A 57,671-nucleotide genomic window follows, 5' to 3' on the forward strand; every position below is an offset into this window, starting at 1 on the left:
ATCGAGAGCAGGACGCACAGGTCGGCGACGCCGAAGTCCGGGTCGTGCGCGGGCGCGCCGCACACCTGGGCGCCGAGCCGCAGGTAGCCGCGGAGCAGGGCGGGCAGTTCCGCGCGGGATCCGGCGGCCGCGGGCAGCGCGGGGGTCCAGGGGCGGTACGGAGTGACCCGGTACTGCTCGGGGGCGAGGTGGCGCTCCCGCACCGTCTCCCAGGCCGAAGCGGCCAGGGCGCCGCCGTCGGCGAGCGGCACGGAGCAGCAGCCGGTCAGGTAGCGGTGGCCGGTCGTCGTCATGTAGCGGGCGAGTCCGGCCCAGATCAGGCTGATGACGGCGCCGGTGCGGTGGTCGGGGTGGACGCAGGAGCGGCCGACCTCGACCAGCTCGCCGCGCAGGGGCGCGAACGCGGCGAGGTCGAACTCGCCGTCGGAGTAGAGCCCGCCCGCGGCGCGCGCCCGCTCGGGCGGCAGCAGCCGGTAGGTGCCGACGACCTGGCCCGTCTCCTCCTCGCGCACCAGCAGGTGGTCGCAGTGCTCGTCGAAGCGGTCGCCGTCGAGGCCGGGTTCGGGGCCGTCGAGCAGGGCGCCGAGTTCACCGGCGAAGACCTGGTGGCGCAGCCGCTGCGCGGCGCGGACGTCGGCCGCGTCGCGGGCGAGGACCACGCGGTAGCGGATGTCCGCGGGGACGGGGGCGGCGGCGGTAGGGGGTGCGGCCGGGGCGGTGCGGGGAGCGGGGACGACGGCGGACATGGCTGTCTCCAGGACCGGTAGGGGGCACGGCGGCCGGGGCGCACGCGTGCGGGCCCGGCACCTCGTTTCTTCCGCGACGGGCTGGACTCGGCATGGCCGCTCGGGAGAGCCGGCATGTGGGGCGGCTGAATGGACGGGGCGGGCGGGCAGGAACGCGGCGCGCCCGCCCGCCTGACCGCGGCGGGCGGGTGCGCGGGGCGTCAGACCCTCAGGCCGTCAGACCCTCAGGTGTCGGAGCCCTGCCCCGTGCCGGTGGGCTCGCCGCCCACCGGCTTGCCCTCGGGGACGACGAGCTCGGTCATCGCGAGCCCGGCCTCGCCGGAGACGGCGGCGAGCTCCTCGCCGAGCGGCTCGGGCGAGACCATCCCGTGGCTGCCGCCGGGCTTGCCGGTGAGCAGGGACGAGACCACGGCGACGGCGCAGGCGGCGATGGCGAACCAGAAGGCGACGACGAGGCCCGAGTGGAACGGCCCCGAGATCAGGTGCGGGAAGAACTCCTTGCTGGTGATCGAGGCGCCGTGGTCGGGGAGCTTGGAGAGCTGGGGGCCGAGCAGCTGCTGGAACGGGTTGTAGCCGAGGAACGCCGCGAACAGCACGGCGATCGGCGGGAGCTGGGAGACCCCGCCGGCGACGTTCTCCGGCACGCCCTGGTGGACGAGCCCCGCGTGCATGGCGGAGGGCAGGGTGTGCGAGAGGCCCGCGATCATCAGGCTGAAGAAGATGCCGATGGAGAGCACGGACGCGGAGTTCTGGAAGGTGGCGCCCATGCCGGCGCCCACGCCGCGGGCGTCGGCGGGCAGCGCGTTCATGATCTCGGCGCGGTTGGGCGAGGCGAACAGGCCGGAGCCGAGGCCGTTGACGAACAGCAGGACCGCGAAGACCCAGTAGTTGAAGTCGGTCGGAAGGACCATCAGCGCGACGAAGCCGCCGCCGGTCACGACGGCGCCGCCGACCGTGAACATGCGGGCGCCGACCCGGTCGGAGAGCCAGCCGGACAGGGGCGCGGAGATCAGGAAGCCGACGGTCAGCGGGATCATGTAGATGCCGGCCCACAGCGGGGTCTTCTCGAAGCTGTAGCCGTGCAGCGGCAGCCAGATGCCCTGGAGCCACATGATCAGCATGAACTGGAGGCCGCCGCGGCCGAGCGCCATCATCAGGCTGCCGATGTTGCCCGCGGTGAAGGCGCGCAGCCGGAACAGCGAGAGCCGGAACAGCGGCTGCTCGACGGTCCGCTCGATCCACACAAAGATGCCCAAGACAACTACACCGCCGATGAGAGCGGCGAGCACCATCGGGTTGGCCCAGCCCATCGTGGAGGAGCCGTAGGGCTGGATGCCGTACGTGATGCCGACCAGCACCGCGATCAGGCCGACGCCGAAGGTGATGTTGCCCCACCAGTCCATCTTCGCGTGCACCCGGACCCCGGTGTCGTGCAGCTTGATGTACGCCCAGACGGTGCCAAAGATGCCGAAGGGCACGGAGACCAGGAAGATCAGCTTCCAGTCGACCGGCGCCAGCACGCCGCCGAGGATCAGTCCGATGAAGGAGCCGGCGATGGCGGCGATGGAGTTGATGCCGAGCGCGGTGCCGCGCTGGTGCGTGGGGAAGGCGTCGGTGAGGATGGCCGTCGAGTTGGCGAACAGCAGCGCGCCGCCGATGCCCTGGACGATGCGCCAGCCGATGAGCCAGAGCGCGCCCGCGCTGCCGTCGAGGTACGTGAGCGAGAGGGCGATCGAACACAGGGTGAAGACGGCGAAGCCCATGTTGTACATGCGGACCCGGCCGAACATGTCGCCCAGCCTGCCGAAGGTCACCACGAGCACCGCCGTGACGACCATGAAGCCCATCAGCATCCACAGCAGGTAGCTGGTGTTCCCCGGGTCGAGCGGGTTCAGGTCGATGCCGCGGAAGATGTCGGGCAGCGCGATCAGCACGATCGACTGGTTGATCATCACCATCAGCACACCGAGCGTGGTGTTGGAGAGCGCGATCCACTTGTAGTGCTCTCCGGGGCCGGTCCGCGAGGGTTCCGCTGCGGTTGTTCGGCTCATGCCCACAATGCCTTTACTCCTTCGCGTACACGTGCCGGCGCGCAGCCCGTGCGGACGCAGAACGTTGGTCGATGCAAGTAATCTATCTCCTCCATATGACTTCCATATGTCCGGTAGATAGCTCCGGCAGGACCACAGAGGCCACAGAGGTCACTCACTCCCCGCCGATCAGGGACGCAGCGCCGCAAACGGCAGGTCGGAACCTCATGGGTATGTGATGCACATCACAGTTACCCGGTGGAACGGGCGGGAGAGCACGGGTGCGCGGCGGGGCGCGCACCCCCGCGCCCCTGGTCCGGACACCCGGGCGGCATGCCCGGATGCGCCCGGCCGGAGGGGTTTCGGAGGAGGTGCGGAAGCCCCCGGGACCGTGCCGCGTTGACGCAGCCATGAGCAGCGCAGCGCAGGACCCCGCCAGGGTCCCCTTCTCCGTACTCGACCGCTCGCGTACCCGGGAGGGCCGGGAGCCCGGCGAGGCGCTGCGGGACACCGTGGAGTTCGCGCGGCAGGCGGAGGCGCTCGGCTACCGCAGGTTCTGGGTGTCGGAGCACCACAGCGTGCCCGGTGTCGCGGGCTCCGCGCCCACGGTGCTCGCGGCGGCGGTGGCCGCCGCGACCTCCGCCATCAGGGTCGGCACGGGCGGGGTCATGCTGCCCAACCACCGGCCCCTCGTGGTCGCGGAGCAGTTCGGAGTGCTCGCGTCCCTCTTCCCCGGCCGGATCGACATGGGGCTCGGCCGTTCCGTGGGCTTCACCGACGGCATCAGGGCCGCGCTCGGCCAGGGCAAGGAGGCCGCCGACCGCTTCCCCGAGCAGCTCGACGAGCTGCTCGGCTGGTTCACCGGCGGGCAGCCGGCCCATCCGCAGGTGCACGCGAGGCCCGCGGAGGGCCTGCGCGTCCCGGCGTTCGTGCTGGCCACCGGGGCGGGTGCGCGGACCGCGGCCCGCGCGGGGCTGCCGCTGGTGATCGCCGCGGTGCGCGGGCAGGACGCCATGCTGCGCGCGATCGACGACTACCGCGCGCAGTTCCGCGCCTCCGCCTGGGGCGAGCGGCCGTATGTGGTGGTCTCCGGCACGGTGGCGCTGGCCGCCACCACCGGGGAGGCGCGCAGGATCCTGCTGCCCGAGGCGTGGTCGGCCGCCTATTCGCGCACCCGCGGCAGCTTCCCGCCCCTGGCGCCGGCCGGTGCGGTCGAGTCCGCCGCGATGACGGAGCGCCAGCGCGCCCTGTTCGACGAGGCGATGACCGGTCACCTCTTCGGCACCGAGGAGGAGGTGGGGCCCGCGCTCGACGGGCTGCTGAAGCGGAGCGGCGCCGACGAGTTCCTCGTCACCACGAGCACCTACGACCGTACGGCGCTGCTCGACTCCTACCGCAGGCTCGCCCGGCTGCGGGGGCTCACCGCCTGACGCGGCGCACAGGGCCCCGGACACCTGGGGTGTCCGGGGCCCTGCCGGGTGCGGCCCGCGCGGGCCGCCGCTGCCGTGCGGGTCAGTACCGGCTGCCGCTGCTGCCGGTCGCGGTGCCGCTGGGGCTCGCGCTCCCGGTGGCGGTGCCGCTCGGGCTCGCGCTCTCGCTCGGGCTCGCGCTGCTCTTGGCGGGCATCGCGGTGACGCGCTCGCCCTGCGGGTCGACGACGTACCACTTGGCGCCGAAGGCGGTGACGCCCTGGCCGTTTACCTGGCCGGGCTTGGTGTCACCCGCGAAGTAGTACAGCGGGTGCTTGTTGTACGTGGCCTGGAGGGTGCCGTCGCTGCGCTTGGTGGTGCCGAACAGCTCCGCCTTGAGCGCGCCGGCCGACGAGGTGGGCGAGGCGGAGGCCGTGTCGGACGGAGAGGCCGAGCCGGTGGGCGACGCGCTCATGGTCGCGCTCCCCGACGGGGAGGCGGAGTCGCCCGGCGTCGCGGCCTTGGGGGTCGAGGTGACGATGGCCGGCGGCCAGCCCTTGGCGCACTCGCCCGTGCAGGTCGACTTGTCGGTGGTGTCCTTGGCGAACAGGTACAGCGTGTGGCCCTTGCTGTCGACGAGGATGTCGCCGAGCCCCTGCACGCTGCTGGTCATGATCTTCGATGCCGCGTCCTTCATGCCTGCGGACGCCGAAGGCGACGAGGTCGCCTGCTCGGCCGCCGCCTTCACGTGCGCGGCCGTGTCCTCCTTGTGGTGCGAGGACGAGCCGCTGTTCGAACAGGCGGTCGCCGTCGTCGCGAAGAGGGCTGCCGCCGCCACGGCGGCCGCTCTCACAGCGGTGTTCTTCATCCGGACTCCTTCGGAAGCCGCCGGGTAGGCGGGCACGGCTCACCCGAGTGGGGCCGCATGGAGTCCAGTGGATGTCATGATCGCGCGCGGAGCGAAGCGGACAGGGCCGTCCGGTGCACCGAACCGCCCGATGGGAGGTATCCGCGCCCCGCGTCCGCGGGGCCGGGGGCCGGGGCGCGCGGCGCGGCCCCGGCTGCTCCGAACGGGTGGCCGGGCGTGCGGCCCCTCAGCGGGCCGCCTTCACCCCGGCCCGCAGCCACTCCCGGTTCATCGACGTGATGGACATCAGCGGGATGCCCTTGGGGCAGGCCGTCGCGCACTCGCCGGTGAGGGTGCAGCCGCCGAAGCCCTCGTCGTCCATCTGGGCCACCATGTCGAGGACGCGCGTCTCGCGCTCGGGCGCGCCCTGCGGCAGGGTGTTCAGGTGGTTGATCTTGGCCGAGGTGAACAGCATCGCCGAGCCGTTCGGGCAGGCCGCCACGCAGGCGCCGCAGCCGATGCACTCGGCGTGCTCGAACGCCGTGTCAGCGGCGGGCTTCGGCACGGGGGTCGAGTGCGCCTCGGGTGCCGCGCCGGTCGGCGCGGTGATGTAGCCGCCGGAGCCGATGATCCGGTCGAACGCGGAGCGGTCCACGACGAGGTCCTTGACGACGGGGAAGGCGCCCGCCCGCCAGGGTTCGACGTCGATGGTGTCGCCGTCCTCGAAGTGCCGCATGTGCAGCTGGCAGGTGGTGGTGCGCTCGGGCCCGTGCGCGTCGCCGTTGATCACGACGCCGCAGGCGCCGCAGATGCCCTCGCGGCAGTCGTGGTCGAACGCGACCGGCTGGTCCCCCTCCAGGATGAGCTTCTCGTTGAGCGAGTCGAGCATCTCGAGGAAGGACATGTCCTCGGTGATGCCGTCGATCTCGTAGGTGACCATGGCGCCTTCTGCGTCGGCGTGCTGCTGCCGCCAGACGCGCAGGGTGAGCCTCATGCGTAGCTCCGCTGGGTGGGGTGTACGTCATCGAAGACGAGGTCTTCCCTGTGCAGGACGGGCGCCTCGCCGGTGCCCGTGAACTCCCAGGCCGCGGCATAGGAGAACTCCTCGTCCCTGCGGGCCGCCTCGCCGCCCTCGGTCTGGGACTCCTCGCGGAAGTGGCCGCCGCAGGACTCCGTGCGGTGCAGGGCGTCGAGGCAGAGGAGTTCGGCGAGCTCCAGGTAGTCGACGACGCGGTTCGCCTTCTCCAGGGCCTGGTTGAGCTCCTCGCCGGTGCCCGGCACCTTGATCCGGCGCCAGAACTCCTCGCGGATCTGCGGGATGCGGTCGAGTGCCTTGCGCAGCCCCTCGTCGGTGCGCGCCATGCCGCACTGGTCCCAGAGGAGTTCGCCGATCTCCTTGTGGAAGGAGTCAGGGGTGCGGTCGCCGTCGACGGCGAGCAGCAGCCGCAGCCGGTCCTCGGTCTCCGCGACCGCCTCGGCGACCTCGGGGTGTGCGTCGTCGACCCGGTCGAGCGAGGGGTTGCGCGCGAGGTAGTCGTTGAGCGAGGGAGGCAGGACGAAGTAGCCGTCGGCGAGGCCCTGCATCAGCGCGGAGGCGCCGAGCCGGTTGGCGCCGTGGTCGGAGAAGTTGGCCTCGCCGATCGCGAACAGGCCGGGCACCGTGGTCTGGAGGTCGTAGTCGACCCACAGGCCGCCCATCGTGTAGTGGATGGCGGGGTAGATCCGCATCGGGACCTCGTACGGGTTCTCCGCGGTGATCCGCTCGTACATCTCGAAGAGGTTGCCGTACTTCTCCTCGACGGCCTTGCGGCCGAGGCGCTCGATGGCGTCGGCGAAGTCGAGGTACACCCCCTGGCCGCCGGGGCCGACGCCGCGGCCCTCGTCGCACACGTTCTTCGCGGCGCGGGAGGCGATGTCGCGGGGCACGAGGTTGCCGAAGGACGGGTAGATGCGCTCCAGGTAGTAGTCGCGCTCGTCCTCGGGGATCCGGTGCGGCGGGCGGTCGTCGCCGCGCTGCTTGGGTACCCAGATGCGGCCGTCGTTGCGCAGCGACTCGCTCATCAGGGTCAGCTTGGACTGGTGGTCGCCCGAGCGCGGGATGCAGGTGGGGTGGATCTGGGTGAAGCAGGGGTTGGCGAAGTAGGCGCCGCGCCGGTGCGCGCGCCAGATCGCGGTGGCGTTGCTGTTCTTGGCGTTGGTCGACAGGTAGAAGACGTTGCCGTAGCCGCCCGACGCGAGGACGACGGCGTCGGCGAAGTACGTGGAGACGGCGCCGGTGACCAGGTCGCGGGCGACGATGCCGCGGGCCCGGCCGTCGACCACGACGAGGTCGAGCATCTCGGTGCGGGGGTGCATCTCGACGTTGCCTGCGGCGATCTGGCGGGAGAGCGCCTGGTAGGCGCCGAGGAGGAGCTGCTGCCCTGTCTGGCCGCGCGCGTAGAAGGTGCGGGAGACCTGCACGCCGCCGAAGGAGCGGGTGTCGAGCAGGCCGCCGTACTCGCGGGCGAACGGCACGCCCTGGGCGACGCACTGGTCGATGATCTCGACGGAGACCTCGGCGAGGCGGTGGACGTTGGACTCGCGGGAGCGGAAGTCGCCGCCCTTGACGGTGTCGTAGAACAGCCGCTGGACCGAGTCGCCGTCGTTGCGGTAGTTCTTCGCGGCGTTGATGCCGCCCTGGGCGGCGATGGAGTGGGCGCGGCGCGGCGAGTCCTGGTAGCAGAACTGGACGACGCGGTAGCCCTGTTCCGCGAGGGTGGCGCCGGCGGCGCCGCCGGCGAGCCCGGTGCCCACGACGATGACGGTGTGTTTGCGGCGGTTGGCGGGGTTGACCAGCTTGGCCTCGAAGCGGCGGCGGTTCCAGCGCTCCTCGACGGGCCCGTCAGGGGCCCTGGTGTCCGCGACCGGCTCGCCTGTGGTGTATCGGATGTATTCGTTCATGTCAGCTCACCAGTCCGGTCATGACGGCGACGGGTACGGCGATGAATCCCGCGGTCAGCAGGACCGCGAGCACGCATGCGACGGCCTTGAGGGCACGGTCGCGGGTGGCGCTGCCGGCGCCGAGGGTCTGGGCCGCGCTCCAGAAGCCGTGCTGGACGTGGAGTCCGAGCGCGAGCATCGCGACGATGTAGAGGACGTCGTTCCACCACTCGTGGAAGGCGGCGACGACGTTGGCGTACGGGTGGCCCGGCACGAAGCCCGGCTGCACGGTGCCGGTGGTCAGGTCGAGGATGTGCCAGACGATGAACAGGCCGAGGATCACGCCGCCCCATCGCATGGTGCGGGTGGCGTAGCTCGTGCGGGCCTTCTTGTGCACGTACTTGGTGGGGCGCGCCGCGAGGTCGCGGCGGCTGAGCTGGTACGCGGAGACGGCGTGCGCCACGACCGCGGCGACGAGCACGACCCGGACGATCCACAGGACCCACGAGTAGTGGAAGAAGGGCTCGCCGACGACGCGGAGCCAGTGGGCGTACCCGTCGAAGGTGCCGGGCCCGAAGAAGATCTTGAGGTTCCCGTACATGTGGACCACGAGGTAGGCGAGCATCAGCAGGCCGCTGACGGCCATCACCGTCTTCTTGCCGACCGTGGAGTCCCACACCGTCTTGGGCAGGGAGGGCCGCTTGTCCGTCCGCGTCGCCAGAGCCATGTGCCTGACGCTAGGGCCGAACGGCCCCAGAGGTCCAAGACATGGATTGGCTCATGTCCATAGCCTGTCCCTATCATGGGATCGTGCAGTTCCATCAGCTCCACTACTTCGTCGCCGTGGCCGAGACGCGCCACTTCACCCGTGCCGCCGAGCGGGTCCATGTCTCGCAGCCGTCGCTCTCCCAGCAGATCAGGGCGCTGGAGAACGAGCTGGGCGCGGAGCTGTTCAGCCGGGCCAGGGGGAATGTGGCGCTCACGGAGGCCGGTGAGTCGCTGCTGCCGCTGGCCCGCAGGATCCTCGCGGACGCGGAGACCGCGCGGCACGAGGTGCAGGAGCTCGCCCAGCTGCGCAGAGGCCGGGTGCGGCTCGGCGCGACGCCGAGCGTGTGCACGGGCCTGCTGCCCGACGTGCTGCGCGCCTTCCACGACCTGCATCCGGGGATCGAGCTGCGGATCGAGGAGAGCGGGTCGCGCGACCTGGTGCGGGAGCTGGCGCGCGGCGCGGTCGACCTCGCCCTGGTGGTGCTGCCGCTGCCGACGCCCTCCCCCGCGCTGACCACGGTCGAGCTGCTCCAGGAGGACCTGGTCGTGGTGTCGTCGGCGGCCGGGCCCGCGCCGCGGCGTCCCGTGCGGGTCGCGGACCTCCAGGGCGAGCCGCTCGTGATGTTCCGGCACGGCTACGACCTGCGGGAGCTGACGGTCGCCGCCTGCCACGCCGAGGGCTTCGAGCCGTCGTTCACCGTGGAGGGCGGGGAGATGGACGCCGTGCTCGGCTTCGTCCGGGCGGGGCTCGGCGTCGCCGTGGTGCCCAGCATGGTGGCGCAGCGGGCGGGCCGTGACCTGCGGGTGACCGAGCTCGCGCCGCCCGGGCTGCGCAGGACGATCGCGCTCGCGCACCGCAGCGACGTGGCGCCGCCCCGCGCGGCGCGCGAGCTGATGCGGCTCCTGCTGGAGACCCGGATACCGCCGGGCACGGCGCCCTGACCGCCGCGCCCCGCCCGGCCGTGCGGGAGGGGCGCCGGTGCGGGCGGCGCCTCAGACGGCGTCGGCCAGCGAGAGCTCGCGCAGCCGCTCGGGCGGCCCGGGGCGCGCGTAGTACCAGCCCTGCGCGGTGTCGCAGCCGAGCCGTCTGAGGTGGTCGGCCTGCGCCCCGGTCTCCACGCCCTCCACGGTGACCGTGAGGCCCAGGCTGTGGGCGAGCGAGACGATGCCCTCCACTATCTTCAGGTCGACGGGGTCAGCCGGGTGCTGCTGCATGCCCTGGGTGAAGGAGCGGTCCAGCTTGAGCACGCCGACCGGCAGCCTGCGCAGGTTGGCGAGGTTGGAGTAGCCGGTGCCGAAGTCGTCGAGCGCGATGTGCACGCCCATCTCGGCGAGTTGGCGCAGCGGCTTGAGCAGGTCCTCGTCGGCTCCTATCAGCGCGGACTCCGTCACTTCGAGGCAGAGCGCGCCGGGCGGCAGCCCGACACGCTCCAGGATGTCGACCGTGTCGGCGACGAGACCGGGGTGGTGCAGCTGCGCGGGCGAGAGGTTCACGTTGACCCGCAGCGGGGTGTCGCGCTCCTCGGGCGGCAGCGCCTCCAGCCACACCTTGGCCTGGCGCGCCGACTGTTCGAGCACCCACCGGCCGAGCGGGACGATCAGGCCGGTGCGCTCGGCGAGGGGGATAAAGCGGTCGGGCCCGATCACCCCGTGCTGCGGGTGCGCCCAGCGGACCAGGGCCTCCGCGCCGCGCACGCTGGCGTCGCCGAGGCGGACGAGCGGCTGGTACTCGATGAAGAACTCGCCGCGTTCGAGCGCCGCGGGCAGCGCGGTGGTCAGCCCGTGCCGGGTGATGGCGCGCTCGTCGGACTCCGGGTCCGCGATCTCGTAGCGGTTGCCGCCCGCCGCCTTGGCCCGGTACATGGTGATGTCGGCGCTGCGCAGCACCTCGGCCGCGGTGTGCTCGGCGGTCGGGCCCTCCACGATGCCGATGCTGCCGCGCACGGTGAACTCCCGCCCGTCCAGGCGGATCGGGGTGGTCAGCACGCCCAGCATCCGGGAGGCCAGGTCGGCGGCCTCGGTGCGGGTGTCGGGCCCCGTGGTGAGGGCGACGAACTCGTCGCCGCCGAGGCGCGCGACCATCTCGCCCGGCGCGGTCGCGCAGCTCTGGAGCCGGTCGGCGACCTCGACGAGCAGCCGGTCGCCCGCCGAGTGGCCGAGGCTGTCGTTGATGGCCTTGAAGCCGTCGAGGTCGAGGTAGCACAGGCCGAAGCGGGTGCCGTCGCCCGCCGCGAGCGTCTTGTCGAGGCGCTCGAAGAACAGGGTCCTGTTGGGCAGCCCGGTGAGGGCGTCGTGCGTCGCCTCGTACCGCAGCCGGAGGTTGAGCAGGCGCCGCTCTGTGGTGTCCTCCATCAGCGCGAGCTGGTACTGCGGCGCGCCCTCGGCGTCGCGCAGCAGCGAGACGGTGAGGTTGGTCCACAGCACGGTGCCGTCGCCCCGGTAGAAGGGCTTCTCGATGCTGAAGTGCTCGCGCTCGCCGCGCACCAGCTCGCCGTGCATCCGCCAGACCTGCGGCTTGTCCTCGGGGTGCACCCACTCGGTGACGTTGCGGCTGCGCACGTGGTGTTCGAGGCCGCCGAACATCTTGGTGAGCGTGTCGTTGACCTCGAGCACGGTGCCGTCGAGGTCCGCGATGGCGATGCCGATGGCGGCGCCCTCGAAGACCGCGAGGAAGCGCGCCTGAGTGGCGCGCAGCGCCTCCTCCGCGTCGGAGCGCGCGCTCAGCGCGGAGCGGGCGATGGCCTCCTGCTCGGCGAGGGTGCGCTCGCGCAGCGCCTGCGCGAAGCCGCCGGCCAGGGCGTGCTGGAGACGGGAGCAGCGGGCGCGGTTCTCGTCGCCCGCGAACTCCTCGGCCCCGCAGTACAGGACGAGGTAGGACTCGACGACGCCGAGGGTGCGGGCGAGCGCCTCGGGGTCGGTGCAGTGCGCGGCCACCAGTTCGGCGCCGACCTGCTGGGCCGGCGCGGTGTCGAACCTGGGGGCGCGCAGCGCCTCGTTGAGCCTGCGGGCGAGCGGCAGCAGGTGCTTCTCGAACTCGGGGCGGGTCAGGGAGGTCGCGGAGGACGGGAAGACCGCGCGGCTCCAGATGGTCGCGAACCGGCGGAGCCTGTCCTCCAGGGCGTCCTGTGCGTCGTGGGTGCCCGACGTCGGCTGGGGAAGCGTCACGCCTTGCGCCCCACCCCGACGAAGGCCGACGAGGCGTAGGGATCGGCCTGCGCCGGCGGGATCTCGGGCCGCCAGTGGGACATCGCGACAAGCCCGGGGGCGACCGTCTCGAAGCCGTCGAAGAAGCGGGCGACCTCGTCGCGGGAGCGCAGCACGATGGGGCTGCGGATGTCACGGTAGACGTCGACCGCCCCCTGGGTGCGCTCGCGCGGCACGGGCACGCCCTCGTAGCCGGCGTGGGAGAGGATCAGCAGGCTGCCGGGGGCGAGGGCGTCGCGCAGCGCGGCGACGGCCTTCTGCGGCTCGTCCGCGTCCTCGATGAAGTGCAGGACGGCGACGAGCAGCAGGGCCACCGGCCGTGTCAGGTCGAGGAGTCCGGTCACGACGGGGTCGGCGAGCAGTTCGGCCGGGGCCTTGAGGTCCCCTGCGGTGACGGCCGCGCCCGGCACGCCGTCGAGCACGGCTCGGCTGTGGCTGACGGCGACCGGGTCGCGGTCGACGTAGACCACGCGGGTGCCGGGGGCAGTCTCCTGCGCCACGTCGTGCACATTGCCGTAGGTGGGAATTCCGGACCCGACGTCCAGGAACTGCCCGATGCCCTCGGCCAGCGCGTATTTCACGGCCCTGCGCATGAATGCCCGGTTGGCTTTCATGATCGTCGGGAGGCCCGGCATGAACTCCATTGCCCGGCGCGCGGCTTCCCTGTCGACCTCGAAATTGTGCGAACCGCCCAAGTAGTAGTCGTACATGCGGGAGACGCTCGGCACCGATATGTCGATGTCGTGCGGGGCCCACGCGGGACGTTCCATCGAGGTCTCCAACGATTCGCCACGAGTCACGGCCGACCGCCCGGCCGGGTGTTCGAGCCGAGGCTACTGACACCGCGCCAGGAGAGCGACCCCGGACGGGCGTCCGCGCACCGATCTCCGTCACACACCGCAGGCATGTGCCCCTCCCCCTGCCCCGTCCGTAGCTGACGGTGGCCTGTTCCTGACCGTACGCGTCGGTAGCGGCGCCGTCCTCGCACCCCACCCCCCGTGGGACCGGCACTTCACCACGCGCTCCGTTAACTCAGGGAGCATACAAGCGTGTTGGCCGGTTCGCCGGATCGGGTGAACGACCGGGAAACCACGGTTGCGCCACATCCCCCTATCCGGGGGAATCCTGACGCGTTTCGGCGTGGCGGTGCAATTCGGCGTCCAGGCTTCGGCCGTGTACGCATCCCACGCGGGACGGCTGTTGGCCGCCTGCGCCCTCGTCTGCCTGTCCGCCGCAGCGCTGCCCGCGCCGGCCGCCGCGGACAGCTGCGCCTACGCCTCGATCGGGCCGGACGGCGTGTGGGCGGTCGCGGTGGCGGGCGGCCACGGCTGCCGCCCGTGTCCTCCGCCCGCCTCGCCGCCTCCCCCGCCGCCGACCACGCCACCGCCGCCACCGCCGACCAGGCCGCCGACTCCCCCGCCACGCCCGCCGGTGCCGCCTCCACCGCCCCCGCCGACCACGCCGCCACCGCCTCCGGCGCACACCCCGCGGCCGCCGCGCACCAGCCCCGCGCCGCCGCCGCGCGCCGCTCCCCCGGCGCCGCCGCCTCCGCAGCCTCCCGCGTCGCACGCGGCCCCGCCGCCCCGCAGGACACCGGCCCCACGGCCGACACCGACGCCGTCGGCCCGCCCCGCCCCGACGCCCGTGGCGCTCCCGCACTACCGCAAGGCCGTGCGCAGGCAGCCGGTACGCCACACCTCGCCCGTCCTGATGATCCTGGTGATCACCGCGCCCGCCGTGCTCGCCGTCGCCGTCCTGCGCCCGCGCTCCCGCTGAATCCGGAGACCCCATGTCGGAATGGTTCGTCCTGACCCTCGCGATGGCGGCGGCAGCCGTCGTCGTCCTGACCATCGTGGTCGTCAACCACCGCTGGGTACGGCGGCGGTTGGGCGACGACGACGACCCGACCCAGACGCCCGACGTGCTCGACTACATGGTGATGATGATCGGTGTCGTCTACGCCATCGTGCTGGGCCTCGCGATCGCGGGCGTCTGGGAGGCCCGCAGCGCCGCCCAGGACAACGTCCGCCAGGAGGCCCAGACGCTGCACGAGATCAGCGAGCGGGTCGCCGTCTACCCGCCCGCCGAGCGCGACCGCATCCGCGACGACGTCGACACGTACGTCTCCTACGTGGTGCACACCGAGTGGCCGCACATGGCGCGGCACGAGGCGCTGAGCCCGCGCGGCACGCAGCTGTTCGACCGGCTGCGCGCCGACGCCTCCTCGTACGCGCCCCGCACCGACCTGGAGGGGCAGGTCTACCAGCCGCTGATGGACGACGTCGCCGCCGCCGACGACGCGCGCGGCGCCCGCGGGCAGAACGCGGGTGCGACCATGCCGGGCGTCGTCTGGTTCGGGCTGATCGCGGGGGCCGTGGTCACGGTCGGGCTGATCTTCCTGCTCCAGATCAGACGCACCTTCCGCGAGCTGCTGCTGGCCGGCCTCTTCAGCGTCCTGATCGCCTTCCTGCTTTTCCTGATCTGGGACTTCGACGCGCCGTACGGGCGGGGTGTCTCGGCCACCGCGGAGCCGTTCCTCGCCCTGTTCCCCGGCATCACGTCCTGACGCGGCGTCGGCCGCACGGCACGCGTGTCCGCCGCCCGGGGGACACGCGTGCCCCATTCGTCCGTCTGCGATCGCGGCTGTGGTACGGCGCTCCTAGCGTCGGCGTCATCGAGGTGCATCTCCCACGACCGGCGGAAACAGGTTCCGCAGGCTGCCCCTCGGGACCCGGAGGACTGCCCCATGCGCACGATACGTGCCGCATCCGCCGCCGCCCTGACGGTGGCCGCCATCGCGCTCACCGCCCCCGTCGCCGCCGCCGCGCCCGAGGGGGGCGACGTGACGCCCTTCGGCTTCTCGGTGACGCCCTCCTCGATCGCGCCAGGGGGCCGGGTGACCCTGTCCGTGACCGACTGCGGTTCGACCGCGACCGCCTCGTCCGCGGTCTTCGACACCACCACCATCCCCCGCGGGCGCACCGCCGCGGCCACGGTCGACCGGGACGCCAAGCGCGGCGCGGTGTACCGGGTCACCTTCACCTGCGGGGGCCGTTCCGGCACGGCCGATCTGACCATCGTGGGGGCGACGGCGCGGCCGACCCTCCCCGGCGGGGTGAACGGCGGCCTCGGCGGCAGCGCGGGCGGCTCGGGCACCGCGGAGATCGCGGCCGGTGCCGCGCTCGTCGCCGCGGCGGCAGCGGGCACCGTGATCGCCGCACGCCGGCGGACGGCGGACCGGGCCCACTGATCCCGGCACCGCACGCACGCCCGTCGCCCCGAGTCCCTGTGGAGGACTCGGGGCGACGGGTCTGTGCGGCTCCTGCCGCCCCCGCGGGCGGCAGACCCCGCGGCGCGTATCCGGGTCAGGCCGCGCCGAGCGTGCGGCGGCGCCGCACGACGAAGGCGGTGCCGCCGACGGCCGCCGTGGCGACGAGGCCGGCGCCCACCTCGGTCTCGGTGGCGCTCGGGCCGACCGAGCCGCCGAGCCCGCCGAGCGCGCCGCGGCCGGGGACGACGCGGAACTGCCGGGTGGCGACGCGGCTGTCGTCGCCGCACCTGACGGCGAGGTTGTAGGTGCCGGGCGTCGCCTTGTCGTAGACCCGCGCGGTGGCGGTGGAGTGCCCCGAGGCGTTCACCGAGACCCTGGTCTTCGGGAAGGCGTTGGACGTGACCGAGCCGCCGTGGCCGCAGCCGTCGACGGTGATCCGGATCGTGCCGCCCTGGTGCACCGTGTACGGGTCGGCCTGGACGTTGACGGGACCGCTGTTGGCGGCGGCCAGCGGGGCGGAGAACGCCACCGCCGCGCAGGCGGTCGCCGCGACCGCGAGAACGCGTGGAGCACGCATCGTTGAACCTCCATGGAAGACGCCCCGGAGCGGCGCCCCGGGTTGATCGACGAGAACGCCTTCCATGACGAACCTTCATCGGATGGTCAAATCGGTGCATTCCGGCAGCCGCTCGGCCGTCGTGCGACACGCCGTCAGACGGCGCGTGCCGCGGGCCGACGCGGCAGGTCAGCGCGGGTCCCGGCCCGTCGGGAGTTTTCGCCCCGCCGAATACTCCGAACATGTCGGCGGGTCAGGAGGCCGCAGGGCGCCACCCGTTCGCCCGCCAGTGATCGCCGGGGCGGCGGCCCGCGCCTACCGTGCATACAGGCCGCCCACGAAGGGAGAACCATGCGCCTGGACGATCTGGGCCAGGAGAAGAGGCGGCGCTCCCCCTGGGGGGCGCTCGCGCTGGTCCTGCTCACCGGGGTCGCGCTGCTGCGCAACGGCGCCGACGCGCCGCTCGGGCCGCCGCAGCCGGCGGCCGCGTCGACGCCCGACGCGCAGCACCGCGACCCGGCGGCGGGAGCGCTGCCCGCGGCGTCCGTGCGGCCCCTGCCGTACGCCCCGCCCGCGCGCGTCCGCATCCCCGAGATCAAGGTCGACGCCCCGCTGATGGACGTCGGCCTGGACAAGAAGGGCTGGATCGAGGCGCCGCCGCCCTCGGACCGGAACATGGCGGGCTGGTACCAGAACGGCGTCGCGCCCGGCCAGTCGGGCACGTCCGTGATCGTGGGCCATGTCGACAACGAGACAGGCCCCGCGGTCTTCTACGGCCTCGGCTCGCTCAAGAAGGGCGACCACATCGAGACCACGCGCTTCGACGGCAGGACCGCCGTGTTCCAGATCTACGACGTCGCGGTGTTCTCGAAGGCCGACTTCCCCGGCGTGCGGGTCTACGCCGACACCGGCTACCCGGAGCTGCGGGTCCTGACCTGCGGAGGCGGCTACACCAAGGCCACCGGCTACGAGGGCAACGTGGTCGTCTTCGCCCGGCTGGTCGCCACCCGCTGAGCCGGGGCCGCCGTACCCGGCCGTGTGACGGGTATTACCCGTCCTGGCTCGAACGAACGGCCCGCGGGACGCCGTATTCCCTTGTGTGAACGTTCCACGTACCGGGGCAGGTCCGCTGCCCGCTCCCCCCGCCGGGCAGGCGGGGGCCGACGCGTTCGCGCGGCGGCTGCGGGCCAGGAGCGCGCAGCGCGAGGAGGCCGTGCGCCGCCAGCGGCGGCGGGGCGCCCGCTCGGCGCACGAGCGGATCGGCGCGCTGCTCGACCCCGGTTCGTTCACCGAGCTCGGCTCGCAGGCCGTGCACCGCTCGGACGCGCCGGGGCTCGCCGGGCACCGCCCGCCGGGCGACGCGGTGGTGACGGGGCACGGCACGGTCGGCGGGCGCCCGGTGTGCTGCTTCGCGCAGGACTTCACGGTCTTCGGCGGCAGCCTCGGCGAGGCCGCGGGCGAGAAGATCGTCCGGCTGATGGACCTCGCGATGGACGCGGGCGCGCCCCTCGTCGGGATCAACGACAGTGCGGGCGGCCGCATCCAGGAGGGCCCGGTCGCCCAGAGCCTGTACGGGCAGATCTTCGCGCGCAACGTGCGGATGTCGGGCGCGGTGCCGCAGATCTCGCTCATCGCGGGGCCGTGCGCGGGCGGCGCCGCCTACTCGCCCGCCCTCACCGACTTCGTGGTGATGGTGGACGGCCTCTCCCACATGTTCGTCACGGGGCCCGAGGTGACCCGCAGCTCGGTCGGCGAGGTGGTGGGGCTCGACGAGCTCGGCGGGGCGCGCATGCACAGCGCCACCTCGGGCACCGCGCACTGCCTGGCCGCAGACGAGGACGATGCCTTCGCGTGGATCCGCGCGCTCATCGGCCTCCTGCCGGGTCCGGGCGAGCACCTGCCGGGGCTGCGGCCGCCCCCTGCCGCGTCGTGCGGGGACCCGGCGGACGCCGGGCAGCGGGGTGCAGGAACGTTCCGTGACGCGCGCGAGACCGCCGCGGCGCTGCTCGACGGCGGCGGCGGCCTCCTCGAAGTCCACGCGGGCTACGCGCGCAGCGTCGTCGTGGCCTTCGGACGGCTGGGCGGCTGCGCGGTCGGGGTGGTGGCGCCGCAGCCCCTGGTGGCGGACGGGGCGCTGACGGCGGCCGCCTGCGACAAGGCGGCGCGCTTCGTGCGGACCTGCGACGCGTACGGGCTGCCGGTGCTCTCGCTGGTGGACGCGCCCGCCGGCCCCCCGCCCGGCGCGGAGCGCGGCGGGGCGCGGCTGCTGCACGCCTACGCCGAGGCGACGGTGCCGCTGCTGACGGTCACCACGGGGACGGCCGCGGGGCTCGCCCACACGGCGCTCGGCTCCCGGCGGATCGGCGGGGACCTCCATCTCGCCTGGCCCGGGGCGCTGATCGAAGGACGCGACGCGTGGTCGGCGGCCGGCGCCGGCGTCGTGGACGAGGTGGTGCTGCCCCGGGAGACCCGAAGGCACCTGCACCGCGCCCTGTGGCTGCTGCGGCACAAGCGCCAGGAGCGTCCGCCGAAGAAGCACGACAACCTCCCGCTGTGAGCGGCCCGGACGCCCGCCCCCTCCCGGTACGGCCCTCCTGTGCCGGGCCCCGGCCGCGCCGCGACCGGACAGGACACTCCAGGACACCTCCCCGCAACTCCGGTACGCCCGCCGGGCACCGGCGACCTGACGAAGGCTGAGCGCTGATGAAGACTCCCCCGCCCCCTCGCTCCGATCGCTCCCATCGCTCCGACATCGCCGTCGTCGGCCTGGCCTGCCGGCTGCCGGGGGCCGAGGGGCCCGAGGCGTTCTGGCGGCTGCTGTGCGCGGGCACGGACGCGGTCGTCGCCCGGCCGCCGGGCCGCGCGGGCGGCAGGCCGTCGGGCCGCGCCGGCTATCTGCGCGCGCCGGACACCGGCCGTGAGGCGGCCTCGGCTGAGGCCGCACTCGCCGCGGTCCACGGCTTCGAGCCGGAGTTCTTCGGGATGTCGCCGCGGGAGGCGCGCCGCACCGACCCGCAGCAGCGGCTCACCCTCGAACTCGGCTGGGAGGCGCTGGAGGACGCGAACATCGTCCCCGGCTCGCTCCGGGCCTCCCGTACGGGCGTGTTCCTCGCCGCGGGCAACGGCGAGTGGTCGGGGGCGCTGCGGGCCGCGGGCGCTGCCGCGGACGTGCACGCGTACACCGGGACGCAGCGCGGGATGGCGGCAGGCAGGCTGTCGCACGTGCTCGGGCTGACCGGTCCGAGCCTGACCGTGGACACCGGGCAGTCCTCGTCGCTCGCCGCCGTGCACCTGGCGTGCGAGAGCCTGCGCGGCGGGGGCGCGGAGCTGGCGCTCGCCGGCGGGGTGAGCCTGCTGCTCGACGACGAGGCCGACGCGGCCGTCGCCGGTACGGGCGCCCTCTCGCCCGGCGGGCGCAGCGCCGTCCTCGACGCGGCGGCCGACGGCTTCGTCAGGGGCGAGGGCGGCGCCCTGGTGGTGCTGAAGCCGCTGGCCGCCGCGCTGGCCGACGGCGACCGGGTGTACTGCGTGCTGCGCGGGAGCGCGCTCAACCACGACGGCGGTGCCGGAGCACTCACCGTGCCGGACGGCGCGGCGCAGGAGGCGCTGCTCGCCGAGGCGTACCGCGCGGCGGGTCTCGGTTTCGAGGCGGTCGGGTACGTGGAGCTGCACGGCACGGGCACGAGGGCGGGCGACCCGGTGGAGGCAGCGGCGCTCGGCGGGTTCGCGCGCCGGGCCCGGCGGGGTGCCGCGCTGCCCGTCGGCTCGGTCAAGACCAACATCGGCCACCTGGAGGGCGCCGCGGGGATCGCCGGGCTGGTCAAGGCGGCACTCGCGGTGCACCACGGCATGCTGCCCCCGAGCCTGCACTTCACGCGGCAGCACCCCGCGATCCCGCTGGACGGCCTCGGACTGCGGGTGCAGACGGCGCTCGACGCGTGGCCGGGGCCGCGGGTGGCGGGGGTCAGCTCGTTCGGCATGGGCGGTGCGAACTGTCATGTGGTGATGGCACAGGCACCGGCGACGCCCACCGCGCCCGGTGCGCCGGGCGCCGGGTCCTGCGGGCCGGGCGCCGTCGTCTGGCCGGTGTCCGCCCGGTCGCCCGAGGCCCTCGGGGACCAGCTCGCCGCGGTCCGCGCCCGGCTGGCCGCGCAGGCGGGCGGCGCCGCCGGCGACGGCCTGCTCGCGGACGCGGCCCGTACGCTGGCGCTCGGCCGCACCCACTTCCCGCACCGGTGCGCCGCCGTGGCCTCGTCGCCCGGGGAGATGCTCGACGCGCTGGCGGAGCTCGCTGCCCTCGACGACGCCTCCGGCGCCGTCGTCACCGCGCCCTCTGCCGATCCGGCGGGGCCGCCGGCCGACGTGGCGCGGCGCCATGTCGGGGGCGCGGCGGTCGACTGGGCCCCGGTGTGCGGGGACGGCCCCCGCGCCGCCCTGCCCCCGTACCGCTTCCAGCGGCGCCTGCTGCTGCCGGGCGACGGCGCCGCGGCGGTCGCCGCGACGCCCGAGCCGAACGCGGGGCGGGGTCCCGGCGCGGCGGCCGGACCGTGGAAGCCCGCCTCGAACGGCGCGGACGGCGGGCCGGACGAGCCGTTCGACCGGATGCTCGCCCTCGTCCTGCGCGAGACCGCGGCCGTCCTCGAACGGGACGGGCAGCACGCGGTCCCCGCCGACGCCGCGTTCGCCTCGCTGGGGGCGGACTCGATGACCGTGGTGGAGCTGACGGACCGTCTCCAGGAGGCGCTGGGGCGCCCGCTGCCCAGCAGCCTGGTCTACGACCATCCGACCCCGCGCGAGGTGGCCCGCCGCCTCGCGCGCCCCGCAGGACCGACCGCCGCGGAGTCCGCGGCTCCCGCTCCGGTCCCCGGCGGTAAGGGCTCCGGTACGGAAGGCGGCGCGGGCCACGAGCCGATCGCGATCGTGGGCATGGCCTGCCGCTTTCCCGGGGGCATCCGCTCGGCCGAGGAACTGTGGGCCGCGGTCGCCGGGGAGCGCGATCTGCTCGGCGGCCCGCCGCAGGACCGCGGCTGGGGCGGCGCGGGGCTCCCCGAAGGGCCGTGGCGCGGCGGGTTCCTGGACGACGCGGCCGGTTTCGACGCGGCGTTCTTCGGGATCTCGCCGCGCGAGGCGACCGCCATGGACCCGCAGCAGCGCCTGCTGCTCGAAGTCGGCTGGGAGGCCGTGGAGCACGCCGGGATCGACCCGGCGTCGCTGCGCGGGACGCCGACCGGCGTGTATGTCGGCGTCATCCCCCAGCAGTACGACGCGCTGGTGCAGCAGGCGGGGGACGGCCTCGACGGCTACGTGTACACGGGCAGCACGCCGAGCGTCCTGGCAGGGCGGCTGTCCTATGTCCTCGGCCTCGAAGGCCCCGCCCTCGCGGTGGACACCGCGTGCTCCTCGTCGCTGACGGCCCTGCACCTCGCGTGCCGGGCGCTGCGTTCGGGCGAGGTGTCGACCGCGCTCGCCGGGGGCGTGACCGTGATGTCGACGCCGTGGATGTTCACCGACTTCACCGCACAGGGGGCCCTCTCCCCCGACGGCAGGTCCAAGGCGTTCGCCGAGGCCGCGGACGGCACGGGCTGGTCGGAGGGCGTCGGGGTGCTCGTACTCGAACCGCTGTCGCGGGCCCGGCGGGAGGGGCACCGGGTGCTGGCCGTGGTGCGCGGCAGCGCGCTCAACGAGGACGGCGCGAGCAACGGCCTCACCGCGCCCAACGGCTCCGCGCAGGCGCGGGTCGTGCGGGCGGCGCTCGCCGACGCCGGCGTACGGGCCGCCGAGGTCGACGCGGTCGAGGCCCACGGCCCCGGCACCCGGCTCGGCGACCCGATCGAGGCGAACGCGCTGCTCGCGGTGTACGGCGCCGAGCACCCGCGGGAGCGGCCGCTGTGGCTCGGCTCGGTGAAGTCGAACATCGGCCACACCCAGGCGGCGGCGGGAGTGGCCGGGGTGATCAAGACGGTGATGGCAATGCGCCACCGCGTGCTCCCGCGCACCCTGCACGTGGACCGTCCGACCAGCCGGGTCGACTGGAGCGGCGGCGGGGTGCGGGTGCTGACCGGTGCGCGGCCGTGGCCTGCGACCGGGCGGCCCCCGCGGGCCGCGGTCTCCGGCTTCGGCGCGGGCGGCACCAACGCGCACGTCGTACTGGAGGCGGTGGACGACCCGGCAGGGGCGCGGACCGCGGAGGCGGCAGTTGCCGCAGCGGCGGCGGGAGCGGTGGCGGCGGAGCGCGCCGTGACTGCCGAGGTGGCGGGCGGCGGCACCGGGGGCGCCGGGGCGGCAGAGGCCGCGCGGCCGGTGGCGTTCCCGCTGGCGGCCAGGTCGGCGGCCGCGCTCGCCGACCAGGCCGACCGGCTGCGCACCCGGCTCTCGGCCGAGCCCGGCACGCCGCTGCCGGACGTGGCGTGGACGCTCGCCCGGCGCACGGCCTTCGCCCACCGCGCCGTGGCCGTGGCGGGCGACCTGGACGGTCTGCTGGCGGAGCTGGCCGGGATCGCGCGCGAGCACCGGGGCAGCGGCGCCGAGCCCCCGGCAGGCGCGGACGGCGCGGTGTTCGTCTTCCCTGGGCAGGGCGCGCAGTGGGCCGGGATGGCCGAGGGGCTGCTCGGCAGCGACCCGGTGTTCACCGAGACGGCCGAGCAGTGCGCGTCGGCGTTCGCCCGCCATCTGGACTGGTCGGTGCTCGACGTGCTCGCGCGCGCGCCGGGCGCCCCGCCGCTCGACCGGGTCGACGTGGCGCAACCCGCCCTGTTCACCGTGATGGTGGCGCTCGCGGAGACGTGGCGCGCCCGCGGTGTGCGGCCGGCCGCCGTGGTCGGCCACTCGCAGGGCGAGATCGCGGCCGCCTACGTGGCGGGCGCGCTCGGCCTCGACGACGCCGCGCGGATCGTCGCGCTGCGCAGCCTGGCCCTGCGCCCGCTCCAGGGCAGGGGCGCCATGGCCGCCGTGTCCCTGCCGCCCGGCGCGCTGCTGCCGCGGCTGGCCGCCTGGTCGGGCGCGTTGGAGATCGCCGCGGTCAACGGGCCCGCGGCGACCACGGTCGGCGGCACCCCCGAGGCGCTCGACGGCCTGCTGGCCGCGCTCGCCGCCGACGGGGTGGCGTACCGCAGGCTCCCGGTGGGCAACGCGGGCCACAGCCGGCAGATCGAGCCGCTGCGCGAGCAGCTGCTCGCCGCCCTCGCGCCGGTCGCCCCGCGCGACGGCGCCACGCCCTTCTACTCGACGGTGACCGGTGACCGCTTCGCCACCGGTGGCCTCGACAGCGGCTACTGGTGGCGCAACGCCCGGCAGCCGGTGCTGCTCGAACCCGCGGTCCGGGCCCTGCTGGCCGCGGGCCACCGGGTGTTCATCGAGGTCAACCCGCACCCGCTGCTGCGTTCCGCACTGCTGGAGACCTTCGAGGACGCGGGCGTACCCGCCGTGGCGCTCGGCACGCTGCACCGGGACGAGCCGCCGCGCGACCGCCTCCTCGCGTCGACGGCGGAGGCGTTCCGCGCGGGCCTGCCGGTGGACTGGAGCGCCCTCGCCGGGCCCGGGAGGCCGGTGGCGCTGCCGGGCTACCCCTTCCAGCACCGCCGCTACTGGCCCTCCCCCGCGGCCGCCGCGCCGCCGCGCGACCCCGGCGGCAGGCACCCCTTCGTCACCGGGTCCCTGCCGCTCGGGCACACCGGCGGCGAGCTGGTGACCGCCCGGGTGTCCACCGCCGAGGCCCCCTGGCTCACCGACCACGCGCTGTTCGGGGCCCCGCTGGTGCCGGGTGCCGCCGTGGCCGAGCTGGTGGCGTACGCGGCCAGGCGTACCGGCGCCGGCCGGGTGGCGGAGCTGGTCCTGACGGCGCCGCTGCCGCTGCCCGAGGAAGGGCGCGCGCTCGACATACAGGTGGCGATCGAGCGGCCGGGCGCCGACGGCGCCCGCGGGGTGTCGGTCCACGCGCGGGAGCGTGGCGACGGCGGTGCCGCGTGGGTGCGGCACGCGCACGGCACGCTCGCCGCAGCCCCCGGGCCCGAGCCCTTCGCAGAAGCTGCCGCCTGGCCGCCGCGGGGCGCGCGCGAGGTGGACCTCGCGGACGCCTACGGCCGGCTCGCGGACGCCGGGTACACCTACGGTCCGCGGCTGCGCGCCCTGCACCGGATGTGGCGCGGGGACGGCGAGGTGTTCGCCGAGGTCGCACTCGGCCCAGGGGCCGGTCCTGCCGCCGGGTGGGACGCCCACCCGGTCCTGCTCGACGCGGCCCTGCACGCCGTGCTGCTCGCCGAGGCGCCCGCCGACGGCGGGTCGGCGCCGCTGATGCCGTTCGCCTGGAGCGGGGTGCGCATCCGCCCCGCGGACACCGCGTCGCTGCGGGTGCGCGCGGCGCGCGGCCCCGACGGCAGCTGGCGGATCGACGCCACCGACCCTCAGGGGGCCGCGGTGCTCGGCGTCGACGCGGTCTCCTTCCTGCCCGCGCCCGGCCTCCACCCGCCGCTCCTGGCCGAGGAGTGGCGGCCCGCCGCCCTGGACGCGGCCCCGATCACGGCCGCTGACACCGCCGTCGTGGGCCCGCCGCACCCGGCCCTGCCCGCGGTGCCCGCCGCGGACGGGCTCCCCGCGGCGGGTGCGCGGGTGCCGCGCACCCTGGTCGTCCCGCTGGACGGCGGGCCGCTGCCGCTCCCTGCCGCCCTGCACACCGCCGTCGCCCGGCACGCGGCGCTGCTCAGGGCGTTCGTCGCGGAGCCGGCGTTCGCCGGGTCCCGGCTGGTGCTGTGCACGCGCGGGGCCACCGGCCGGCGGCCCGACCCCGTCGCCGCGGCCGTGGCCGCCCTGTGGCGCAGCGCGGCCGCCGAGCACCCCGGCCAGTTCGCCCACGTCGACAGCGACGGCGCGCCGGAGTCCGAGGCGCTGCTGCCCGCCGCCGTCGCCGCGGACCTTCCGCGGGTGGCGCTGCGCGGCGGGCGGGCCCTGGCGCCCGTACTCGCGCCCGTACGGGACGACGGCCTCCTCGTCCCGCCGCCGGGCACCGGCGCGTGGCGGCTCGCCCTCACCGGGCCTGCCCGCCAGACCACGCCCGAGCGGCTCGCGCTGGTGCCTGCGCCGGAGTACGAAGCGCCGCCCGGGCCGGGCGAGGTGCGGGTGCGGGTGCGGGCGGCCGGGCTCAACTTCGTCGACGTCATCACCACCCTGGGGCTCTTTCCCGGGGACGCCGCGCTGGGCCGGGAGTTCGCCGGGGTGGTCACCGGGGTCGGCGACGGCGTCGACGGCGTGGCGCCGGGCGACCGGGTGATGGGCATCGTCGCCCTCGACCGCGGCGCGATCGCCCCGTATGTGGTGACCGACCACCGGCTGGTGGCTCCGGTACCCGGCGGCTGGACGTTCGCCGAGGCCGCCACGGTCCCCATCGCGTTCCTGACCGCCCATCACGGCCTGGTCGCCCTCGGCGGCCTCGGGGCCGGGCAGCGGGTGCTCGTCCACGCGGCGACCGGAGGCGTCGGCATGGCCGCCCTGCAGCTCGCCCGCCATCTCGGGGCCGAGGTGTACGCGACGGCCCACCCCGACAAGTGGCCGGTGCTCGCCGGGCTCGGCGTGCCGCCAGGGCGCACGGCGTCCTCCCGCACCGGCGCGTTCGAGGAGGCCTTCCGCGCGGCGACCGGCGGGCGGGGCATGGACGTCGTGCTGGACGCGCTGGCGGGGCCGCTGGTGGACGCCTCCCTGCGGCTGCTCGCCCCCGGCGGGCGCTTTCTCGAAATGGGCAAGCTCGACATCCGTACGCGCGAGCAGGTGGACGCCGTGCGACCGGGCGCGGACTACCGCCCGTTCGACGTCCTGAGCCTGCCGCCCGACGGCATCGCCTCCGCCTTCCGTGACCTCGCCGCGCTGTTCGCCGCCGGGGCGCTGCGGCCCCTGCCGCTGACGGCGTGGGACGTCCGCGAGGCGCGGGAGGCGCTGGTGACGTTCAGGGACGCCCGGCACACCGGCAAGCTGGTGCTCACCCTGCCGCGGGACCCGCGCCCCGACGGCACGGTCCTGATCACCGGCGGCGCCGGCACCCTCGGCGCGGAACTCGCCCGCCACCTGGTACGTCACGGCGCGCGCCGCCTGCTGCTCGCCGGGCGCACGCCCGCGCACGACTCCAGGATCGCCGCGCTGCGGGCGGAGCTCGCGGCGCTCGGCGCGCACGCCGACTACCGGCGCGCGGACGTGGCGGACCCGGCCGAGGTCGCCGCGCTCCTCGCTGCGGTGCCCGCTGCTCACCCACTGACGGCCGTCGTGCACGCGGCGGGGGTGCTGCGGGACGCCACCGTGGCGTCGCTCGACCCCGCGCAGGCCGCGGCGGTCCTCGCGCCCAAGGGCGACGGCGCGTGGCACCTCCACGAGCAGACCCGCCATCTGGACCTGGCCGCCTTCACGCTGTACGGCTCGGTCGCCGGGGTCGTCGGGCTGCCGGGCCAGGCGGTCTACGGCGCCGCCAACGCGTTCCTCGACGCGCTGGCCGCCGGGCGGGCGGCGGACGGACTGCCCGCGCGCTCGCTTGCCTGGGGGCTGTGGGAGCAGCGCTCCGGCATGAGCGGCCACCTGAAGGACGCGGACATCGCGCGGATGGCGGCCGCAGGCGTCGCGCCGCTGCCGACCCGGCAGGGGCTCGCGCTGTACGAGGCGGCGGCCGGGCGGCCCGAGGCGCGCCTGGTGGCCATGCGTCCCACCGGCCCCTCCCCCGCGGCCCCGGGCCCCGCCGAGCCGGGGGCCGCCGCGCCCGAAGCACGGGGCCGGGAACGGGAGGGCGGGGCGCCGGGGCTGCGCGGGCTGCTGTCGGCGCAGCCTGCCGGGCGCCGTACCGGGCGCGCCGCGGAGTGGATCGCCGAGCAGGCCGCGGCGGTGCTGCGGCTGCCGGGCCGGGCGGACGTCGGACACGGCCTGGCCTTCCGCGACCTCGGCTTCGACTCGCTGACCTCCGTGGAGCTGCGCAACAGGCTCAACGCGGCCACCGGGCTGCGGCTGCCGGTCACGGTGGTGTTCGACCGCCCCACGCCCGAGGCGCTCGCCGCCCTCGTCGTGGAGCGCCTCTTCCCACCCGCCGCCGACGGGGCCGTACGGCCGGACAGCCTACGGCCGTACAGCGCCCCCGCGCGGTCGGAGGGCGGCGGCCTGCCCGCCGACCTCGCCGCGGCGGACGGCGCCGACCTGCTGCGGCTCATCGACACGGAACTCGGCCGCCCCGGCGGCGACACGGCCGGGGAGGCCAGATGAACGACCAGGAGCAGCTCGTCGGCTACCTCAGGCGGCTCACGGCCGAACTGCGCGCGGCCAAGGACCGCGTGGCGGAACTGGAGGAGCGCGCGGACGCGGCGCACGCCCCCGTCGCGGTGGTGGGCATGGCCTGCCGGTATCCGGGCGCCGACTCGCCCGAGGCCCTGTGGCGGCTCGTCGCGGAGGGCAGGGACGCCACCGGGCCCGTACCAGCGGAGCGCGGGTGGCTGCCACCGGCGGGCGGCGAGCCGTGGCGCGGCGGTTTCCTCGCGGACGCGGCGGGGTTCGACGCCGCGTTCTTCGGAATCTCGCCGCGCGAGGCCACCGCCATGGACCCGCAGCAGCGGCTGCTGCTCGAAGTGGCCTGGGAGGCGTTCGAGGACGCGGGCATCGACCCCCGCGGCCTGCGCGGCGGTGACACCGCGGTGTTCGCCGGCGCCAACCAGCAGGCGTACGGGCCGCCGCTGCACGAGTCGCCGCCCGAGGTGGCGGGGCACCGGCTGACCGGCATGGCGGGCAGCGTCGTCTCCGGCAGGATCGCCTACGTCCTGGGGCTGCGCGGGCCCGCGCTCACCGTGGACACCGCCTGCTCGTCCTCCCTGGTCGCCGTCCACCTGGCGTGCCGGGCCCTGCGCTCGGGCGAGACGGGGCTCGCCCTCGCCGCCGGGGTGACGGTGATGAGCACATCCGGCACGGCCGCCGAGTTCGGCAGGCAGGGCGGGCTCGCGGCGGACGGGCGCTGCAAGGCGTTCGGGGCGGGGGCCGACGGCACCGGGCTCGCCGAGGGCGCCGGGGTGCTCGTGCTGGAGCGGCTCGCGGACGCCAGGCGGCACGGGCACCGGGTGCTCGCCGTGCTCAAGGGGTCCGCCGTCAACCAGGACGGCGCGAGCAACGGCCTCTCCGCGCCGAGCGGCCCCGCGCAGCGCGCGGTGATCGAGGCGGCGCTCGCCGACGCGGGTCTTTCGGCCGCCGACGTCGACGCGGTGGAGGCGCACGGCACCGGCACACCGCTCGGCGACCCGATCGAGGCCGGCGCCCTCATCGGCGCGTACGGCGGCACCCGTCCGGACGGGGCCCCGCTGTGGCTCGGCTCGCTGAAGTCGAACATCGGCCACGCACAGGCGGCCGCGGGCGTCGGCGGCCTGATCAAGACGATCGGCGCGCTCCGGCACGAGGAACTGCCGCGCACGCTGCACGCCGAGCCTCCGACGCCGCACGTCGACTGGTCGGCGGGCACCGTCAGGCTGCTCGCGGCGGCCAGGACCTGGCCGAGGACCGAGGGCAGGCCGCGCAGGGCGGGGGTGTCGTCCTTCGGGATCAGCGGCACCAACGCGCACGTGCTGGTCGAGGAGGCGCCTGCGGACGCCGCGGCGCCGGACCCCGACGGGCCGGGCGGGGCGGCGCTGCTCGCGCTCTCCGGCCACAGCGAGGACGCGCTGCGTGCCCAGGCCGCCAGGGTCGGCGCGCACCTCGCCGACCACCACGTGCCGCTCCGGGACGTCGCCCGCACGCTGGGCGGCCGTGCGGCGCTCGCGCACCGCGCCGCGGCCGTCGTACGCGACACGGCCGAGGCGCGCGCCGTGCTCGCCGCGCTCGCCTCGGGCACCGGCAGGGCCGGGCTCACGGCGGGCCATGTGCCCGGCGGGCGGCGGCGCGCGGCGTTCCTGTTCTGCGGCGCCGACGGGGTGCGGGCGGGCGCGGGCGCCGGCCTGTACGCCGCGTACCCGGTGTTCCGTGCGGCCTTCGACGAGGTGTGCGCGCTCGCCGACCCGCTGCTCGGGACGTCCCTGCGCGGCCTCGCGCTCCCCGGGGGCGGCAGCGCGCGGCGGATCGAGGACGCCGCGGCCGCGCAGGCGGCGCTGCTCGCGCTCCAGGTGGCGCAGTTCCGGCTGCTCGGGCACTGGGGTCTCGTGCCTGACGTGGTCCTGGGGGACGGCGCGGGTGAGGTCGCGGCCGCCGTGGCCGCCGAGGTCTTGTCGCTGCCCGACGCGGTGGCGCTCACCGTGGCGCGTGGCCGGGCGGCGCGCCCGGGCTCCGCGGCGTCGGTCGCGGCGGCCGAGGACCGGCTCGGTCACCGAGCGGCGCTCCAGGGCGGCGAGGTGCGGGTCACCGCGGTGTACGGCGCGGAGTCGGTGACCGTAGCGGGCGGGGACGCAGCCGTCCGCGCCCTGCTCGACGGATTGCGCGCGGACGGCGTGCGGGGGCGGCTCCTGCCGGGCGTCGGCACGGTCCCTCCGGCGCCCGGCGCGCCGGGCCTCGTCGGACTCGCCGCGCTCGCCGCGGGCTTCGCGCCGCGGCCGGCCGGGATCCCGGTCGTGTCCGGGCTCACGGGCCGCGGCGGCGACACCCTCGCCGAGCCCGGGTACTGGGTGCGCCAGGCGTCGGAGCCGGTCCGGTTCGCCGACGCCGTACGGACGGCGGTCGAGGTCCACGGCGCCGACACACTGCTCGAACTGGGCCCCGGGGCCGGGCTGGTGGCGCACGCCGCGGCGGTCGCGCCCCCTGAGGCGCTCGTCCTCGCGCTCGCACCCGCGGGCCACGGCCCCGCGGAGGACCCGGCCGGGACGGAGACCGCGGCGGCGCTTGAGGCGGCGGGCCTGCTGTACGTCCACGGGCTGCACCCGCGCCTGCCCGCGGTGGTGCCCGGCCGCCATGTCGACCTGCCCGGCTACGCCTTCCAGCGGGAGCGCTACTGGCTGCCCGACCGGGCGCCGCAGGCCCCGCAGCCGCGGCCAGGACCTGTCGGGCCCCGGCCGGGCGGGGAGTGCCTGCTGACGGAGCGCTTCGACAGCGGCACCCGTCCCTGGACGGCCGACCACGTCGTCGGGGGGCGTGTGCTGCTGCCCGCGACCGCCTTCCTCGAACTGGCGCTGCGGGCGGGCAGGCGCGCGGGCCACCCGTATGTGACGGAGCTCGTCCTCCACACGCCGCTCGACCTGACGGGTGCTGCGGCGACCGACGTCCGCGCCACCGCCGTGCCCGGCGCGGCGGGCGGGCTCGACCTGGTCATCGCGTCGCGGCCCGCGGCGGGCGGCCCGTGGACGGCGCACGCGGCGGGGCGGCTCGGGCAGCACCCGCCTGCGGGCTCCCCCGCCCCCGGCCAGGCGCGCCCGCCGCTTGACGCCGTGCCCAGGCCGCTCGACGGCCACTACGCCCGGTGCGAGCGTCTCGGCCTCTCCTACGGGCCCGCCTTCCGGACGCTCGCGGAGGTCAGCTCAGCGGACGGGGTGCTCTACGCGCGGTCCACCGCGACGGCGGAGCCGGGTGGCGTGGCGGAGCCGCTGTTCGCGCCCGCCGCGCTCGACGCCGTGCTCCAGGCACTGCTCACCGGGCCCGGCGCGGGGCAGGACCCGGCCCGGGGCACCGCCCCGCGGCTGCCGTTCAGCTGGTCCTCGGTCACCGTGCACCGCACGGCGGCGGGGCCGCTGAGCGCCCGCATCACCCCCGTCGCAGCGGACACCTGCGCGGTGGAGGTCGAGGACGCCGACGGCCTGCCCGTGCTGTCCGTGGGCTCCCTCGTCCTGCGCCCGGTGCCCGCCCGGCACGACGGCAGTCCTGAACCGGCGTTGCTGCGCCCGGGCCTGTCGCCGCTGCCGCCCGGCGGGGCGGGGGCCGCGGCCCCCGCGCCGTGGCTGCTCGGCACCCCGCCGCATGGGCTGCGGGGGTTCGTACGGTCCGCACCCGACCTGCCGGCGCTGCTGGCCGCCGTGGACCGCGCAGGGGGCGCGCCCGCCGCGCTGCTGGTCGCGCCCGGCCCGGCTGCGGCACGGCCGGGCGACCCGGTGTCCGCCGTCCACGCGGCGGCGGCCGGGCACCTTGCCCTGCTGCAAGGGTGCCTGCACGCCGCCGCGCTCGCGCAGACGGTCCTGGTCCTGGTGACCCGCGACGACACCGCGGGTCCTGGGCTCGTCGCGGCCGCGGTGCGCGGGCTGTGGCGGTCGGCAGCCCGTGAGCACCCGGGACGGCTCGGGCTGCTGCACCTGCGCGGCGCGCCGGGCCCCGACGGTGCGGTGGCGACGGCGGTGGCCCGGCTCGCGCGGGAGGCGCGGGACGCGGCAGGCGTCGCGGAACTGACGCTGGTGGACGGCGTGCCGCACGCGCCTTCGACGGCGCGGGCCGCCGAGGCCCCGCCCGGGGCACCGGCGTTCGACCCCGAGGGCACGGTCCTGGTCACGGGCGGCGGCGGGGCGCTCGCCGCGGCGCTGGTGCCGCACCTGGTGGCCAGGCACGGCGTGCGGCACCTGGTGCTCGCCTGCCGGTCCGGGCGGCTGCCCCGCGGGGTGGCGGGCCTCGGGGCCGACGTGAGAGCCGTCGCCTGCGACGTCGCCGACCGGGCCGCCGTACGGGACCTGGTGGCCGCGGCGGGTGAGCGGCACCCGCTGCGGGCGGTCGTGCACGCCGCCGGGGTGCTGGACGACGCCACCGTCGCGCGGATGCGCCCCGAGCAGCTCCACCGCGTCCTGCGGCCGAAGGCGGACGGCGCGTGGCACCTCCACGAGGCGACACGCCGTCTGCCCCTGACCCGCTTCGTCCTGTTCGGTTCCGCGGCTGCGTCGCTCGGCACGGCGGGCCAGGCCAACTACGCGGCGGCCAACGCGTTCCTCGACGCCCTCGCCGTCCACCGCGCCGCGTCGGGCCTGCCCGGGCTCACCATCGGCTGGGGCTGGTGGGAGGAGACCGGTATGACGCGGGGCCTCCCGCAGGACGCCCTGCAGCGGCTGCGGGGCCTCGGGCTGCGCCCGATGGCGCCTGCGGAGGGCCTCGCGCTGTTCGACCGGGCGCTCGGGGCCCGGGAGCCCGTGGTGCTCGCCGGGCGATTCGACACCGACACCGGCACCAGCACCGGGCAGGAGGCACCGCTCCCACCCGCCCCCGAAGCGGCGCCCGCGCCGCCGGAGCCCGCCGACGGCGCGGGCGCGCGTCCTGCGACCCGGCAGGAGTGGGTCGACCGGGTGCGCGCGCTGGCGGCAGCCGTGCTCGGGCACCCCTCGCCCGACCGGCTCGACCCGGACGCGGAACTCTCCCTGGCCGGGCTCGACTCGCTGGGCTCCCTGGAGCTGCGCGACCGGCTCGTCGAGCTGTGCGGCCGCCCGCTGCCGCTGACCGTCCTGCTCGAACACCCGAGCGCGGCGGCGCTCGGTGCCCATCTGCACGGGCTGCCGCCCGCCGGGGACGGCGGCGCGCCCGGGGCCCCCGCGGAGCGGGAGGGCGGGCAGTGACCGGGCCAGGCTGCCTCCGGAGGTTCGCGCCGCGACCGCACGCCCGGCTGCGCGTGGTCTGTCTTCCCCACGCGGGCGCCTCGGCCGGCGCCTACTTCCCGTGGGTGCGGGCACTCCCTTCCGACGTGGAGCTGGTCGCCGTCCAGTATCCGGGCAGGGCCGACCGGTTCGCGGAGGTGCCGTACGAGGAGATGGCGGACCTGGTCGCCGAGGTCCGCGACGCGCTGCTCGGCGGGCTGGAAGGGCCGTACGCGCTGTTCGGGCACAGCATGGGCGCCGCGGTCGCCTACGAGACGGCACGCGCGCTGCGCGACGCCGGGGTGCGGGAGCCCTGCCGCCTGGTCGTGTCGGGGCGGGCGCCGGTGCCGCGCACCCTCGCCACAGGGCACCCGCCGGGCTCGGAGGAGGACGCGCTGGCCACCCTGCGGCTGCTCGGCGGCACCCCGTCCGGCCTGCTGGAGGATCCGGAGGCGCGGGCGCTGCTCCTGCCCGCGTTCCGTGCCGACCTGCGGCTGATGCGGGCCTACCGCCACACGCCGCCCGACCCGCGGCTCGACTGCCCGGTGACGGCGCTGCTGGGTGCGGACGACCCGCTGACGGACGCCGAGGGGGCCGCTGCCTGGTCGGCCGTGACCACGGGGCCCTTCGCCTCGTTCGTCCTGCCGGGAGGCCACTTCTACCTGGCCCAGCACTCCCGCGAAGTGCTCGCCCGCCTGACCGCCTGACCGCGCCAGAGCCGTGTTCCGGGCGCGGCGGCGGTGCGGGGGCGGCTCAGGGGTGCGGCAGGGCGGTGGCGTAGCCGCGGCGGGGCAGTTCGGGGAGGTAGCGGCGCAGGGCGGCGACGGTCTGGCTGCGGACGCCGCCGCCGTCGTGGGAGAGGACGACCCGGCCGGGGCCGAGCCCGTCGAGCACGCTCCGCACGATCTTCCCGGTGCCGGGCTCCGACCAGTCCATGGTGTCGACGTACCAGGCGAGCGGCTCCATGCCGAGCTCGGCATGGAGCTGGTAGGTGTAGGCGTTCCAGGAGCCGTACGGGGCGCGGAACCACTGCGGCGCGCTGCCGGTGGTGCGCTCGACGATCTCGCTGGTGCGGCCCATCTCGTCCTTGATCCTGGCCTTCGACTGCTTGGGCAGCTCGGGGTGGGTCCAGGTGTGGTTGCCGATGAGGTGGCCCTCGTCGGCGGCCCGGCGCACCAGGTCCGGGAAGTAGGAGACCATCTCGCCGCAGACGAAGAACATGGCCCGCACGTCGTGTGCGCGCAGGATGTCGAGGATCTGGGGCGTGTAGGTGGGCTCGGGGCCGTCGTCGAAGGTGAGGACGACGGAGCGGCCCACCTCGGGGAGTTCGAGGAAGGGCTCCTTGCGCACCGGCGGGGCCGTGCGGTGGCCGGGCGGCAGCTCGCCGGTCATGGGCTGGAGGCGGTAGGCGGCCGGGTTGCGCGGCACGGCGGCGGGCGGGCCGGCGGCCGGCGGGGCCGCGCTCGGCGGGGCGGTGCCCGGGGCGGCCGGCCCCTGGGCGTCCGACTGGCAGGCGGCGACGAGTCCGGTGGCGGCCGCGGCGCCGAGCCCCGCGACCAGGCGCAGCGCACCGCGCCGCCCATGAATCAGTTCATCGTTTTTCATGATTAATAGCTCGCACGGCCGAACCGCGGAGCCGCCGACCAACACGGCGGTCGTGGAACAAGCACCCGAAGCGCCTAGGCAGCGGGGTCCCGGGTTGACAGCACGCGTGCGCCCGCACGGACGCACGGACGCACGGAAAGCCGCCCGTTCCCGCCCTCCTCGCCCCCGCTTGCGCTCCCCGGCGCCCTCCGGACCTGGACACTCGCGCCGGAGGGGATAGCCTGCGTGCCGTGACGGAGCCCGAGCAGCAGCACACCAGATTCGAACGCGGTACGGACGGCCCGAAGGTGATCGTCGTCGGCGTGGACGGATCGCAGTCCTCGTTCCGCGCCGCGGCCTACGCGGCGGGGCTGGCCCGCCGGCAGAACGCGCTCCTCGCCATCGTCTATGTGCAGCCGGTGCTCCCGGCGGGGTCCGCGCTCGGCGCCCCCGTCGCCGACGCCACCGGCGAGATCGCCGAGAACCTGATCGAGGAGCTGCGCAAGAACTCCGAGCGCATCAAGGGGATATGGGATCTGCGCTGGGAGTTCCACACCTTCCGCGGCGACCCGTACAACGGCCTCGTCACGGCGGCCGACGAGCTGACGGCCGACGCGGTGGTGGTGGGCGCCTCGGAGTCGGCGGGCCACCGGATCATCGGCTCGGTCGCCGTGCGCCTGGTCAAGGCGGGGCGCTGGCCCGTCACCGTGGTGCCGTGAACGGACCCGCCACACAGGGCGACCCGGCGGCGGCGGGCGAACACGGAGAGTGATGGCGCGCCCCCGCGGCCGTGTCCCTCGCACCACAGGACGGCACCCGCGTCACAATCCCGGCCGCCAGGGGCCCCGATCCGGGACTTCTGGCCACGCGCGGCGCCCGCCGCCGGTTCAATGCTCCCTGAAGCAGGGCCGCGCACAGCGGCCGGAGCAAGGAAGGCGGGGACCATGCGTCAGGAACGTGCCGAGGGGCCCGGTGGTGGCCTACTGGTGCCGATGGCGTGGATGCACGCGGAGTACATCGCGGACGAACTGCTGCGCGGCGGCGATCTGATGCCGCCGGCCACGCTGGAATACCGGGCGGGGCGCAGCGCGCTCGCGCTCACCATCTTCCTGTCGGAGGCGCCGGCCGACCGGCCGCGCGCCGCCGACAGGATCGCCGAGTGGCGGTCGCTGACGGAGCACGGCCCCGTGTGGCGCGCCTGGGTGTGCGAGCGCCTCGACCGCATGGAGGCCCGCGCCTTCGAGCTCGGCGCGGGGACGGAGAGCGGGCCGCGCACGCCCGACCTCGAACTCGCCTCCGAGGCCTGGCGCGGGCTGGAGGAGACGGAACTGCTCGCGCCCGACCTGGACGCCGTGGTGCCGCCTGGGCGCGGCGGGGCACGGCGGCCCGAGCAGGAGGCGCCGCAGGTGTGGACGCCCGCCTGGCAGCTGGGGCTGCCGCTCGGCCACCTCGCGACCCACCTGTACTAGAGCCGGGCGCCGCGGTCGGGCACCGCGGGGCACCGGAGGCCCGGCACTCTGAATGATCTGGGGCTGTGACGCGTACGAAACAGTATGCGGACATCCGGGAACCCCCATCACGACGCGGCCTCCTACGCGCTCGGCGTACTGGACCCCGGGGACGCGTACCGGTTCGAGGACCATCTGATGGAGTGCCCGCACTGCTCGTTCGAGGTGACCGGCTTCGGCGCCGTACGCGGGCAGCTGGACGCCTATGTGCGCGGTACCCCGCCGGGCGTGCCGCCCTTCGCCGCGCCCGCCGGGTCCGTGCTGCGGGGTGTGCTCGACGCGGTGGCGGCCGACCGCAGGACGGGCACGAGGCGGCGGGCCGCGCTGGCGGCCGCTGCCGCCGTGCTCGTCGCGGGCGCGCCGCTCGGGGTGCTCGCGGGCAGCGGCGGGCCGTGGCACGCGCCCGCCCACTGGAGCGCGGCCGACCCGGCGACCGGGACGTCCGCGCGGGTCACCGCCGCGGCCAGGGCCTGGGGCTCGCAGATCAGCTTCGAGCTGCGCGGCCGCGAGGTGCGGGGGCCCTGCGCGCTGGTCGCGGTCGGCAGGGACGGCTCCCGCGAGACGGTCACCACCTGGTCGGGCACGGACGGGCACACCACGCTGATCACCGCGGGCGGGGCCGCGCTGCCGCCCGGCGGCATCGACCACTTCGAGGTGCGCGCGCCGGGCGGGCGCACCCTCGTCACCCTCGGCGGCTGAGCCGCTACTTCAGCAGGCGGGACATCCTGCGGTCGGCGAGCGGCCTGCCGCCGGTCTGGCAGGTGGGGCAGTACTGGAGCGACGAGTCGCTGAAGGAGACGGAGCGCACGGTGTCGCCGCACACCGGGCAGGGCTCGCCCGCCCTGCCGTGCACCCGCAGCCCGGACTTCTTCTCGGACTTCAGGCTCCCCGCGGCCACGCCGCGCGACCGCTCGACCGCCCCGGTCAGCGTGGTGACCATCGCCTCGTAGAGGGTGGTGACCTCGTCGTCCGACAGGTTCTTGACCGGCTTGAACGGCGACATCCTGGCGGCGTGCAGGATCTCGTCGCTGTACGCGTTCCCGATGCCTGCGATCAGCCGCTGGTCGCGCAGCGCGCCCTTGACCTGCCGCCGCTCCCCCGCGAGCAGCCGTGCGAACGCGGCACGGTCGAAGGCGGGGTCGAGCGGTTCGGGCCCGAGCGTGGCGACGGCGGGCACGTCGGCGAGGTCCCTGACCAGGTGGACGGCGAGCCGCTTCGTGGTGCCCTGCTCCGTGAGGTCGAACCCGGAGCCGTCCGCGAGCACGAACCTGGCGGCGAGCGGACCCTTCCCCGGGCGTGGCGGCGGCCCGGCGGGGAAGGCGTCACGCCACCGGAGCCAGCCGGCGCGCGCCAGGTGGACCGCGAGGTGCAGCGGCGTGCCGTCGGGCCGCCGGGTGGCGATGTCGAGATATTTGCCACGTCGGCCGACACCGGTCGCCGTGGCACCCTCCAGGGCGGAGAGGGGCGGATCGTACGTCTTCAGGACATTGACGGCCAGCGGCAGGGCACGCACGATTTCCTTGCCCACCAGCCGGCCGTCGAGGAATTCGCGCAGCGCTTCGACTTCGGGAACTTCCGGCATGCCTCCAGCGTGCCGGAAGTGGGGCGTGAACGCCCGGCGGACCACGGAAGGAAAGACCGTGCACGAGGCGGTACGAGAGCGGGCACCGGTGCGGCCCGCGCTGGTCCTCGACAGGACCGAGACGAGGCCGCGTGCCGCGGTGCTCGTGCTGCACGGCGGGCGCGCCGACGGCGAGGCGCCACCGCCGCGGCTCAACGCGGCCGCCGCGCGCATGTGGCCGGTGACGCGCGGCCTGCTGCGCGCCACCGAGGGCTCAGGCGTGGTCATGGGGCGGGTGCGCTACCGCTGCCGCGGCTGGAACGGCGGCCGGGCGGACGCGGCGCGGGACACCCTGCGCGCACTCGACGAGCTCGGCCTGCTGCTCGGGCGGCTGCCCGTGGTGCTGGTCGGGCACTCGATGGGCGGCAGGGCCGCGCTCTGCGCCGCGGGCCACGACCTGGTGAGCGGCGTGGTGGCGCTGGCCCCCTGGTGCCCGCCAGAGGACCCGGTGCTGCATCTCGAAGGGCGGCGCGCCGTGCTGCTGCACGGGGAGCGCGACCGGGTCACCGATCCGCAGGCCACGGTGGACTTCACGGCGCGTGCCCGGCGGATCGGCGCCAGGGCGGGGGCGGTGCTGGTGGCGCGCGGCGAGCACACGATGCTGCGGCGCGCTGTCACCTGGCAGTCGCTGACCACCAGGACGGCCGCCGCGCTGGTGGGCGCGGGCGGGCTGCCCGACGTGGTGCGCCAGAGCCTCCTGGACGGCACGAGCCCGGTCCAGCGGGCGTAGGGCGCGGCCGCCCGCCGGCCGGCGGCCGTGGCCAGGACCCGGTTCCTGTGTGCCGCTCAGGCGGGCGGCAGGCCGTAGACGCGGCGGGCCGTGCCGCCGAAGACCTCGGAGCGCTCGCTCTCGGTGAGCGCAGCGGTCAGGGTGCGCGCCGTGTCCACGACCTCCGCGTAGGTGGCGGCCAGGGTGCACACCGGCCAGTCGGAGCCGAACATCAGCCGCCCAGGGCCGAAGGCGTCGACGGCGGTGTCCGCGTAGGGCCGCAGGCCGTCCGCGCTCCAGGCGGCCCAGTCGGCCTCGGTGACGAGCCCGGAGAGCTTGCACACCGTGTTGGGCCGCTCGGCGAGGCGCGCGAGGTGGCCGGCCCACGGCTCGACGGCGCCCGAGGCGACCTGCGGCTTGCCCAGGTGGTCGAGGACGAAGGTGAGGCCGGGCAGCAGCTCGGCGGCGCGCGCGGCGGCGGGCAGCTGGTGGTCGAGCACGACCAGGTCGTACGCGAGCCCCGCGGCGGCGACGGCCGCGAGCCCCCTGCGGACCTCGGGCCGCAGGATCCACTCGGGGTCGGGCTCGCCCTGGATCTGGTGGCGTATGCCGACGAGCTTGTCGCCGCCCGGCGCCTCCTTGAGCGCGGCGAGCCGGTCCGCCACGGCGGGGTCGGTCAGGTCGGTCCAGCCGACGACGCCTGCGACCAGGTCGCTGCCGTGGGCGAGGGCGAGGAACTCCGGTGTCTCCTCGGGCACCGCGATCGTCTGGACGAGGACCGTGGCGCGGACGCCCGCGGCGCGCGCCCGCGGCTCCAGGTCGGCCGGGCCGAAGTCGCGGCGGATGGGCGCCGTCCCGGGCCCGGTGATCCACTCCTGGTCGCGGACCGAGAGGTCCCAGAAGTGGTGGTGGGCGTCGACGAGGTCCTGCTGGGGCATCAGGCTGATCAGAGCTCCGGGGTCGTGGGGTCCTCGCCGCATATTCATCGGACGACTCGGCCCGCGTCAACTCCCGTGCCTCACGCCCGGGGCGCACTCCCACGGGGGACGGCGAACTCGCACCACACGCTCTTGCCGCTGCCCCTCGACTCCACGCCCCACCCGTCGGCGAGGCCGTCCACCAGGACGAGGCCGCGCCCCGAGAGCCCCGCATCCCCGGCGTCGCGCTTGCGGGGCAGCGCGCTCGAAGCGTCCTCGACCTCCACCCGCAGCCGCCGCTCGGCGCCCGAGACGACCCGCACCGTGACCACCGCGCCCTCGTCGGTGTGCAGGAGCGCGTTGGTGATCAGCTCGTCGGAGGCGAGCTCGATGTCGTCGGAGCGGTCCCTGCCGCCCCAGGCCCCGACCGCGGCGCGGATCATCCGGCGGGCCGAGCGCAGCGCCGCCGGGTCTCGGGGCGGGACGGACTGCTGGAGGCGGCCGCCCGCCAGCGGCGTGTAGGCACCCCTGCGGCGCAGCAGCAGTACGGCCACGTCGTCCTCGCCGCCGCGCTCGTCCACCACCGCGCAGAGCCGGTCGGCAAGGGCCTGGAGGTCGTGCGGGCCGTCGCGCACCAGCTCGGACAGGTGGAGCAGGCCGTCGTCGAGATCGGTGCCCGGCAGTTCGACGAGCCCGTCGGTGTACATCACGAGTATCTGGCCCGGGTCGAGTTCCAGGGTCTTGACCGGGTAGTCGAGCCCACCGAACTGCGCGGACAGGCCGAGCGGCAGCCCGCCGGGCACGGGCAGCCTGCGGCAGGCGCCGTCGGTGTCCCGCAGCAGCGGGTCGACGTGCCCGGCCCGTACCAGCTGGACGACGCCCGTGGTGAGGTCGGCCTCGGCGTAGGTGCAGGTGGCGAACCTGTCGGTGTCGAGTTCGTGCAGGAAGACCGAGGCGCGTGCCATCACGGTCGCCGGCGTGTGGCCCTCGGCCGCGTAGGCGCGCAGCACGATCCGCAGCTGGCCCATGACGGCGGCGGCGTGGGTGTCGTGCCCCTGCACGTCGCCGATGACCGCGCCGATGCGGCCGCCGGGCAGCGGGATGACGTCGTACCAGTCGCCGCCGATGTCCCGGCCGAGCCGGGCCGAGCGGTAGCGCACGGCGATCTGCGCGCCGGGCACCTGCGGGATGCGGCGCGGCAGCATGGCCTGCTGGAGGCCCTCGGCGAGGTCGTGGTCCTGCTCGAACAGCATCGCGCGCTGGAGGCTCTGGGCGATGCTGCTGCCGAGGGCCACCAGGAGGTTGCGGTCCTCGGCGCTGAAGCCGCTCTTGTCGCCGTAGAGCAGGCCGAGGCCGCCGATGGGTCTGCCCTGGGCGATCAGCGGCAGGTACGCGGCGGCCGTGATGCCGAGGCCCGCGATGTGCTGCCACAGGTCGGGGTAGCCGGCCGCGAAGTCCTCGGCGGAGTCGATGAAGCGCGGGCTGAGGGTGCGGACCGCCTCGCTCATCGGACAGGGCTCGTCGATCCTGGTGACGCGGGTGCCGGGCACGGAGGAGCCCTCGGACCCCTCGGCGACGAGCCGGATGCGGCCGGACTCGACGAGGCCCATCACGACGCTGGTCGCGCCGAGGTGTTCGAGTCCCGCGGACTCCTTCAGCACGTCGATGACGTCCTGCACGGTGCGCGCGTGGGCGAGCGCGGCCGTGGTGCCCTCCACCACGCTCGTACGGACCCGGCGCACCTCGTCGAGTTCGAGGCGGGCCGCGGAGTCGGCGAGCTCCTGCGCGGCGTCCCTGACGATCCCGATGACGCGGTACGGCCGACCGCCGCCGTCCCTGCGCAGGGTGCCCTGGGTGTGGGTCCAGCGCAGGGAGCCGTCGCGGCGCCTGACCCTGAAGTAGGCGCCGTAGCTGTCGTCGCCGCCCCTGAACGCCGCGAGGATCACGGAGTCGAGGCGGTCGGCCTCGTCGCGCGGTACGCGTACGGCGAGGGACTCCGGGCGCCCGTCGTACTCGTCCGGCCGCAGGTCGAAGACCCCGAGGGCCGGCTCGTCCAGGTGCAGGAGGCCGCCGTCGAGATCCCAGTCGAACGTGCCGAGGCGATTGAGGGAGAGGTTGACGTCGGAAGGGGCCGGCCAGTTCTCGGGGAGCGACAGAGGACCTGCTGCCCGCTCGACCATGGGGCCACTCTGTCACTGTTTGCGGCATTCTTCGACCCCACTGCGGCGCGGACCGGCCCGTTCGGGGCCTGATCAGTCCGGGATGTTGACCGGTCCGATCAGGATCGCCGAGTCGTCGGAAGCGGCCGGGCGCGGGTCGCCGCCCCTGGCTCCCCCGTCCGCCGCCGCCTGCTCGCCGGAGGGCCGCGGGGCGTCCGGGCCGCCGGTCGCCGTGTCGGTGGGGGCGCTCGGCTCGGCGGGTCCGCTGGGGGCCGCGGAGCCGGTGGGCTCGGGGCTCGGCGCGCCGGTGGGCTCCCCCGTCGGGTCGTCGGGCAGCGCCGGGTCGGGCGGCGCCACCTGCCGCGGGTCGAAGAGGTCCGCGTCGGGGCTGTACGGCGGCAGGGCGGCGGGGACGCCGTCCTCGTCGCCTTCGGTGCCCGTGGCGCGCTCCATCCAGGTGTTGTCCGCGCTGTCGACCACGGTCAGCCTGCCGGCCCTGCGGGGCGCGGGCGAGATCACCAGGACGCGGTCGGGCCGGTAGCCGTCCCAGGCGGTGCCGCGGTGGGAGACGGAGCCCTCCATCGCGACGGCGGGCCCGAGGGGGTTGCCGCAGGAGCAGCGGACCCTGGGCACTCCGCGGTCGTCGGCGAGGACGGCGGTGCCCGCCTGGAGCACCGCCTGGTACGCGGTGGGCGCGCCGTCCCGGTAGCCGTGGCCGGTGACCCGGGCATCGGCCCGCAGCACGACGGGGGTGAGGCCGCGCAGGTAGTCGGGGACCCGGGTGGAGCCGGTGCGGGCCGCCTTGGCGAAGGCCGTCGCGCGGGCCTTGTCCTGGGTCAGCAGACGGACCTGGCGTTCGACGTCGCAGCTGGAGAGGCCCTGGACGGCCGCGTACACGCCGGGTGTGGTGCCCGGCAGGGTGCGTGCCCTGCCGCCGGTGCCTGCGGCGCCCGCCGCCTTTCCCGTCCCGGTCCCCTCGCTCGCCGCGGGGGCCGAGGGCCTGGCGGTCGCCGTGTCGGCGACGGTGGACGGCGTGAAGGGGTCGGGGCCGCGCGCCCCCGCGGGCAGGAACACGAGGCTGCGGACGCTCGCGGCGCCCTCGGCGCCCGCCCCCTCCGCGCAGCCTGCGGCCAGTACGGCTCCCGTGCACAGCGCGGCCAGTGCCGCGGCCCGACGACGGATGGGTGAACGCACCAGGGGTCTCCCGCCTGCTCCGGTCCTTCTGCTGCCCGCGTGTCCCTCCATGTCTGCCCGATCATGATCGGGCCCGCAAGCGGACCGCCACGCGATCGGAACCCTCCGTGCCGCGGCCCTTGCAGGGCCGGGCGGCCGGGCCTACGCTCGACCCTGACTTGAACGCGTTCAAAAGAATCGGACGGTGCCATGTCGTCACAGGTCAGCCGGGCGGCGGCCGGGCCGTCCCGGGAAACGGCGCCGGTCCCCCGGCCCACGGCGGCCGCGCGCCGTCGGGGCCCGCGGCCCGGCAGAGGCGCGCCCGCCGCGCTACGCCGCCGGTGTCCCGCCACGCGGGAAGCGCCCCGCGGGGCGGGCGCGGGAGGCCCCGCGTGACCGGCCGCGCCCTGGGTCCCTTCACCTACCCCGAGGTCGGCGCGACCCGGCTCGGGCCGCTGCCCGAGGGCTACCGCCATCTGCACCACACCGCGCGGATCGGCCGCGGCAGGGCCGTCTTCGACGCGGCGGGCGCCGCGGTGACGACCTGGCGCATGCACCGGGCCACCGGGGTGCGGGTGCGGGCCGACTCGCCCTGGGCCCGCCCCGGCGCGCTGGTCGAGCTCTCCCTCGGCGTGGGGCCGCTGCGCGGCGCGGCCCGGTGCGAGGTGGTCTGGACGGCGTACGAGCGCGGCCGTACGGGCTTCGGCTACGGGACGCTGCCCGGCCATCCCGAGTCGGGCGAGGAGTCGTTCGTGGTCGACCTGCGCGAGGACGGCTCCGTCTGGTTCACCGTCATGGCCTTCAGCCGACACGGCCGGTGGTTCACCCGCGCCTGCGGGCCGCTCGTGCGGCTCCTGCAGCGGGCGTACGCGCGGCGGCTCGGCCGGGCGCTGCGCCGGCTTGCCGCCGCCTGAGGCGCGGGCGGGAGGCCGGGCCGCGCCCCCCAGCCCCCTCAGGCGAGCAGGCCGCTCCCGAGCCAGTCGGAGCCGTCGCGCACGCCGGGCAGCACATAGAAGTAGCCGCCGCCGAACGGCTTGATGTAGTCCACCAGCGGCTCGCCCGCGAGACGCTTCTGGACGGCGGCGAACTGCCGGTCGATGTCCTGCTGGTAGCAGCAGAAGATCAGGCCGGTGTCCAGGTCGCCGTTGTCGCGCACGCCCCGGTCGTAGTTGTAGCCGCGGCGAATCATCCGGCTGTCCGCGGTCCCTGACGTGCGGGGGTTGGCGAGCCTGATGTGCGAGTCGAGCGGGATGATGTTGCCCTGCGGGTCCTTGGCGAACTGCGGGTCGTCCATCTCTTTGCGGCCGTCGAGCGGCGCCCCGGTGTCCCGGGCGCGGCCCATCATCCGCTCCTGCTCGCGGATGGAGACGCGGTCCCAGAACTCGACCAGCATGCGGATGACGCGGACCACCTGGTAGCTGCCGCCCGCGGCCCACGCGGGCTCGCCGCCGTCCTTGCCGACCCAGACGAGCCGGTCCATCATCCGCGCGTCGGTGGCGGCCGGGTTGGCCGTGCCGTCCTTGAAGCCCAGCAGGTTGCGGGGGGTGCCGGAGGGGCGCGGCGGCGACACGAAGCCCTCGATGCGCCAGCGGATCTGCATCGCGCCGCGGGTGTGCCGCGCGAGGTCGCGCAGCGCGTGGGTGACGGTGTCGGGGTTGTCCGCGCAGAGCTGGAGCATCAGGTCCCCGTGGCACCACGCGGGGTCGAGGTCGTCGTCGGGGAAGGTGTCCATCGGGCGCAGCCTGCGGGGCTTGCGGTCGCCGAGGCCGAAGCGGTCGTCGAAGAGTCCCGAGCCGACGGCGAGGGTGCCGGTGAGCCCGTCGGCGGGCACGACGGGGCCGAGGACGCCCGAGTCCGGCAGTGGCGCCGAGATGCCCACGGGGTCGGGCACGCCGCCCTTGGTCAGGAACCGCAGGCGCTCCGTCACGGTCTTGAACAGGTCGGTCAGTTCGGCCCGGCTGCGCGCGGTGACGTCGAAGGACGTGAAGACCGCGCTGCGCTGGAGCGGGGTGAGGACGCCCGCCTGGTGCTCGCCGTGGAAGGCGATGACGCGGTCGCCCTGGGCGCCCCCGTCGCCCGGGCCGGCGCCGGCGCTCGCCGTGCCCTCGGCGGCCCGGGCGGCGGTGCCGGCGCCGCCCGCGCCGAGTGCGGCGCCCGCGGCGCCGGCCGCCAGGGCGCGGCCGAGGAAGGAGCGTCTGCCGACGCCGTGCCCCATCGGGCAGGTGCCCTCCTGCGGCCCGCCGGGGTCGGTGGTGGGGTCGCCGCTGGTCATCGCTCCGCCTTCCGGGGCCGTGCCGTGGGTGCCTTCGCCGGTGGTGCGGCGCGCCGTCATGAGGTCCTCCGGATGTCGAAGATGACAGCGACCGGGGCGAGTCGCTCGGCGAGATCGCCGAAGTCCGCGTTCAGGCGCTCCCTCTCGGTCCGTGACAGGGAGTCGGGGGCGCGCCACCTGCCGTCCTCGCGGCTCGCGTCGAGGTCCTTCTCCGCCGTCGTCAGGGCCGCCTGGAGCTTCGGCAGGCCGGGGTCGCGCGGGGCGAGCAGCGGGTGGAGTACGTCGAGCAGTTCGACGGTGCCGTCGAGTCCGGCGCGCGCGGTGGCGAGCGAGGTGCCGCTGCCGAAGTCGGAGCGGCCTGTCAGGTCGAGCTGGATGCTGTCCTCGGTGATCTCGTGCGCCCGCAGCCCGGTGTCCAGCGGGTCCATACGGGTGGTGGACCACTCGTCGCTGAGGTCCTTGACGTCCTTGGCCAGCTGGTCGGTCGGGGCCTTGAGCCGCGCGGCCGACTCGCCGTGCCACAGGCCGTACTCGACCCGGTGGAAGCCGCTGAAGTCCTTGTCGTGCACGCCGTCCGGCAGCCCTGCGTCGGTGCCGTCGACCGCCCCGCCGAGGTCGCCGAACGCGCCGTAGGCGCCGCCGAGCCGGGTGTAGGCGAGGTGCGCGGGCAGCCATGCCTTACGGGCGGCCGCGAGGTCCCCGCCGTCCACGGCGGCGCGCAGGGTGTCGACCTTGCCGAGTACGCCCTTGAAGCCGTCGGCCACCCACTTCTGGTACGTGAGGGTCGGCGGGATCACGTCGTGCTGGTTGACGGGGCTGACCGCGGGGCCGCCGGCCGCGGGGCCCTTGGCGACCTTGACGACGGGCCCGTCGACCGCGTCGGTGTCCTCGACGAGGCAGCGGAACGTGTAGCTGCCGCGGCCCAGTTGGACCTGAAGGGGCCGGGTCGTGCCCGGCCCGAGGCCGTCGATCTCGCCGAGCAGGGCGCCCGAGGAGTCCGTCAGGTAGACCTCGGCCGCGTCGGTGGCGACGTTGTGCACGTCGAAGACCTGGAGCCCCGCGCGGGGCTCTGTCCAGCCCTTGCCGCACTGGTCGGCGGAGGAGGACGCCTCCACCGCAGTGTGGTGCAGGCCGTCGGCGACGCCGACGGAGGTCGCGGCGGGCCGCCCGCCGCCCGAGGTCAGGGCGACGGCGAGGCCGCCGCCCGCCGCGGCCACCACCACGCAGGCGGCGAACAGCACCCAGCCGCGGCGCACCCGGCGCACGGGTCTGCCGTCGGGGGCCGGGTCGTCCGGCCGGGACGGGGGTGGAGCGTCCTGGAAGTCGTTGCGTATCGGCACGGAACCGGATGTTAGTTCCGCCAACCCCGCGGACCGGGGAGCATCCGGTGAAGTTCCCCCGAAGTTCAGGTGTCCTGACGCGCGGCGGCCCGGCCCCTGCGGCAGTATCGCGCGCGGGGCCGGGCCGGTGCGTCAGTCGATTCCCTGGAGGATGTGGGGCTCGGCGAGGTCGTCCTCGTACCCGGCGAGCCGGATCGGGGCGGACCGCGCCCACACGTCGAGGCTGCCGAGGGATTCGGGGCCGCGGCCCCGCCGCTCGCGGCCCTCCGGTGCCCGGTCTTCCTGTTGCGTCGTTTCTGGTGTCACCGCGAGACTCCTCCGTGTCGCGTACCTCTGGGGCAGGGGCAGTTCCGTCGCGGTGGCGCCGTTACTCGGAACGGGATCGCGGCCGTGTGCATGGCCTGTCCCCGCGGGCGGCCGGAGGATGGTTGATCCCTGGTGGCCGTCCGTGCACACCAGGTTAACCAGATGAGCGCGTTCTCGCTCCGCCGAGCTCACTTTCGGGTGAGGTTTTCGGCCGGACGGGCCTCACCAGTTGGCGCGGGCGTAGTCCTTGAGGAAGCAGCCGTACAGCTCCTCGCCCTGCTCGCCGCGGACGATCGGGTCGTAGACCCGGGCGGCGCCGTCGACCAGGTCGAGCGGGGCGTGGAAGCCCTCCTCGGCGAGGCGCACCTTGTCCGGATGCGGTCGCTCGTCGGTGATCCAGCCGGTGTCGACCGCGGTCATCAGGATCCGGTCGGACTCGAACATCTCCTGCGCGCTGGTGCGGGTGAGCATGTTCAGCGCGGCCTTGGCCATGTTGGTGTGCGGGTGGCCCGCGCCCTTGTAGCCGCGGCTGAAGACGCCCTCCATCGCGGACACGTTGACGACGTAGGCGCGGCCCCCGGCCGCGGCCATGGCCGCGCGGAGCCTGCTGATCAGGATGAACGGCGCCGTCGAGTTGCACAGCTGCACTTCGAGCAGCTCGACCGGGTCGACGTCGGAGACGGTCTGCACCCAGCTGTTGGTGTCGTGCAGGTCGGGCACGAGGCCGCCCGCGTCGATGGCGGTGCCCGCCTCGATCCTGGCGACGGTGGCTGAGCCGCCGACGAGCGCGAGGCCGGTCACGTCGGACGCGGTCAGCGACTCGCGCCCCGAGGGCAGCGCGGCCCGGGCGCCGCTGCCGAAGGCGCCGATGACCTCGGCCGCGGGCAGTTCGCCCGCGGGCAGCGGCGCGGACTCGGCGGCGACCAGCTCGCTGTAGGCGCCGGGCGAGCGGCGCACGGTCTGCGCGGCGTTGTTGATCAGGATGTCGAGGGGGCCCTCGGCGGCGACGGAGTCGGTGAGCGCCACCACCTGGGCGGGGTCGCGCAGGTCGATGCCGACGATCTTGAGCCGGTGGATCCAGTCGTCGCTGTCCTCCATCGCCTTGAAGCGGCGGATGGCGTCGTGGGGGAAGCGGGTGGTGATCGTGGTGTGGGCGCCGTCGCGCAGCAGCCGCAGCGCGATGTACATGCCGATCTTGGCCCGGCCGCCGGTGAGCAGCGCGCGCTTGCCCGTCAGGTCGGTCCTGGCGTCGCGCCGCGCCCGGTTCTCCGTGGCGCAGGACGGGCAGAGCTGGTGGTAGAAGGCGTCGACCTCGACATAGCGGGTCTTGCAGATGTAGCAGGAGCGCGGCCGCTTGAGGACGCCCGCGATGGTGCCCGCGGTGGAGGACGACGGCAGCAGGCCCTGCGTCTCGTCGTCGATGCGCTCGGCCGAGCCCGTTGCGGTGGCCTCGGTGACGGCCTTGTCGTGGGCGGTCTTGGCGGCCCTGCGCTCCTGCCGCCTGCGGTGCTTGACCGTGCGGTAGACACCGGCGGTCGCGCGGCGCACCGCGACGGCGTCGGGGTGGTCGATCTCCAGTGAGTCGAGCTCGGCGAGGACGGCGAGGCAGACGGCGAGCCGTCCGGGGTCGATGCCGGGGCCGAACTCCTGCGCCTCGCCCGCGGCCGGACCGGCCGCGGAGGGCGCGCCACCGGACTGGGGCGGGAGCGCGGCGGACGGCGCTGCCTCCGCCTCGGGCCCGGCGCTCCCGTCCTGTACGGAGGTGTCCTGGGTCACCGTCATCGTCGCTGCCGTTCCTCGCTGATCGAACCCACAGCTGCCAGCATTGTGGGCATTTATCCGGTATTGCGACTATCGCCGCAGGTCAGGAGCATACCGACGGGCCGGACCCCGGCAAAATCCGAAATCCGGGCCGGCCGGGGGCCGCAGGGGCCGTCCGCGCGGCCGGTGGCGGCGGACCTCAGGCCTCCGGGACCCGCACCCCGGCGAAGGTGATCTTGCGCCGCACCGTGAAGCCCAGCGCCTCGTAGAGCCGCACGGCGCCGGTGTTGGCGGCCGCCGCGTGCAGGAAGGGCCGCTCGCCGCGCTCCTGGACGACCGCGGCGACGGCCCTGGTCAGCCGGCCTGCGATGCCCTGGCCCCGGTGCCCGGGGTCGGTGCAGACGGCGCTGATCTCACTCCAGCCCCGCGGGTGCATCCGCTCACCCGCCATGCCGACGAGCCGACCGCCGCTGCGGATACCGAGGTACGTCCCCAGCTCCACGGTCCGCGGCAGGAAGGGGCCGGGTCGGGTGCGCTCCACCAGGTCGAGCATCTCCGGCACGTCGGCGGCGCCGAGGCGCACGGCCGCCGGCTCCGCGGCGCCGCGTACGCCGGAGCCGTCCAGCTGAACGCCGTCCGCCTGGAAGAAGACGTCCCAGTCGGCGGGCGGCGCCTCGTCGAGGCCCGCGACGGAGAAGGTGTTGCCCGCGCCGACCAGCTCCGCCACCTCCGCCCAGCTCCAGCTCTCGCGCGCCGAGGGCAGCGCGAGCCAGGGCGCCATGTCGGTCGGGTAGCGCAGCAGCTCCCCGTGGCGCTCGGCGAGGTGCGCGTGCGGGCCCGTCAGGGCGGCGTGCGCCGGGTTGTCGAGCGGATGGGCCGCTGCCGTGCTCACTGTCTCTCCTCGACCGCTACGGGCGGTGCCCCTCGCGCCGCCTCCCCCTGGTCAAGGCCGATGGTCTCAGCCGTGTTCCCGGCGTCCTGGCCCCGCCCCCGCGGTGGGGGCGCGGCCAGGACCGCGCGTCAGGAGGTGCGGACCGAGAGCGAGACCAGGCGGGCGTCGTGCGGGCGGCGGCCCGTGACGGACAGCGCCACATAGCGGGCCGTGCCGGGCGCGCGGAGCGTCGCGGTGCGGCCCCTGCCCCGCAGGCGCCCCGCCGTGGTGTACGTCACGCCGTCGGCGCTGTACGCGACGGCGGCCTCGGGGACCCGCCCGCCGGTCCACACGGCGGCGGCCTCCACGACGTGCAGCGCGGCGCCGAGGTCGACCACCATGCGGCCGTCGCTGCCCGGGTCCCACGCGGTGCCCGCCTCGCCGTCGACGGCGGCCGCCGGGTCCGTCATGCCGTGCGGCAGGGGTGAGGTGGGGAAGGTGGGGCGGCCGAGCGCCGCGTCGGCGAGGGGGTACGGCGTGACGCCGCGCAGCACGACCCGCCGGCCGCGCCCGCGCGCCACGGTGACCCGGACGGGACGGGCGCCGGGCGCAGAGACGAGCAGGCGGCAGGCGGGGCCCGACAGTTCGACGGTGGCGCCGTCGACCACGTCGGCGCGCAGCCCGCGCGGGACCCGGCCGCCGCCCTCCGCGCGCACGGTGAGGCGCGCGGGCAGGACGGCGGCGCTCGCCGCGTCGAGCCGTACCTCGTGGTCCACTCCCCGGGCGGTGACGGTCGACGCCCCGGCGAACAGGGTGAGCGACCGGGTGTCCTGCGGGACCGAGACCGTCGTGCGCACCGGCGCGCCCGAGAGGTTGAAGACGCTGAGGTGGCCGCCCGCTGTGGAGGCGAGGACCGCGTGGTCGGCGGCGCGCGGTGCGGGGCGCGCCGCGGCGGCGCGGACCGCGGCGGGCCGCCCGTCCGGCAGGCCCTCCGCGAGGAAGGGCTCGGCGGGCCCGTCGGAGAGCACCAGCGTGTCGCCGTACACGGCGATCGGGTTGCGGCCGCCGCGCACGACGAGCCCTGCCCTGCCGTCCACGGAGATCCAGCCGCCGGTGCTGGTGGCGTCGGCGTGCGGGTAGCGGGCCAGGTCGGTCCATGCGGTGCCGTCCGCCGAGCCCTGGATCACGTAGGCGCGGCCCGCGGCGGCCTCCCAGCTGAGCGTCACCCGGTCGGCCTGGCGCGCGCTGCCCAGGTCGACGGTGAGGCTGCTGTCGCCCTCGGCGCGGTCGGCGACGGCGACCGCCCATCGGGTCGCCGGGTCGCCGTCGACCGCGAGGGCCGCGCCCTTGCCCGTGTCGGAGGATGACGCGGTGGCGGTGGCGCCCTCGGCGAGGTCGGGTCCCGAGGCGCCGTCGCGCACCTCGAAGGAGTAGAGCGAGTAGCCGTACGCGGGATCGCCCGTGACGCCCTGCATGCGCAGGTGGCGCCAGGCTGCGCGGGGGAAGGCGAGGGTGTCCGTGCGGGGCCCGGCGCCGGGCCCCGAGCCGCCCGCGTCGGCTGCCTCGACGGTGACGCTGCCCTCGGCTGTGGTGTGGGTGCGCCGGCCGTCGAGGCCCGCGATCCCCGGCATGGTCAGGTTGAAGATCTCCAGGTGGCCCTCGCCCGGCGCCGTGCCGCTTGTCGCGTAGACGACCTCGCCGCCCGGCAGGGTGGTGAATCCGGCGCGGCCCGCGTCCAGGGTGAAGACGGTCGCGGTCGCGTCGATGCCGTCCCGCAGGGCGGTGTACGTGGCGGCGCCGCGTCCGGTGACGGCCGCCGAGGTCGCGGGCAGGAACATCGGCGTGCTGCCGCTGAGGGTGAACAGCCAGTCGTCGTGCGCGGGCTGCCAGGCGAACTTGGTGAAGCCCGGCTTGCTGACGGCGGCGGCCCAGGCGGCGGGCGACTGGTGGACGACGAGCCCGGGGCCGGCCCCGAAGTCCCGTACGCCCGAGGCCCTGGCGAACAGCTCGCGGTCGGTCAGGGCGCGCACGGCGCCGCCCTTGCGGGCCCGCCACTCGTGCAGCAGGTAGCTGATCGCGACCTCGGCGCGCGCCTCGGGCTCGTACTTGGGCTCGCCGGAGAACTTGGTGATCCGGTTGGCCGGCGGATAGGCCTGGTAGGCCGTCAGGCGCTCGGCGAGCGCGGCCTCGGCGCGGGCTGCGGCGCGGTCGCCGAGGACCTGCGCGAGGAACGCGACGGGGATGACGTCGCGGCCGTAGAGGTGCTCGCGGTCGTCGACCATCGGCATCAGGGGCTCGCCCGCGTCGCTCATCACCAGGAGCAGGCTCTCCCAGAGCTGGTCGCCGTTGGGCTGGGAGGTGAGCACCTCGGGCAGCGGGCGGCCCGCGGTGAGGAAGTGGATGGTGTTGCGGCCCGACGTGCGCCACAGCTCGCACTGGTAGTGCGGGCCGAAGGAGCCGTGGTTCTCCACGATGAAGGTGTCGTACAAGTTCTTCGCGGTGTTCTCGCTGACCGGGACGCCGTCGACCACGGCGGGGTTGGCCAGGTCGGCGGCGGGCAGGCCGGTCTCGTTGCGGCTCCAGCGGCCGTACGCGGTGCTCCACGCGGCGTGCCGCGGGTCGTCCGCCGCCCAGGCGAGGCCGGGCGCGAGGGACTGGGCGTAGACGCCCATCTCCTCCAGCTTGGTGTCGCCGACGAAGCCGCCGGTGAGGCCGTGCGGGGTCCAGTCCCCCGAGAGCGGGTCGTCGCCGGTGCCGAGTCCCGTGGTGTACGCGGCCTGTTCGCGCACGAGGGTGTCGACGTTCGTGCGCGTGGCGTCGTCCAGCTGGTCCCAGAGGAGCCGGGCGGCGAGCACGAAGTACAGCTGGAAGGTGGTGTCGAAGAACAGCGTCTTGCCCCACTCCGTGCCGCCCGTGAGGCGGTTGGAGGCGGCGAAGTGCTTGAGCGTGGCGAGCGTCCGCGCGCGCAGCGTGTCCTCGTCGATGCCCGCGAGGCCCGCGTCGTAGCCCGGGCGGGTGAGCAGCAGGGCGTGGCCGAGGACGACGGCGAAGCCGAAGTCGGTGGCGGTGTAGTGCCCGGCGGCCGCGTCCCACTGGGTCTCGGTCCACCGGGTGTGGGTGAGCAGGACCTTGTGGTAGGTCGCCGCGATGCCGTCGGGCGCTCCCACGCCGGTACGGGCGGAGGTCTGTGCCGCGGCCGCGGCGGGCGAGGCCGCGGCCAGGCCGGCAGGCGCGGCGACCACCGCGGCGGCGAGTCCAGCCAGTTGGGCGAAGCGGCGACGGCTCAGGGCCTGCGGTGGGCGGTGCACGCGGACGCGCCTCCAGACGAGGTGGTAGACAACGTTGTCAAGGCGCGCTCATTCTTGGCGGGGCGCTCGGCGCGCGTCAAGGCCCGGGACGGGCCCGGTCGTCCCCGCGGCGGCCGGCCCCGCACCCCTTTGACGGGCACGGCCCGCCGCACGCGCGGCAGTTGGGCGCTCGCGAGCGCGGTGCGCGATTTTCCCCCGGAGGCGGGCGCACCGGCCCATGAGCCCGGCGGATGCGAGGGACTCCGGTCGGCGCCTCTGCCCCGCCAGGGCGGGGCCCTGCCGCCGGTCGACGCCCCGGCGGCAGGCCCCAGTCGGCGGTGGTGCGCCGGGGGTTCAGGCGACGCGCTGGGCCTTGCCGAGGGCGATGACGCCGTTCGGGGAGACGGTGTAGAGCTCGGCGTCGCGCTGGGCGTTGACGCCGATGGTGGCGCCCGGCGGCACGTCGATGTTCTTGTCGAGGATGGCGCCGCGCACGACGGCGCCCCTGCCGACCGTCACGTTGTCGTGCAGGACCGAGCCCTGGACGACGGCGCCCTCCGCCACCACCACGCCGGGCGAGAGGACGGAGCGGGTGACCTGACCGCGGATCACGCAGCCGGGGCCGACCACGGACTCGCTCGCGATGCCGCCCGCGACGAAACGCGCGGGCGGCAGCTGGTGGGCGTCGGTGTAGAGCGGCCAGCGGCGGTTGTCGAGGTTGAAGGCGGGCTGCGGCGAGACCAGGTCCATGTGCGCGTCGTAGTACGAGTCGAGGGTGCCCACGTCGCGCCAGTAGCCGTGCTCGCGCGCCGACTCCCCCGGCACGTGGTTGTCGTGGAAGTCGTAGACCTGCGCCATGCCGCGCTCGGTCAGCATCGGCAGGATCGAGCCGCCCATGTCGTGGACGGAGCCGGGGTCCTCCGCGTCCCGGTGCAAGGCGTCCACCAGGACCTTCGTGGTGAAGAGGTAGTTGCCCATGGACGCGAAGACCTGTGACGGGTCGTCGCGCAGCCCCGGCGGGTCTGCGGGCTTCTCGAGGAAGCTCTCCACCTGGACGCCGTCAGCACCCGGGGTGATCACACCGAAGGCCGACGCCTCGGTGCGCGGCACCCTGATGCCGGCGACCGTGACGCCCGCGCCGTTCTCCACGTGCTGGGCGAGCATCTGGCGCGGATCCATCCTGTACACGTGGTCGGCGCCGAACACCGCGATGTAGTCGGGCCGTTCGTCGTGGACGAGGTTGAGCGACTGGAGGATCGCGTCCGCGCTGCCGAGGTACCAGCGCGGGCCGAGCCGCTGCTGCGCCGGCACAGGGGTGACGTAGTTGCCGAGCAGGCTCGACATCCGCCACGTCGTGGAGACGTGCCGGTCGAGCGAGTGCGACTTGTACTGCGTCAGCACGCAGATGCGCAGGATGTCCGCGTTGACGAGGCTCGACAGCACGAAGTCCACGAGGCGGTAGGTCCCGCCGAAGGTCACCGCGGGTTTCGCCCGGTCCGTGGTGAGCGGCATCAGGCGTTTGCCCTCCCCGCCCGCGAGGACGATCCCCAGTACCGAAGGTCCACCGCGCATCCCGGCCCCCTACCCCTCGTCCAGCAGCTTCTCGTAGACGTCGACCGTGCGGCGCGCCACCCGGTCCCAGCCGAACTCCGACACCGCGCGCTCCCGGCCCGCCGCGCCCATCCGCGCGGCCGCCTCGGGGTCGCCGACGACCCGGTCGAGCGCCTCGGCGAGCGCCGACTCGAAGGCGTCCTGGTCGTCTTCCGCGTACGGCACGAGCAGCCCCGTGCGGCCGTCGTCGACGACCTCGGGGATGCCGCCGACCGCGGAGGCGACCACGGCGGTGCCGCACGCCATGGCCTCCAGGTTGACGATGCCCAGCGGCTCGTACACCGAGGGGCAGACGAACACCGCGGCGTGCGTCAGCAGTTGGATGACGTCGGGGCGCGGCAGCATCTCCGGGATCCAGACGACGCCGTCGCGGCTCGCGCCGAGTGCTGCCACCAGCTCCCTGAACTCGCGGTCGATGGCCGGGGTGTCGGGCGCGCCCGCGCACAGCACGAGCTGCACGGACCGGTCGAGGGCGCGGGCGGCGCGCAGCAGGTGCGGCACGCCCTTCTGCCGGGTGATGCGGCCGACGAACAGCACGTAGGGCCTGGCCGGGTCGACTCCCGCGGCCACGAGCGCCGCGGTGTCGGGGTCGGGGCGGTACAGGCCGGTGTCGATGCCGTTGTGGATGACGTGGACGCGGCCGGGGTCGAGCGCCGGATAGCAGGCGAGCACGTCCTCGCGCATGCCGTGCGAGACGGCGACGACCGCGTCGGCGGCCTCGGCAGCGGTGCGCTCGGCCCAGCCGGACAGGGCGTACCCGCCGCCGAGTTGCTCGGCCTTCCAGGGACGCAGCGGTTCGAGCGAGTGCGCGGTCATCACGTGCGGGACGCCGTACAGCAGCTTGGCGAGGTGGCCCGCGAGGTTGGCGTACCAGGTGTGCGAGTGCACCAGGTGCCGGTCGGCGAGGCCTGCGGCCATCGCGAGGTCGACGGAGAAGGTGCGCAGCGCGTCGTTGGCGCCGTCCAGGCCCGGGTCGGCACGGTGGCGCACCACGCCCGCCGCCGCGGGGCCCGCCGCGGGGCCCGAGCCCCAGCAGTGCACCCGCAGGTCGGTCAGGGCGCGCAACTCGCGGGCGAGGAACTCCACATGGACCCCCGCGCCGCCGTACACGTCGGGCGGGAACTCCCGGGTGAGCAGCCCCACTTTCACGCCATTCCCCCGTCGTCGCAGGACCGAGCCCTGACATGGTCACCCGGATCGGCCCGGTGCGGAAGACCGCGGCGGCCGGAGTTACGAACCGGCGCGCCGTGGAAGCCGCGCGCGGGGGCCCCGGACCCCACCCCGGGTGGACGGCCCCTGCCCCCGGGTACTCCGGGGGCAGTACCCGGGAAGAGGCTCCAGGCGGACGACTGCCGGGCGCGGGGGCGGCAGGGTGGTGGCCATGAGCAGTCTCGTCCTCGCCGTCGCACTCGCCGCGGTCTCCGCCGTCGCCTACGCGGCCGGCGCGGTCGTCCAGGAGCGGGTGGCCGCGGCCTCGCCCGCGGCGCCGTACGGGCCGCTGCACAGCGCCCCCTGGTGGGGCTCCGTGCTGCTGAACGGGGCCGGCGGCCTGCTGCACGTGGGCGCGCTCGCGTACGGCCCGCTCAGCCTGGTGCAGCCGCTCGGCGCGCTCACCATCGTCTTCGCGCTGCCGATCGCGGCGCTGTGGGCGCGGGGCCGTGCGCCGGGGGCGGGGCGGCGCGCGTGGGCGGGCGCGGTGGCGGCGACGGCCGGGCTCGCCGGGCTGCTCGCGCTGACGCGGGGTTCCGAGGGGCGGGTGCTCGAAGGTCCGGTGCGCCTGCTGCTCGCCCTGGTGGCGCTCGGGCTGGTCGGCGCGGCTTGTGTGGCGGCCGCGCTGGTGCGGGGCAGGGCGGCGCGCAGTGTGCTGCTCGCCGCGGCCGGCGGGGTGGCGTTCGGGGTGTCGTCGGTGTTCGTGAAGACCGTGGCGCAGGGCTGGTCGGCGGTACCGCCCGGGGTGCAGTGGCCGAGCCTCGGGGCGGTGGCCGTGCTGACGGTGGCGGGGCTGCTGCTGTCGCAGGCGGCGTACCGGGGCGCGGGGCTCGCCGCGCCGCTCGCGGTGGTGACGGTGGTCAATCCGGTGGTCGCGGCCGCCGTGGGGCTGACGCTGTTCGGCGAGGGCTTCCGCTTCGGTGCGGCGGGCGGCGCGGGTGCGCTCGCCCTCGGCGCTGTGGCGGCCGCCGGCCTGGTGGCGCTGACCCGCGCGCGGCCGGGCGCCGGGCCTGGCGGGCCGGCCGCTGCGGGCCCGCCGGCTCTTTCGAATCCCGCGGGCCCGCCGGCTCTCCCGGGTCCCTCAGATGGTGACGCCGTGCGCCCGCAGGTAGGCGAGCGGGTCGATGTCGCTGCCATAGGCGGGGCCGGTGCGCACCTCGAAGTGCAGGTGGGGCCCCGTCACGTTGCCGGTCGCCCCTGACCTGGCGATGCGCTGGCCCTCTGCGACCTTCTGGCCGACGCGGACGCTGATCGCCGAGAGGTGCCCGTACTGGCTGTACTTGCCGTCCGGGTGGCGCAGGACGACCTGGTAGCCGTACGAGCCGCCCCAGCCGGCGGTGACGACGGTGCCCGCCTCGACGGCCTTGACCGAGGTGCCGGTGGGGACGAGGAAGTCGACTCCGGTGTGGTAACCGCTCGACCAGGAGGCGCCGGTGGCGTGGTACGGGGTGCCGATCGCGGCGTGCACGGGCGCCTCGGCACCGCTCGCCGCCTTCGACGCGGTGTGGTGGGGCGCCGCCTTCTTCGCGGGGTGCGCGGCCTTGGCGGTGGTGTGGTGCGGTGCCGGCTTCTTCGCCGGGGGCGCGGTCCTGGCCGTGGTGTGCGCGGGCTCCGGCGCGGGCTTGTGTGCGGGCTCTGCGGTGGTGCGGGCGGACTTCGGCGCCGTGGTGCGCGGCGCGGGCTCGGCCTTGTCGGGCTTCTGGGCCTTCGCGGTGCCCGCGGAACGCTGCGCGGGCACGTGCAGCACGAGCCGCTGGCCGGGGAAGATCAGGTCGGGGTCGTCGCCGACGACCTTGCGGTTGTCCTCGTAGACCTGCTGCCAGGTGCCGGCGAGGTGCTCGTCGACGGTGATCTGCGAGAGCGAGTCGCCGCGGGCCACGGTGTAGCCCTCGCGGTGCGTCGGCACGGCGGTGGGGGACGCCGCGTACTGCGCAGGCGCGGCCGCGGGTCTCGCCTGCGCCGTGTCGGTGTGCGTGGTACGGACCTTCGCCGGTGCGGTGTGCCGTACGGTGTCGGCCGCTGTCGTCAGGTGCGGTGTGCCACCGCTCCTGGTGAGCCCGGCGTGTCCGGAGCAGACGGGCCAGGCGCCGGGGCCCTGGCCGCCGAGCACCTTCTCGGCGACCGCGATCTGCTGGTCCCTGGTGGCGAGGTCGGCCCGCGCCGCGTACCGCGTGCCGCCGTACGCCTCCCAGGTGGACTGGGTGAACTGGAGCCCGCCGTAGTAGCCGTTGCCGGTGTTGATCTGCCAGTTGCCCGAGGACTCGCAGGCGGCGACCTTGCTCCACACGTCCACCGAGGCGCCGTGCGCCGCCCCCGCGCCGATGAGCGGGAGCGCCATCCCGGCGCCGCCCGCGGTGACGGTGAGCGAGGCGCGGTTGATGCGGCTCGGCTGGTAGCGGCGGTGGCGACCGGTTACGGCCATGGGTCAACTCCCCGTTGAGACGCAGGACGTGTCGCGATCCGTCAAGTTACGGGCCCCGTACGCACCGTGACAAGGGGCAGCGGCGGGACTGTCCATTTCCCGCCAGTGCGGGGCCCGTTGGGCCCGCGCGGGTGACGGTGCGTGCTCATGCGGGCGGGGTGCGGTGCGCTGCGGGCCGCGCTCCGGCGCACCACCCCCGCGGTCAGCCGGACGACTCGGCAGGGGCGGGCGCGGGGGCGCGCGGTGCGGGCGGCTCTGCGGGCAGGGCGGGCCGCCAGCGCACCCCCGCGGTGCCGGCCGCGGTCCCGGAGGGCGCGGGGAGCCTGCTGCCGCCGCGCGCGAGGAACGCGGCGAGCGGCAGTGTGGCTGCCCCCACCGTCACCGCGTCGGGGCCGAGCCTGCCCATCTCGATGGTGGTGCGGGCGGCCGCGTGGCCCAGCGAGTAGCGCCGCGCGTGGTGGCGGATCGCGGGCAGCAGGCGGGGTCCGATCAGCAGGCCCGCCCAGCCGCCGAGGAGCACCCGGTCGGGCAGGAACACGTTGATGAGGTCGGCGAGTGCGGCGCCGAGGCACTCGGCGGTCTCGTCGAGCAGGGAGACGGCGAGCGGGTCGGGCGGCGTAGCGGGATCGGCGGGGAAGGCCGCGGCGAGCAGCGCGGCGAGCGCGGTCTCGTCGTCGGCTCCTTCGGGCAGCGGGCCGCCCGCCTCGCCCC

At 75.6% G+C, this 57,671-nt stretch carries 40 protein-coding genes (2 of these 40 only partly in view); 16 read left to right on the plus strand and 24 right to left on the minus strand.

Features of this window, described 5'->3' with window-relative positions; genetic code table 11:
* Positions 1-746, minus strand: partial view of a GNAT family N-acyltransferase gene (locus AB0910_RS00825; RefSeq protein ID WP_366742311.1) — the 5' portion only. It extends 58 nt beyond the left edge of the window; the window shows 746 of its 804 coding nt (coding positions 1-746); its start codon is at positions 744-746; its stop codon lies beyond the left edge, outside the window.
* 224 nt (positions 747-970) lie between these two features.
* Positions 971-2,797 carry an MFS transporter gene (locus tag AB0910_RS00830; protein WP_366742312.1) on the minus strand — a complete coding sequence of 609 codons (1,827 nt, stop codon included), beginning with the start codon at positions 2,795-2,797 and terminating at the stop codon, positions 971-973.
* A 389-nt stretch (positions 2,798-3,186) separates the two neighbouring features.
* Between AB0910_RS00830 and AB0910_RS00835 the strand changes: the two genes are divergently transcribed.
* Entirely contained in the window at positions 3,187-4,206 is a 1,020-nt protein-coding gene (locus tag AB0910_RS00835) for an MsnO8 family LLM class oxidoreductase (RefSeq protein ID WP_366742313.1), read from the plus strand.
* An 82-nt stretch (positions 4,207-4,288) separates the two neighbouring features.
* Here AB0910_RS00835 and AB0910_RS00840 read toward each other — a convergent pair whose 3' ends face one another.
* The 4 genes from AB0910_RS00840 to AB0910_RS00855 form a co-directional block, all read right to left on the minus strand.
* Entirely contained in the window at positions 4,289-5,053 is a 765-nt protein-coding gene (locus AB0910_RS00840; RefSeq protein ID WP_366742314.1) for a hypothetical protein, read from the minus strand.
* Between the two features lie 226 nt (positions 5,054-5,279).
* Positions 5,280-6,026, minus strand: coding sequence for a succinate dehydrogenase/fumarate reductase iron-sulfur subunit (locus AB0910_RS00845; protein WP_366742315.1), 747 nt, complete (start codon positions 6,024-6,026; stop codon positions 5,280-5,282).
* Complete coding sequence (locus AB0910_RS00850; protein WP_366742316.1) at positions 6,023-7,972, minus strand: fumarate reductase/succinate dehydrogenase flavoprotein subunit; 1,950 nt, start codon at positions 7,970-7,972, stop codon at positions 6,023-6,025. The genes AB0910_RS00845 and AB0910_RS00850 overlap by 4 nt, the downstream gene beginning before the upstream one ends.
* Before the next feature lies 1 nt (position 7,973).
* Positions 7,974-8,678: a succinate dehydrogenase cytochrome b subunit gene (locus AB0910_RS00855; protein ID WP_366742317.1), complete on the minus strand. Its 705-nt coding sequence runs from the start codon at positions 8,676-8,678 to the stop codon at positions 7,974-7,976.
* 83 nt (positions 8,679-8,761) lie between these two features.
* Between AB0910_RS00855 and AB0910_RS00860 the strand changes: the two genes are divergently transcribed.
* Positions 8,762-9,661, plus strand: a complete 900-nt coding sequence (locus AB0910_RS00860) for a LysR substrate-binding domain-containing protein (protein ID WP_366742318.1) — start codon at positions 8,762-8,764, stop codon at positions 9,659-9,661.
* A 51-nt stretch (positions 9,662-9,712) separates the two neighbouring features.
* Here AB0910_RS00860 and AB0910_RS00865 read toward each other — a convergent pair whose 3' ends face one another.
* Positions 9,713-11,884, minus strand: coding sequence for an EAL domain-containing protein (locus tag AB0910_RS00865; RefSeq protein WP_366742319.1), 2,172 nt, complete (start codon positions 11,882-11,884; stop codon positions 9,713-9,715).
* Complete coding sequence (locus tag AB0910_RS00870) at positions 11,881-12,693, minus strand: SAM-dependent methyltransferase (RefSeq protein ID WP_366742320.1); 813 nt, start codon at positions 12,691-12,693, stop codon at positions 11,881-11,883. The genes AB0910_RS00865 and AB0910_RS00870 overlap by 4 nt, the downstream gene beginning before the upstream one ends.
* A gap of 874 nt (positions 12,694-13,567) precedes the next feature.
* On the opposite strand from AB0910_RS00870, the gene AB0910_RS00875 reads away from it, so the two are divergent.
* The 3 genes from AB0910_RS00875 (at position 13,568) to AB0910_RS00885 (ending at position 15,173) form a co-directional block, all read left to right on the plus strand.
* Entirely contained in the window at positions 13,568-13,699 is a 132-nt protein-coding gene (locus AB0910_RS00875) for a hypothetical protein (protein ID WP_345655882.1), read from the plus strand.
* Positions 13,700-13,712: 13 nt separating this feature from the next.
* A complete protein-coding gene (locus AB0910_RS00880) occupies positions 13,713-14,489 on the plus strand; it encodes a hypothetical protein (RefSeq protein ID WP_366742321.1) in 777 nt (258 codons plus the stop codon).
* Between the two features lie 180 nt (positions 14,490-14,669).
* Positions 14,670-15,173, plus strand: coding sequence for a hypothetical protein (locus AB0910_RS00885; RefSeq protein ID WP_366742322.1), 504 nt, complete (start codon positions 14,670-14,672; stop codon positions 15,171-15,173).
* Positions 15,174-15,288: 115 nt separating this feature from the next.
* On the opposite strand, the gene AB0910_RS00890 is transcribed toward AB0910_RS00885, so the two are convergent.
* Positions 15,289-15,771 carry a hypothetical protein gene (locus tag AB0910_RS00890; protein ID WP_366742323.1) on the minus strand — a complete coding sequence of 161 codons (483 nt, stop codon included), beginning with the start codon at positions 15,769-15,771 and terminating at the stop codon, positions 15,289-15,291.
* Positions 15,772-16,101: 330 nt separating this feature from the next.
* Here AB0910_RS00890 and AB0910_RS00895 point away from each other — a divergent pair, with 330 nt between their 5' ends.
* The 5 genes from AB0910_RS00895 (at position 16,102) to AB0910_RS00915 (ending at position 32,917) form a co-directional block, all read left to right on the plus strand.
* A complete protein-coding gene (locus AB0910_RS00895) occupies positions 16,102-16,764 on the plus strand; it encodes a class F sortase (RefSeq protein ID WP_366742324.1) in 663 nt (220 codons plus the stop codon).
* A gap of 85 nt (positions 16,765-16,849) precedes the next feature.
* Positions 16,850-18,307 carry a carboxyl transferase domain-containing protein gene (locus tag AB0910_RS00900; RefSeq protein WP_366742325.1) on the plus strand — a complete coding sequence of 486 codons (1,458 nt, stop codon included), beginning with the start codon at positions 16,850-16,852 and terminating at the stop codon, positions 18,305-18,307.
* A gap of 146 nt (positions 18,308-18,453) precedes the next feature.
* Positions 18,454-26,973 (plus strand): SDR family NAD(P)-dependent oxidoreductase, encoded by an 8,520-nt coding sequence (locus tag AB0910_RS00905; protein WP_366742326.1) that lies wholly within the window; start codon positions 18,454-18,456, stop codon positions 26,971-26,973.
* Entirely contained in the window at positions 26,970-32,192 is a 5,223-nt protein-coding gene (locus AB0910_RS00910; protein WP_366742327.1) for a type I polyketide synthase, read from the plus strand. Before AB0910_RS00905 ends, AB0910_RS00910 begins: the two co-directional genes overlap by 4 nt.
* A complete protein-coding gene (locus AB0910_RS00915) occupies positions 32,189-32,917 on the plus strand; it encodes an alpha/beta fold hydrolase (protein WP_366742328.1) in 729 nt (242 codons plus the stop codon). Before AB0910_RS00910 ends, AB0910_RS00915 begins: the two co-directional genes overlap by 4 nt.
* Before the next feature lie 46 nt (positions 32,918-32,963).
* On the opposite strand, the gene AB0910_RS00920 is transcribed toward AB0910_RS00915, so the two are convergent.
* Positions 32,964-33,815: a polysaccharide deacetylase family protein gene (locus AB0910_RS00920; protein WP_366742329.1), complete on the minus strand. Its 852-nt coding sequence runs from the start codon at positions 33,813-33,815 to the stop codon at positions 32,964-32,966.
* Between the two features lie 230 nt (positions 33,816-34,045).
* Between AB0910_RS00920 and AB0910_RS00925 the strand changes: the two genes are divergently transcribed.
* The 3 genes from AB0910_RS00925 (at position 34,046) to AB0910_RS00935 (ending at position 36,001) form a co-directional block, all read left to right on the plus strand.
* Positions 34,046-34,513: a universal stress protein gene (locus AB0910_RS00925; RefSeq protein WP_345655870.1), complete on the plus strand. Its 468-nt coding sequence runs from the start codon at positions 34,046-34,048 to the stop codon at positions 34,511-34,513.
* Positions 34,514-34,738: 225 nt separating this feature from the next.
* Positions 34,739-35,263, plus strand: coding sequence for a hypothetical protein (locus AB0910_RS00930; protein ID WP_366742330.1), 525 nt, complete (start codon positions 34,739-34,741; stop codon positions 35,261-35,263).
* An 84-nt stretch (positions 35,264-35,347) separates the two neighbouring features.
* Positions 35,348-36,001: a zf-HC2 domain-containing protein gene (locus AB0910_RS00935; protein ID WP_366742331.1), complete on the plus strand. Its 654-nt coding sequence runs from the start codon at positions 35,348-35,350 to the stop codon at positions 35,999-36,001.
* Between the two features lie 4 nt (positions 36,002-36,005).
* On the opposite strand, the gene AB0910_RS00940 is transcribed toward AB0910_RS00935, so the two are convergent.
* A complete protein-coding gene (locus AB0910_RS00940; protein ID WP_366742332.1) occupies positions 36,006-36,884 on the minus strand; it encodes a DNA-formamidopyrimidine glycosylase family protein in 879 nt (292 codons plus the stop codon).
* Positions 36,885-36,942: 58 nt separating this feature from the next.
* Here AB0910_RS00940 and AB0910_RS00945 point away from each other — a divergent pair, with 58 nt between their 5' ends.
* Positions 36,943-37,653 (plus strand): alpha/beta fold hydrolase, encoded by a 711-nt coding sequence (locus AB0910_RS00945; protein ID WP_366742333.1) that lies wholly within the window; start codon positions 36,943-36,945, stop codon positions 37,651-37,653.
* 56 nt (positions 37,654-37,709) lie between these two features.
* On the opposite strand, the gene AB0910_RS00950 is transcribed toward AB0910_RS00945, so the two are convergent.
* From AB0910_RS00950 to AB0910_RS00960, 3 genes are all read right to left on the minus strand, one after another.
* The gene (locus AB0910_RS00950) at positions 37,710-38,570 is read right to left on the minus strand and encodes an amidohydrolase family protein (protein ID WP_366742334.1); all 861 of its coding nucleotides are present in this window, start codon (positions 38,568-38,570) and stop codon (positions 37,710-37,712) included.
* An 80-nt stretch (positions 38,571-38,650) separates the two neighbouring features.
* Positions 38,651-40,729, minus strand: coding sequence for a SpoIIE family protein phosphatase (locus AB0910_RS00955; RefSeq protein ID WP_366742335.1), 2,079 nt, complete (start codon positions 40,727-40,729; stop codon positions 38,651-38,653).
* 72 nt (positions 40,730-40,801) lie between these two features.
* Entirely contained in the window at positions 40,802-41,902 is a 1,101-nt protein-coding gene (locus AB0910_RS00960; protein WP_366742336.1) for a DUF6777 domain-containing protein, read from the minus strand.
* A 386-nt stretch (positions 41,903-42,288) separates the two neighbouring features.
* Here AB0910_RS00960 and AB0910_RS00965 point away from each other — a divergent pair, with 386 nt between their 5' ends.
* Positions 42,289-42,795 carry a DUF1990 domain-containing protein gene (locus tag AB0910_RS00965; RefSeq protein ID WP_366742723.1) on the plus strand — a complete coding sequence of 169 codons (507 nt, stop codon included), beginning with the start codon at positions 42,289-42,291 and terminating at the stop codon, positions 42,793-42,795.
* A gap of 38 nt (positions 42,796-42,833) precedes the next feature.
* Here the strand turns inward: AB0910_RS00965 and efeB are convergent, their stop codons facing one another.
* The 8 genes from efeB to glgA form a co-directional block, all read right to left on the minus strand.
* Complete coding sequence (gene efeB, locus AB0910_RS00970) at positions 42,834-44,096, minus strand: iron uptake transporter deferrochelatase/peroxidase subunit (protein WP_366742724.1); 1,263 nt, start codon at positions 44,094-44,096, stop codon at positions 42,834-42,836.
* A 113-nt stretch (positions 44,097-44,209) separates the two neighbouring features.
* A complete protein-coding gene (locus tag AB0910_RS00975) occupies positions 44,210-45,493 on the minus strand; it encodes an EfeM/EfeO family lipoprotein (RefSeq protein ID WP_366742337.1) in 1,284 nt (427 codons plus the stop codon).
* A 132-nt stretch (positions 45,494-45,625) separates the two neighbouring features.
* Positions 45,626-45,799 (minus strand): hypothetical protein, encoded by a 174-nt coding sequence (locus tag AB0910_RS00980; RefSeq protein WP_366742338.1) that lies wholly within the window; start codon positions 45,797-45,799, stop codon positions 45,626-45,628.
* A gap of 222 nt (positions 45,800-46,021) precedes the next feature.
* Positions 46,022-47,581, minus strand: coding sequence for an SDR family NAD(P)-dependent oxidoreductase (locus AB0910_RS00985; RefSeq protein ID WP_366742339.1), 1,560 nt, complete (start codon positions 47,579-47,581; stop codon positions 46,022-46,024).
* A 178-nt stretch (positions 47,582-47,759) separates the two neighbouring features.
* Entirely contained in the window at positions 47,760-48,452 is a 693-nt protein-coding gene (locus AB0910_RS00990) for a GNAT family N-acetyltransferase (RefSeq protein WP_366742340.1), read from the minus strand.
* Between the two features lie 128 nt (positions 48,453-48,580).
* Positions 48,581-51,739, minus strand: coding sequence for a discoidin domain-containing protein (locus AB0910_RS00995; RefSeq protein WP_366742341.1), 3,159 nt, complete (start codon positions 51,737-51,739; stop codon positions 48,581-48,583).
* A 333-nt stretch (positions 51,740-52,072) separates the two neighbouring features.
* Positions 52,073-53,290 carry a glucose-1-phosphate adenylyltransferase gene (gene glgC, locus AB0910_RS01000; RefSeq protein WP_366742342.1) on the minus strand — a complete coding sequence of 406 codons (1,218 nt, stop codon included), beginning with the start codon at positions 53,288-53,290 and terminating at the stop codon, positions 52,073-52,075.
* A gap of 9 nt (positions 53,291-53,299) precedes the next feature.
* Entirely contained in the window at positions 53,300-54,478 is a 1,179-nt protein-coding gene (glgA, locus tag AB0910_RS01005) for a glycogen synthase (protein ID WP_366742343.1), read from the minus strand.
* 232 nt (positions 54,479-54,710) lie between these two features.
* On the opposite strand from glgA, the gene AB0910_RS01010 reads away from it, so the two are divergent.
* Positions 54,711-55,739, plus strand: coding sequence for a DMT family transporter (locus AB0910_RS01010; protein WP_366742344.1), 1,029 nt, complete (start codon positions 54,711-54,713; stop codon positions 55,737-55,739).
* On the opposite strand, the gene AB0910_RS01015 is transcribed toward AB0910_RS01010, so the two are convergent.
* Both AB0910_RS01015 and AB0910_RS01020 read right to left on the minus strand, forming a co-directional pair.
* A complete protein-coding gene (locus tag AB0910_RS01015; protein WP_366742345.1) occupies positions 55,620-56,960 on the minus strand; it encodes a transglycosylase family protein in 1,341 nt (446 codons plus the stop codon). The two genes, AB0910_RS01010 and AB0910_RS01015, sit on opposite strands and share 120 nt — an antisense overlap.
* 202 nt (positions 56,961-57,162) lie before the next feature.
* Positions 57,163-57,671, minus strand: the 3' end of a protein-coding gene (locus AB0910_RS01020) for an ROK family transcriptional regulator (protein WP_366742346.1). It continues 850 nt past the right edge of the window; only the last 509 of its 1,359 coding nucleotides appear in the window; its start codon lies off the right edge, out of view; it ends in the stop codon at positions 57,163-57,165.

The organism is Streptomyces sp. NPDC047002 (genome assembly GCF_040704505.1).
Lineage (GTDB): Bacteria > Actinomycetota > Actinomycetes > Streptomycetales > Streptomycetaceae > Streptomyces.

Coding starts and splice junctions, on each gene's coding strand:
- AB0910_RS00955 (WP_366742335.1), bottom strand. CDS start 40,729: ATGGTCGAGCGGGCAGCAGGTCCTCTGTCGCTCCCCGAGAACTGGCCG.
- AB0910_RS00910 (WP_366742327.1), top strand. CDS start 26,970: ATGAACGACCAGGAGCAGCTCGTCGGCTACCTCAGGCGGCTCACGGCC.
- AB0910_RS00895 (WP_366742324.1), top strand. CDS start 16,102: ATGCGCCTGGACGATCTGGGCCAGGAGAAGAGGCGGCGCTCCCCCTGG.
- AB0910_RS00890 (WP_366742323.1), bottom strand. CDS start 15,771: ATGCGTGCTCCACGCGTTCTCGCGGTCGCGGCGACCGCCTGCGCGGCG.
- glgC (WP_366742342.1), bottom strand. CDS start 53,290: ATGCGCGGTGGACCTTCGGTACTGGGGATCGTCCTCGCGGGCGGGGAG.
- AB0910_RS00940 (WP_366742332.1), bottom strand. CDS start 36,884: ATGCCGGAAGTTCCCGAAGTCGAAGCGCTGCGCGAATTCCTCGACGGC.
- AB0910_RS00835 (WP_366742313.1), top strand. CDS start 3,187: ATGAGCAGCGCAGCGCAGGACCCCGCCAGGGTCCCCTTCTCCGTACTC.
- AB0910_RS00830 (WP_366742312.1), bottom strand. CDS start 2,797: ATGAGCCGAACAACCGCAGCGGAACCCTCGCGGACCGGCCCCGGAGAG.
- AB0910_RS01015 (WP_366742345.1), bottom strand. CDS start 56,960: ATGGCCGTAACCGGTCGCCACCGCCGCTACCAGCCGAGCCGCATCAAC.
- efeB (WP_366742724.1), bottom strand. CDS start 44,096: ATGGGGCACGGCGTCGGCAGACGCTCCTTCCTCGGCCGCGCCCTGGCG.
- AB0910_RS00855 (WP_366742317.1), bottom strand. CDS start 8,678: ATGGCTCTGGCGACGCGGACGGACAAGCGGCCCTCCCTGCCCAAGACG.
- AB0910_RS00880 (WP_366742321.1), top strand. CDS start 13,713: ATGTCGGAATGGTTCGTCCTGACCCTCGCGATGGCGGCGGCAGCCGTC.
- AB0910_RS00930 (WP_366742330.1), top strand. CDS start 34,739: ATGCGTCAGGAACGTGCCGAGGGGCCCGGTGGTGGCCTACTGGTGCCG.
- AB0910_RS00935 (WP_366742331.1), top strand. CDS start 35,348: ATGCGGACATCCGGGAACCCCCATCACGACGCGGCCTCCTACGCGCTC.
- AB0910_RS00845 (WP_366742315.1), bottom strand. CDS start 6,026: ATGAGGCTCACCCTGCGCGTCTGGCGGCAGCAGCACGCCGACGCAGAA.
- AB0910_RS00985 (WP_366742339.1), bottom strand. CDS start 47,581: ATGACGGTGACCCAGGACACCTCCGTACAGGACGGGAGCGCCGGGCCC.
- AB0910_RS00870 (WP_366742320.1), bottom strand. CDS start 12,693: ATGGAACGTCCCGCGTGGGCCCCGCACGACATCGACATATCGGTGCCG.
- AB0910_RS00850 (WP_366742316.1), bottom strand. CDS start 7,972: ATGAACGAATACATCCGATACACCACAGGCGAGCCGGTCGCGGACACC.
- AB0910_RS00840 (WP_366742314.1), bottom strand. CDS start 5,053: ATGAAGAACACCGCTGTGAGAGCGGCCGCCGTGGCGGCGGCAGCCCTC.
- AB0910_RS00950 (WP_366742334.1), bottom strand. CDS start 38,570: ATGCCCCAGCAGGACCTCGTCGACGCCCACCACCACTTCTGGGACCTC.
- AB0910_RS00905 (WP_366742326.1), top strand. CDS start 18,454: ATGAAGACTCCCCCGCCCCCTCGCTCCGATCGCTCCCATCGCTCCGAC.
- AB0910_RS00885 (WP_366742322.1), top strand. CDS start 14,670: ATGCGCACGATACGTGCCGCATCCGCCGCCGCCCTGACGGTGGCCGCC.
- AB0910_RS01010 (WP_366742344.1), top strand. CDS start 54,711: ATGAGCAGTCTCGTCCTCGCCGTCGCACTCGCCGCGGTCTCCGCCGTC.
- AB0910_RS00920 (WP_366742329.1), bottom strand. CDS start 33,815: ATGAAAAACGATGAACTGATTCATGGGCGGCGCGGTGCGCTGCGCCTG.